The following is a 42,379-nucleotide window of genomic DNA, read 5'->3' on the forward strand; positions in this document are numbered from 1 at the left end:
TCGATACGGCCAAAGATTATGGCATGACAGTGGCCGTGCATGCGCATGGCAAAGAGGGCATGGACAGAGCCATTGAAGCTGGTGTGGATTCAATAGAGCATGGCACTTTAATGGATAAAGCCACAATGAAACTGATGAAAAAACATGGCACTTATTATGTGCCGACCATCAGTGCAGGCAAATGGGCTGCGGAAAAAGCCGAAATTCCAGGTTTTTTTCCTGAATTGGTTCGGCCAAAAGCTGCTGCTATAGGCTCTAAAATTCAACACACATTTTCTGTCGCTTATAAAGAAGGGGTTAAAATTGCCTTTGGCACAGATGCTGGTGTTGGAGCTCATGGAGATAACTGGCGTGAGTTTGTGTTTATGACTGAAGCTGGCATGCCTGCAATGGAAGCTATTCAGGCCGCGACTATAGAGCCGGCTCGTTTATTAAAAGTGGATCAGGAACTTGGTTCTGTCACTGTAGGTAAAATTGCTGATTTAGTGGCTGTACCAGGCGATCCGCTGCAGGATATTCAGTTAATGGGTCAGGTCAGTTTTGTCATGAAAGCTGGTGTAGTCTACAAACAATAACCACAGACTTAAAACAAAGAGGCAGCCTGGGGCTGCCTTTTCTAGTTCTATTTTTGGTTCTGAAAAAACGCCAGCAATTTATGTACGTCAGCCAGGATATCGGCTTTTAAGTCAATTTCAGCCTGTTCACGGATATGATCCAAATGCCGTATTTCTTTTTTATCACGCTCTTTGCGGGCCTGATGGGTCGGCATGTCTTTCACTATATCGTACATTTTAAACAAAGCAGGGTAGGTTTGAACTGCGTCTGGTTTTTTAGGCAACTGCAGATGATCCAGCAGCACCCAAAGGCGTAACGCACCTTCAGACAGCTCACACTGTCCTTCCCGCATGGCTTTGGCAATCAACACTATACTTTCAGTGAGATTGGCATTTTTTGCCTCAACCACTTGTTGCTGTTTTAACTTTTGTTGTTTGATCAACCACAACAGGCGGCCAAGATAAAAACTCAGGCCACCAAGAATCAAAACTGCCGCTAAAGTGGCCAGTATCCAGCTTAAGGTCAAACTATATCCCCTATTCGCCTAAAAACTCTTTACGCCAGTCAGTACGCTCCAACTTGGCTAATGGATCCAAATCTTCCTCTTCTGCGTCATCCTGATCCAGGCCTAACAGAGCAACCAGCTCTGCATGACGTGCAGTTTTGGCATTAAAGTACTTAGCGTCTTTGCCTGTCAGAATTTCGCCTTTGTCTACTTGATCCAGCAACTCCAGCAGTTTCTCATCATTCTCAAGCAGGGCTAATTCCTGCTCTGGTGGCATTTCCGGCTCTTTGGCTTTGCTCAGCTGGACTACAGGCTTGAACTGTTTCGGTTGAGCCATCAGCTTTTGTTCTGCTTCTGTCACTACTAAAGCAATTGGCTTTTTACTGCCATGGCGTGGATCTTTAGAGCTTTTGCCTGAGTGTTGTTGCTTGTCTTCGGCTGACGGAGAATGGCGACTACCGGATTTTAAGCCCGCACCTTTCTTTTTGGTTTCAGGCGCGCGCGTGCGATCCTGACGGGCTTCATCAGCCGGTCTGTGCCTGGTACCAAGTGGGCCTGAGGTGCGAGTTTTTTTAATCCGGGTCATATGTGTTACCTACGAAAAAGGGCGCGTATTTTAACCAGTTTATGCCAGAAAACCTAGGTATTTCGCTTTTTAAATAGAACTACGTCATCGGCAGGAAATTCCAGCCTGAGCTGATCGCGCTGTGCCAAGAATTCAAAGGTGCGCTGGTGGAAGAAACTGATATGGGTTGGGTCGTTTTTATAATGCCAGTTGTTGAAGCTGTTTTGGTCTGTATAACGTTTGGTCATCACCGCCAAAATGCCTTGCGGTAGCAGTAAATTCAGCCACAAACTCCACTCATTCGCCGGGTTGATAAAATGTTCTATGGCTTCAGTACAACTGACAAAATGATATTTTTGCTGCAGAACTTGTGGCTCTGGCGCATAAAACGGGTCCCAGACCTGCATTTGTTTGCCTGCTTCGGTCAGCATTTGCGCCAATAAGGGCCCGGGCCCACAGCCAAAATCCAGCCCGGTGCTTTGTTCTTCAGTGAGTGCTGTCAGTAAAGGTAAAGATAAACGGGATAAAAACTTGCGATAACCCTGATCATCCAATTGGTTCTGATGCAAATCGTATTGGGCTTTTTCCTGCTGTGCAGTCAACAGAGTGCTACGGTCAGCAAATACCAAAAAACACTGCTGACACTGGAAATAGGCACGTTTTTTATCGCTGCAAAAAGGCTGGGTTTGTGACTCTAAACAAAGTGGGCATACTGAATTCATAGTGAGGATAAATAAAAAGGGCGGTGTAAGATGGTACCGCCCTCTATATAAGGTGTCTAGCGCGACACATAATCTGCTTGAAGTCGTCCTGACGGGAGTTCAACACCCTGTCTGCACAAGTTCCTTATATTTTTACGCAAATTCCCTATGAAAATAATTATTCGCGATCATCCTGATACTTAGTGGTCCGTCCTTGCGCTGTGTAAAATACACACTGTCATCATGGTGATGCTGTAAAAAACGTACTGATGCACTGCTGCTTTCCGTGCCTGCTTTCCGTGTTTTTAATCGTTACTAAATGTAACGGACTTCAATCTACTCCGATTTTTCAGAATGGCAATACAGCGGTATAAAAAAAGTACAAAAAAAATGAACTTTTTTATAATGTTATTAAAAATCAAATAGTTATGATACGTTTTTCGCTAATTTGGCACTTTGTAAGCGATGTCTTACAGTGCTGTGAGATATATCTCACAAATAATTGCAGAGCTTCAATATTTAACAATGCGAAGCATTGACCCAAGGCATGAGTGCCAGGGAAGGGGCGAATAAAACAAAAAACCAGGCATAAAGCCTGGTTTTTCTGTAGAGAAAAAGTACGGTTAGTGCAAACCACCCACATATTTAGACAGCACTTCAATATCTTCGTCAGTCAGCTTTTTCGCAATGTCGCGCATCATGCCGTTCATATCATTGGCACGAGCACCACTACGGAAAGCTTCCAATTGAGCTTTAGTGTAAGCAGCATGCTGGAACGAAATTTTCGGGAAGCCAGCTAAACTGTGACCTACACCACGTGGACCATGACAAGCTATACAAGCGGCAATACCACGTTCCATATCACCGGCACGAAATAACTTCTCGCCTTGAGCAACCACATCTTCTGGTGTACTGCCTTCTTTCATTTTCTGGCTGGCATAAAAAGCCGCCAAATCTTTCATATCCTGTTCGGATAAAGTGGCAACCATCGGAGCCATCAGGGCGTTGTGACGACCTTCTTTACCGCCAGTTTGTGCACCCAGTTGAAACTCTTTTAACTGCTTAAATAAATAACCTGCATGTTGACCAGCAATTTTTGGATATAAGTCGGTAGGGCTATTCCCGTCCATGCCATGGCAGGCAGCACAAGTAGCGGATTTAGCTTTACCTGCTTCAGCATCCCCATCGAATGCATAAGCTGTACTGATTAACCCTAAAAAGAGCGTGAGTGGAAGTGCGAATTTTTTCATTTTTTTTCCGTCTCTGTCCGCGTTGAACCGCCAGAAATCTGGCAACCAAGTTGAATAACCCTATATTTTATGTCTATTTTACACGAATCTTGCACAGATAGAATCCCATAAATCACAGTAAAGCTTCTGTGGATCTTCAGGATCCGTTACACTATAGCCAAATTTACAGCCGGAGCTGACAGTGTATAAAGCGATCATCAATTATCAGAAAGCAACTTTTCTGACCAGTGCCCCTGATATTAAGGCTCTGCCCGCAGATACAGGTGTCGAAGTTGCCTTTGCTGGTCGTTCTAACGCCGGCAAGTCCAGTGCGTTAAATACGCTGACACGGCAAAATGGTTTAGCCCGCACCAGTAAAACACCAGGTCGTACTCAGTTAATTAATACGTTTTCTTTATCTGAGAATCAACGTCTGATCGATTTACCTGGTTATGGTTTTGCCAAAGTGCCTTTAGCGGTCAAAGAAAAATGGCAAAAAGCTCTGAGTGAATATCTGATTAAACGCGAAAGTTTAAAAGGAATCGTCATCTTGATGGATATCCGTCATCCGCTAAAAGATTTGGATCAGGATTTAATTCATTGGGCAGTGCAAAGCAATCTGCAGGTGTTATTGCTCCTGACCAAAGCGGACAAGTTAAGTCCAGGGCCGCGCAAAAAAGTACTGATGGAAGTCACTGAAGCCTCTATGGCTTTTATGGGTGATGTCACAGTGCAGGTATTCAGTTCATTAACCAAGTTAGGTTTGGCTGAGTTAGAACAAAAGCTGGACCAATGGTATAGCGCAGAACCAGAATAAATTTTTACGAAATTCTGAAAAGCAGAGCATAGTCTCTGCTTTTTTTTGGCTGTTAATCAGAAAAGTAAAGTAAAACTTCCGAAGACTGTCCGTTCAGTTGCTCATGGGCCAGAAAAAAGAAAACCGGCCCTTTTTGAGGAGGCCGGTCATAGCAAACGGGGAGAAGCTATTCAATAATTTCAAATCAACAGGGTGTCTTGGATTAACAAGACAGGGCTATTATACATAGAATTATGAATGTTTGAAGTATTTGCTCTAAAAAATCTAGTTTTATTTCAGTTTTTCTGATCAGCAGACAAAAAAAACGCCCCACTGCAAGCAGTGGGGCGGCTAAATAAGCCTTTCTTTCTGGCCACTAAATAAGCTGTTAAGCGCATTCGTGCTGAAAGATAGAACATCTTACCTCTGTACCCTACGAATTTAATTCTACAAGTGTTGATTAAAAATGCAAGTGGAAGGCTGTAATTAAACTACAAATATTTAGTGAATTTGTCATTAAACTGAAAAAATGTAGCTTTATTACCAGTATGAATCGCTGATTTTGTTGGTTAATTCTACAATTCAGGGCGAAAATGGCAGCGAATAGCTAAATATTTGAAGTCTTTTGTCACTCACATTGTCTTTGATGCTTTGCGGTCCATGAACGGGTATCAGAGATGGCTGCTCATCCATAAAAAAGCCCCAAACAAGTTGGGGCGAAAAATCAAACTACCAGGAATGGGCATATACACGCTTAGTAAGACTGGATGTTTTTAACTTAGTTCAGCCTTATAACAATTTTTTTAGTGCGCCTGATCCCAGTTTGGCCCAGACCCAGCTTCAGCCAGTAAGGGCACATCCAACGAAGCCGCAGATTGCATGATGTTGACCAGTTCTGAGCTAACTCTTTCCAGCTCTTCGGTTTTTACTTCAAACACCAGTTCATCGTGTACCTGCATAATCATGGCGACAACACCAGCAGGTTGTTTTTCCTGCCAGGCTGCCACTTTAATCATGGCCATTTTGATAATGTCGGCCGCTGTACCTTGCATTGGAGCATTGATAGCTGCACGTTCAGCGCCCTTTTTCCGGGCCATATTTTTGGCATTAATTTCTGGCAGATACAAACGACGACCAAACAGAGTCTCCACATAGCCCTGCTCATGAGCCTGAGTGCGGGTTCGTTCCATATAATCCAATACGCCTGGGAAACGTTCAAAATATAAATCGACATACTGCTGTGCTTCAGATCGGCTGATACCCAGCTGGCGTGCCAGACCAAAAGCTGACATGCCGTAAATTAAACCGAAGTTCACCGCTTTAGCGCGACGACGTTGTTCTGAACTGACTTGGTCCAGTTCTACACCAAATACTTCGGCTGCCGTGGCTCTGTGAATATCTTTACCCTGCGCAAAAGCATTTAACAAAGCCGGGTCGCGCGACAAATGCGCCATAATGCGTAATTCGATTTGTGAATAGTCAATTGCCAGTATGGTTTTGCCTGTCTCCGCAATAAAAGCCTGACGAATACGCCGGCCTTCTTCACTGCGGATAGGAATATTTTGCAGATTAGGTTCAGTGGAACTTAACCGACCCGTGGCTGCCACGGCCTGATGATAGGACGTATGCACCCGGCCTGTTGCCGGATTAACGGATAACGGCAGCTTATCTGTGTAAGTAGATTTGAGCTTACTTAAACCCCTGTGCTCAGTAATAAGTTTTGGAAACTCGTAATCGTGTGCCAGCTCAGCTAATACTTCTTCTGCGGTGGATGGTGTGCCTGTCGGTGTTTTTTTCAGGACAGGCAACCCCATCTGTTCGAATAAGATTTCCTGCAACTGCTTAGGGGATGACAGATTAAATTCTTTACCCGCCATCTGATAAGCTTCCTGCTCAATCTCCGCTATACGTTTAGCTAAATCCATGCTTTGTTGCGCTAACAAATTGCCATCAATTTTTACCCCTGTGCGTTCCATTTTAGACAAAATAGGTACCAGAGGCATTTCGATATCGCGGAACACTTTTTGTAAGCCTGAATGTTGCTCCAGCTGTGGCCATAAGGTTTGATGCAAACGTAAAGTCACGTCTGCATCTTCTGCAGCATAAGGTGAGGCTTGCTCCAACGCTATTTGGTTAAAGGTGATTTGTTTAGCACCTTTACCTGCGATGTCTTCAAAAGCTATGGCTTTATGCCCGAGGTACTTCAGTGACAAGGAATCCATATCGTGGCGCGAGGCTACGCTGTTGACAATATAAGACTCCAGCATAGTATCAAAACGAATGCCTCGAAGTTCAATACCATGGCGCGCCAATACACTTTGGTCGTATTTCAGGTTTTGACCTACTTTGGCTTTAGTTTCGTCTTCCAGCCAGTCTTTTAGCTGAGTCAGTACCCAGTCACGGTCTAGTTGTTCAGGTGCGCCCACATAATCATGCGCCAGCGGAATATAACAAGCATCACCAGCCGCTAACGCCAGCGAAATACCAACAATATCGGCCTGCATATAATCCAGACTGGTGGTTTCAGTATCAAAAGCCACCAGTTCAACCTCAAGCAGACGTTCCAGCAATTGCAGAAAATCAGCTTCGGTTAAAATACAGGGGTAGCTGCTGGTATCAATGCCACTGGCTGGTAGTTCATCTTCTTGCTCTGCATTCTGTTTTGCTGCTTCTGCCGCTACAGCTGTTGCAGTGTCTTTGCCTGCTAACACTTCGCTTAACCAGCGTCTGAATTCACAGACGGCAAACAGCTCTGCCAATTTGCTCTGATCGGGTGTTTTGATATCTAAGCTATCCGCTTGCAATGACAATTCGACATCTGTTTTGATGGTAGCCAACTGATAAGACAAGATCAGTTGTTCTTTAAACTCTGTCATTTTGGCCGCTATGGTTTTGCTGCCACGGAAATTCAGCGCTGCGATCTGATCCAACTGCTGGTAGAGCTTTTCTATAGAACCTATTCCTTGCAGTAAAGCCAGCGCTGTTTTTTCTCCGACACCAGGTAAACCCGGAATATTGTCTGATTTATCACCCATCAGGGCTAAATAGTCGACAATCAGCTCTGGTCCTACGCCAAACTTTTCTGCTACACCGGCTGGATCCAAAATGGTATCCGTCATGGTGTTAATTAAGGTGACATGCTGATCAACCAACTGGGCCATGTCTTTATCACCTGTTGAAATCAGCACATGCCGGCCTTGTTGACTGGCCTGAACTGCTAAAGTGCCTATGACATCATCTGCTTCAACGCCGCTGATACAAATCAGCGGTAAACCCATAGCCTCTATTATTTGATGCAAAGGCGCAATCTGGCTGCGTAAATCGTCCGGCATAGGGGGGCGATGGGCTTTATATTCGCTGTACATTTCATTACGAAAAGTGGGGCCCTTTGCATCAAACACCACCACCATCTGGCTGGGTTTGTATTGGCGCAGCAAACTTTTCAGCATATTCACTACACCATAAATGGCGCCAGTTGCTTCTCCTTTGGAATTGGTCAGGTGTGGTGGTGAGTGATAAGCACGAAATAAATAAGAAGAACCGTCGACAAGAATGAGAGGATTGTCCGGTATAACAACCATGATTAGGATCCCTTGATGTTTTGCGTAAGCATGCCACAACAGGGCTGATTCAGCCAGCTGTAGCTGCGGTTTGGACGTATTGAGTTGATACTTTTTTAAACGAAAAAGCTGTGGATAACTTTGTGGACAGACAATGACAAGCAACCGGATAATCTCTGTAAAGAGTCCGGGTGGAGATGCTTAAGTTATTGTATTTAAAAGAAAAAGAAGGGTAATGCTAGAGGTTCCCTTGTTGTTTTTCTTATTATTCCATTTTGTGGAAAATTATCTCACTTTGGTTTCCTGTCAAAAAGGCGACAGGGTAAGACAATCAAAGTAGGGCAAACAGACTATCACAAAGATTTTCTTTGCACAGTCTTGACTTCAATTTTTTTTGACTCAAAGAAAGGCTATTAAGATTGAACAGTTATAAGGCATTATTTCCTGCAAATTTGGCTGAACTTAGTCTGGATTATGGGCTAAGTTAAAAGCCAACAAATACAGGGGCTTCCACTATGAAGGATCCCGGCGTTATAATACCCTAACTTTTGTATGGCTTATTGACAGGATTATCCAGATGAAAAAACTCACTTTCGCCTTAGTGCTGATGACAACTGCTGCAATAGCCAACGTTGCTGCACAGGACGCAGACAATGACGCGATCAAAAAACGTCTTGAACCTGTAGGTCAGGTTTACCTGGCTGGCGCAGAGGTTGCGGCAGATACCGGACCTAAAGGTCCACGCACCGGCGAGCAAGTGTATCAAAGTTCTTGTTTTGCCTGCCATGGCACCGGAGCTTTAGATGCACCTAAAAAAGGTGATGCGGCCTGGAAGCCTCGTATAGCTCAAGGTGCGGATTTATTGTTAAAACACGCTATCGAAGGTATTCGTACTATGCCAGCCCGTGGTACTTGTATGGATTGCTCCGATGATGAAATTTCTGCCGCCATAGCGTTTATGATCGAAGGCGTGTAAATTTTTTGTGATTAAAAACGCTGCTTTGGCAGCGTTTTTTTGTTCCTTAAACTTTATAGGTCTAATAGTTATATTTATAGCTTAATTGCTTATAAGAAGATCTGACCAGCTGCCTCATTTCATCTTCCATCTGGTTAAGCTTTGTGCATAATAGGGTGGCTTAACCATCAACCAGCTTTGGTTGCCTTGCCTCAAATAAGAATAAGAGAAAAAGTTGAAGGATATAACGACTCTGGATAAAGCCCAGCATCTTGTGGTTAGTCAGTTGCGCCGTCTGCGTAAGCTGGCGGCAGGCTATAAACAGGCTTATATCATTCAGGGCGCCTTATTAAAGCTGTCAGAATTAGCTTCTTGCATTAAAGATATGCGAGAGTTTTACCCCGCCATTCATCGTTTACTGAATCAGCAACTTAAAGCAGACAATTTTTATGTGGTGCTTTGTGACCAGGACCAGCAATTTTTGCTGGAATATTTCGCCGATGAAAAAGACCAACACACTTTATTGGATGCACCTTCCGACGCTTTTGCTTCAGGTTTGACCGGTTATGTCGCCCGCACTAAACAAGCCTTGTTGTGTGATCAGGATGACTATCGACGACTGGTGGAAAGCGGCGATATCACAGCTCAGGGCACGGCTTGCCAGTATTGGTTAGGTGTTCCTTTATGCCGCGGCGAAAAAGTGATAGGTGTGATGGCGATTCAAAGCTATGACCCACAGTGCCACTACAACCAACATGATTTGGCTTTGATCAGCAATATTGCCATTCACACAGTCACTGCCATAGACAGAGTCAGAAGTCGGGAATTGCTGGAACAAACGGTACGCGAGCGAACTCAGCAGTTACAAACCATCAATCAATCACTGCAAAAAGAAATCCGAGAGCGCACCAATGCGGAGCAATTGCAGTCGGCTTTGTACAAAATTTCCGAGATGACAGCCAAGAGCACTGACATGATGAGTTTTTATCATGAGGTATATCAGATTTTGTCTGAACTGATGAAAGCGGATAACTGTTACATAGCGCTGTTAAACGAAGCTGGTGATCGATTACGTTTCCCATTTTATTTAGATCAGTACACTCCGACTCCAACTGAACGTGCTTTGCAAAGTGGTTTAACTGAATATGTGATCCGTTCTGGTGAAGCCAAACTGATCAGTCAGACGCAGTTACTGGATTTAGTCAAAACTGGTGTGGTTGACCGTGTTAAGTCAAGTTTTGGCCATTATGCAATGCCAACAAGCTGGCTGGGGGCACCCCTAATGCTTGGAGAGCAGGTGCTGGGCGTAATCGCTTTGCAGTGTTACGACAATACCTATAGTTACAGCGAGCAAGAGCTGAATTTATTACGTTTTGTGTCTCAGCATATTGCTGTGGCTATTTCCCGCAAACTAAACACAGAACAACAAAAACAACAGCACGAAGAGCTGGAAAAACGTATTTTTGAGCGGACCCGTGAGTTGCGCCAAACCAATTTGTTCCTGCGCTTGCAGGTGGAAGAACGAAAAAAAGCCGAAGAAAAACTCTTTCATGAAGCCAATCATGATGCCTTAACCGGCCTTGCGAACAGGCAGATGTTTTTGATGCAACTGCGTCAGCGTTTTTCCTACCGCAACCGCGAAGCTAATCCGCGTTTTGCTTTGCTGTTTATCGATTTAGACCGTTTTAAACTGATTAACGACACCTTGGGCCATCATATTGGCGATTTGTTTTTAATCGAAGTCAGTCAGCGTTTACAGCAAACCGTACGTGAACATGATTTAGTCGCCCGTTTAGGCGGTGATGAGTTTGTGATTTTATTAGGCCAAATCCAAAGTGATCTGGATGCCGAAGAAGTAGCAGAACGTTTAATTGAGTCGTTGCGCCAGCCGATGATACTCGAAGGTCAGCAGGTTTGTTCAGGTGCCAGTCTGGGCATTGCCTGTTATCAGCCAGAGTATCAAAACGCTGATGAGTTATTACGGGACGCTGACGCCGCTATGTACCAGGCCAAGTCTTTTGGCCGCAACCGTTTTGTGATTTTTAATGATTCGATGCGTCAACAAATGCTGCAGGAACTGGGGCAGGAACAAGCGCTGCAGCAAGCTGTTGCTCAACAACAATTTGCACCAGCTTTCCGGCCTTTATTGCAAGCTGATGCAGAAGTTCTGGGTTACCAGGTGCTTCTGGACTGGCAGCAGGGGGATGCAGAGCACAAAGCTGAGTTAAGTCGTCAGGCCACTCAGGCTGGTTTAATGCCTGATATTGAACTGGAACTGGTGCGCCAGCTTTGCCAGAAAAATGCCGGCGCTACTGTATTCAGCATTACCTTAAGTAATGGTCATCTGAACAACACAGTGCTTTTTGATAAGCTGTGTAATGTGCTACGCCATTCAGTGTTACCACTGCATCAGTTGTGTATCGGCTTTAACGAGGCGGATTTATTACGTTTAACCAGCACTCAGCTGGCGAATTTGCATCAGTTAAAGCGGCTGGGCATTCGGTTGCTATTAGACCAGTTTGCTGCCGAAGTGGCTGCTTTAGGTTTGGTAGTGCAGTACCCATTTGATTTTGTTGTGTTAGACACTGCCTTTAGCCGCAGCTTACAGCGCAGCGATCAGCGTAAACAGCTGCTGCAGGTGATGTTAAGTCTGGCGCAAACCCACAAATACCGTCTGGTTGCTGCTGTCGCCGAAAATGACGAAAGCCGTGCTTACCTGACTCAGCTGGGATGCTGCTATTTTGCCGATAGCAGCCCGGTGAGCGAAAACCAGTCAGGGCTTTTTCAGCAGTTGGCGTAATCTGTCTATATGGGCCAAACCTGTTTCCTGTCGTTGCTGCTCAGTTTTAACAGGAGCTGCTTTGCTCCATTCCAAATCATCTGTCGGCAATTCATATAAAAACCGGCTCGGTTCAGGTTTAATCACTTCGCCATACTGACGACGTTCGCGGGCATAAGTAAAAATCAACTCGCGTTGTGCTCTGGTAATACCTACATAAGCTAAACGACGTTCTTCTTCTACATTGTCTTCGTCTATGCTGCTTTGATGCGGCAATAAACCTTCTTCCATACCCACCATAAAGACATAAGGAAACTCCAGACCTTTGGAAGCGTGTAAGGTGAGCAACTGCACCTGATCGGCGTCGTCTTCCTGCTCCTGACGCTCCATCATGTCGCGCAAGGTCAGCTTGGTCACCACTTCATTTAAACTGAGCGGCTCTTCGTCGTCTTTGCCTTCGAGCATTTCGCTGATCCAGCGATACAGCTCGTTAATATTTTTTAACGCCATTTCAGCGGCTTTTGGGCTGGCGCTGCTTTCAAATAACCAGGCTTCGTAGTGGCTTTGCCGTATCAGATCTTTGACTGCTTCTTTTGGGTCAGCACGCAAGGCATTATCAGCTACATGATTAATCCAGTTGGCAAAGTTTTGCACTGATTGCAAACCCCGGGCTGGAAGGCGTTCAGCCAGTTCAGGCTCAAAGCAGGCAGCAAATAAGCTAATATGTTTTTCATTGGCCAGACTGCCTACTTTTTCCAGAGTCGCTGCGCCTATTTCACGTTTCGGGGTATTGATAATACGCAAAAAGGCATTGTCATCGTCCTGATTTACCAATAAGCGTAAATAAGCCATGATGTCTTTAATTTCAGCCCGGGAGAAAAACGAAGTACCGCCCGAGACTTTGTATGGAATTCTGTTGGTGATCAGTGCTTTTTCAAACACCCGCGCCTGATGGTTGCCACGGTACAGCAGGGCATATTCTTTATATTGAGTGCGGTTAATAAAGCGGTGCGAAATAATTTCAGCTATCACTTTTTCGGCTTCATCTTCTTCGTTACGGGTCGGCAATACCCGTAAAGGCACACCATAACCCAGTTCACTGAACAGTCGTTTATCGTATTCATGTGGATTATTAGCGATCAGAATATTAGCGGCTTTCAGAATACGCTCAGCCGAGCGGTAGTTTTGCTCAAGCTTAATGACTCTTAAATTTGGAAAATCTTTGCCCAGCAATACCAGGTTTTGCGGTTTGGCACCACGCCAGGAGTATATCGACTGGTCGTCGTCTCCAACCACAGTAAAGCGTTGGCGCTCACCCACCAGCCATTTCACCAGTTCATACTGGCTGGTGTTGGTGTCCTGATATTCATCCACCAACAGGTACTGAATTTTTTGCTGCCACTTCTGCCGCACCTGCTCATTTGAGGCAAACAATAAAGTAGGCACCATAATTAAATCGTCAAAATCCAGAGCGTTATAAGCACGAAGCTGCTGTGCATATTGCTGATAGAAATTAGCAAAGCTGATACTTTGGGCGTCAGTAGCGCGGGATAAAGCCTGACCTGGCAAAGTTAAATCATTTTTCCACGACGAAATTTTGCTTTGCAGGGCTTTGAGTAAATCTTTATCCCCTTGCAGTTCATCATCGGTTAGCTCTTTGAGTAGCGCCATACTGTCCTGATCATCAAACAGCGTGAAGTTTGGCTTGTAGCCAATAGCGCGGTATTCTTTTTTCAGAATTTCCAAACCTAAAGTGTGAAAGGTGGAAACAGTTAAGCCCCTGAGCAAAGGCCGTGCCAGCTGATGCTTAATCCGCTCTTTCATTTCGCGGGCGGCTTTGTTGGTAAAAGTCACAGCCGCAATATGTTTGGCAGGCACATCACATTGCTGAATTAAATAAGCAATTTTATTGGTGATCACCCGGGTTTTTCCGCTGCCAGCGCCTGCCAGTACCAGGCAAGGCCCGCTGATATAATGCACAGCATCGTTTTGTTGAGAGTTAAGTTTCATCAGGCACCTTTTACAGAAGGATGCTAGTTTAACTCAAATTCATCAAGCGCAGGCGTGCTGATTTCCGCACAAAACGAGCAACCAGGGCAAATATGCGGCAGAATAGATCCAACCTGAGCCTAAAGGCTCGTAGAATAAAATACCTCTAAAGGAGATCCATCATGATAGATCCAAAAAAAATTGAAGAAATTGCTAAGCAAATTGGTGCAGCTATCCCACCTAAAATGCGTGAGATGGCCGATGATGTGGAAAGCAAGGTAAAGCAGGTATTGCAGCAAAAGCTGAGTCAGCTGGAGTTTGTTTCCCGTGAAGAGTTTGATGTACAAACTCAGGTGTTGGCCAAAACCCGCGCCAAACTGGATGAACTGGAACGTCGTGTTGCTGAACTGTCGGCTGGCAATGGATCCGCAAACTAAAAAGTAAAGCAGATAAGGAAAGTTATGAAGTTAACTCAGGTATCGGTACTGCTGGCTGGGCTTTTCAGTTCGGCGCTTTGGGCTCAGGTTGATCAGGTGATCCAGACAGGGTATTTGCTGGATGTACGCACCGGCAACTACCAGAAAAACAAAGCTATTCTGGTTGAAGCAGGACGTATCAGCGCTATTGTTGATGCAGACAAGGCGCCAAAAGATGCACAGTTGATTGATTTATCGAAACATTATGTAGTGCCGGGCCTGATTGATATGCACGTGCATTTAACTTCAGATCCACAAAAACACGGCTACCGTGCTTTAGTGGAAACGCCAACCCGTGAAGCCATTTTTGGTGTGGGCGCCGCCAAAGCGACCTTAAAAGCTGGCTTTACTACAGTGCGGAACTTAGGCGCTACAGGTTATGCCGATGTGTCTTTGCGTGATGCTATAGAGGATGGTGAGATTCAGGGGCCACGGATGCGGGTGGCGACTCATACCATTTGTATTACAGGCGGACACTGCGACAACAATTTGTTGCCGCATATCTACAATTCCAGAAGTGCTGGTGTGGCCAATGGTCCGGATGAAGTTCGGTCAAAAGTGCGGGAAAACATTAAGTATGGTGCTGATGTAATTAAATTTACTGCAACTGGTGGTGTGATGTCGAAAAACACCGATGTGAATGCCAGCCAGTATAACTTCGAAGAAATGAAAGCTTTGATAGACGAAGCTCATGACCGAGGCCGTATTGTCGCCGCACACGCCCATGGTTTACAGGGTATTAAACGTGCCATTGCGGCTGGGGTGGATTCAATTGAACATGGCAGCTTTATTGATGATGAGGCAATTAAACTGGCGAAAAAACACGGCACGTATTTAGTGATGGATGTGTATGTCAGTGACTTTATCTTAAGTGAAGGCGAAAAGGCCGGCATATTGCCTGAGTCTTTAGCCAAAGAAAAAACCGTAGGTTTGTTGCAACGGCAAAACTTCCAAAAAGCGGTCAAAGCCGGAGTGAAGATGGCCTATGGCACTGACGCCGGTGTTTATACTCATGGTTTAAATGGTCGTCAGCTGGCTTATATGGTGCAGTGGGGCATGACACCTTTGCAGGCTATTCAGGCTGCAACTGTCAATGCCGGTACTTTATTAAACTGGAAAAATGAGCAAGGCCAACAAAATGTCGGCGTGCTGGAAGTGGGGGCTTATGCGGATATGGTGGCCGTGCCTGTGGATCCGCTGACTCACATAGAAACACTGGAGCAACCTGCTATGGTGGTGAAATCCGGTCAGCCAGTGTTATAACCTCTTCTACATAAGCATTAGATTTTCTAATGCTTATGTTCTGCTTTTTCTCGTCTTTCTTACACAGAGTTGTCATGGCATTGCTGAATAATTGACCGCAGTTAATCAACTTAAAGCTGGGGAATACTCAATGAAACTTATCACTGCTGCTGCATTTGCTGCTGTTACTCTAATGGCAAGCCAGGCTCAGGCCGCTTCAACTTATACCTATTCGAACACTGAATACTGTGAACTGGCGGCTCAGAATACTGCTGGTAATTTATTACAGGCTTATGCAAAAAAATTGGGTTTTAAACCTGCACACAGCACTTGCGTGAAGTTACTGAACCCGATGACAGCACAACTGTCCCAGGATGCAGAGGCACAAATTCGTGCTTATTCCCGTGGTTCTGCCCGTAAACTACCCGCTTCTTTAATTCAGCAATTAAAGGCTATGCCGGAACAAGAACGTCGTGCAGCTTTGGTTGAAATCTACGGTTAATTCATCGTTTAACGCTGTGCTCCGGCTTGAAAATTGCGTAGAGTAGCCCAAAGTAACGGGCTACACCCAGCAACACGGAGCACACTCATGAGCGAATTTGACTTTGATTTAGACCATCTGGATTTTGATGGTGCTGAGAAAAACACAGCGCAGAAGCAACTGGCGGCCGATCAGTTGGCGGCAGAACAAGCTGCTATGCAGGATGATGAATCAGACGATTGTGCTGGTGGCGCCTGTAAAATCTAATTTGTTTTTTAGATTGATTCGATAGTTTTATTTCGTTTTTTAAAATGACCCCTGGAGTCTACCCTGTGTTTGCAGGATAGAGCGAACTCCAAGAGGGTCATAATAATGTTTAATAAATCAGCCTTAGTTTTAGCTTTAGGTTTATCTTTAACAGTACAAGCGAACACCTTAACCAGAGACAACGGTGCTCCGGTAGGTGACAACCAGAATTCCACTACAGCAGGAGCCAACGGCAGTGTTTTACTGCAAGACGTGCACCTGATCCAAAAATTACAACGTTTTGCCCGTGAACGTATTCCAGAGCGTGTTGTGCATGCCCGTGGTACTGGTGCTCATGGTGAATTTGTTGCCTCTGACGATTTATCCGACCTGACAATAGCTGCGCCTTTTGCCAACCAAGGCAAAACGACGCCGGTTTTTGTGCGTTTTTCTACTGTTATCCATGGCAATCACAGTCCTGAGACATTGCGCGACCCCCGGGGTTTTGCAGTGAAGTTTTATTCTGATCAGGGCAACTGGGACTTAGTGGGGAACAATCTGCCAGTATTTTTTATTCGTGATGCAATTAAATTCCCGGATATGGTGCACTCGTTAAAACCTTCTCCAGTCGACAATATGCAGGACCCAAATCGGGTGTTTGATTTTATGTCGCACGAACCGGGTTCTACCCAGATGCTGACCTTTGTTTATTCAGATTTAGGCACGCCAGCCAGTTACCGTGAAATGGATGGTTTTGGAGTGCATGCTTACAAATTCATCAATAACCAAGGCCAGGTGCATTACGTTAAGTTTAACTGGAAGAGTCAGCAGGGCGTGAAGTCTCTGGATGCCGATAAGGTCACCAAAACTCAGGGCATGGATTTTAATCACCTGACCCGCGATTTGTATCAGAACATCAATGCCGGCAATAACCCAAAGTGGGACTTGTTTGTGCAAGTGATCACGCCGGATCAGTTGGATGACTTTGACTTTAACCCACTGGATGCCACTAAAACCTGGCCTGGGGTGAAAGAGCGTAAAGTTGGCACCATGACGTTAAACCGTATGCCGGATAATTTCTTTGAAGAAACCGAACAGTCGGCTTTTGCACCAGCCAATCTGATCCCTGGTATTGAGCCGTCGGAAGATCGTTTATTACAAGGCCGGATTTTCTCTTATGCCGATACTCAGTTGTATCGTTTAGGTGTGAACCATAGTCAGTTGCCTATCAATAAAGCCAAAGTGATGGTGGATAACCACAATCAGGATGGCGCTATGAACTTTGGTAACAGCAAATCCAACGTCAATTACGAGCCAAGCCGGGTTGAACCTAAAGCTGTAGTGACTGCAGCCCGTGCTGTGGAAACCAGACTGGATGGCACAGTGATGCAAAAAGCCATCAGCAAGCAGGACAACTTCAGTCAGGCCGGAGCTTTGTACCGCAGCTTTGATAAGCAGCAACAAGCTAACCTGATCCGCAACTTGTCCGGTGATTTAGGGGCAGTAAAAGACAGTGCTATCAAACACAAAATGCTGGCGCACTTTTACAAAGCCGATACGGACTATGGCAGCCGTTTAACTAAAGCTGTGAACGGCGACATGAAACAAGTGCAGCAAATAGCGAAATCGCTGTAACACCTGTCTCTGGTGCAGGCCGGCTGGCAGTTGCTGTCAGCTGATCTTAGTTTAAAGCCCTGCGAAGCTCGTATGCTCTGTCCTGCACCCAGGCTGAGTTTCGCAGGCACTAAATTACAATGAAGGAGGTAAGCAGATGCGTACTTTTGTACTGAGTCTTCTGATGGTATCGGCTGTTGTTCTGGCGGAAGAGCAGGCGCAGGATCCGTTGCAGCAACTGACATCCTATTTTTTTGCAGCAGCCCGTACTGGCGATACGCTGGTGTTAAATGAGTTTTTACAGCAGGGTTTTCCTGTCGATCAGCGCAGTCACCAAAGTTATACGGCTCTGATGGTGGCCACTTATGCAGGGCAGCAGGCAGTTGTTGAATTACTGCTGAAACAAGGTGCTGACGCCTGCCTGCGTGATAAAAGAGGTCATACCGCCATGATGGGCGCCATAGTTAAAGCCGAGTGGACCATAGGTAAGATTTTGTATCCCATTGATTGCAAAGAAGACAGTTCAGTGGATGCCAAAACACCAGTCACAGATAAAGAGAAAATGACAGTAGCACAGTTTGCTGAAGTTTTTGGTCAAAGTGAAAAACTGCAGCAACTGGCTAAAGAATTTAAAACCAGACAAGGGACAACTCAGAACTAAAGCGCCGCTGTGACCTTAATTTCGACTTTCCACAGTGGATCTGCCAGACGGGCTTCAACAGTGGCACGGGCTGGTGCCTGACCTTCTGCAACCCATAAGTCCCAGGCTGCATTCATAGCGTTATAGTCCGCCATATCCGCCAGATAAATAGTGGTGTCAACAATACGGCTTTTTGTAAGGCCAACTTCAGTCAGCAAAGCATCAATTTGCGCCAGCACATTAGCGGTTTGCGCCGTAGCGTCAGCATCCGGATTGTCCGGCACCATACCGGACAAAAACACTAAACCATTGGCTATTACTGCTTCGCTGTATCTTTTACTGGGTTGTATACGTTGGATCATGGGTTTTCCTTTTGTCAGATCACGGGTTTATAACCTTCACTCTGACCATCGATCAGATCATAAGGCGACATGGCCGGGATTTGTTGCTGAATTTGTTGTTCCAGCAGATCCAGCGTGTGTAACTGCTGACAAATCTGCTGGCCTCTTTGTTGTAAGTTTTTACTGTTTTTTTGCATATCAGCTTTTAACTGACTGCCAAAGTTCTGCATTTTAGTGCGAAAACTTTGCATTTTTTCTGTGGCAGAGCCCGGGCTTTGCAGCACATTCTGGCCTAAGGTTAGCATCAACTGACCGCTGATTTTAGCCACAGCTTGCTGAATGCGTTGCTCAGCTTCTTTGGCTAAATTTTTATCGGCGGAGCGCAGCTGACTGCCGTACACATAAATAGTATCGCCCTGACGCTGAACTAATTGACTCAGTTGCTGTTCCAGTTGATCGACAGGTTGCTGCAGTTCAGGATTCTCCGCCAGACTCATACCTGTAGCTGTCTGTACATTTTGATCCAGCACAGTGCGGGCCAGCTGCAGGCTGTCATCCATCAAAGCGGCAGAGGCTGTCACCTGACTACGGATCCCTTGCTGATAGGCTTTGAGGTGTTGCCGGGTTTCCGGCGTGCTGTTGTTTTTTTGCTGACCCAGCCACAGCTGGCCTGTGGTATCAATACGCCACAGCTCTTGATCACCCCTTTGAATACTGACCACAGAAGGGCTGACTCTTAAATCGTCCTGCAAAGTCAAAGCACACTGATTGCTGGCGTAACTCATGCTGGACAACAGCAGCAATGCACTGGCACAGATATACTTCATAACAACCCCAATAAAGTGAAAACAACCATGCTGCTTGATGTGCTCTGAATCACCACTGAATAACCTTTCATCCCCTTTACTGCTGGTTATAGCGTTCAAACAACAGCGTCAATGCTTGCTGGCTTTGCTGTAAACATTGCTGCAACTGGTTGTTGAGCCACGGCTCAGGTTTTTTATGCTGATGCAGTTGTTGCTCCATCAGCCGGCAAAGCTGGCTTAAACGCATTAGCCCCAGTTGTCCCATACTGCCGATCAGACGATGAAATACTTTAGGGTCCGGTGTTGCCTCTGTTAATTCATGCTGCAAAGTGGCAAGTTGCTGCTGCACATTCGCTTTCAGCTTTTGGCGTTGCTCAGTGTTCAGAGCCAGCAAAGCCTGCTGTAAATAATCGATTTGATACAAAGGCTTGAGTGGCGGTAATTGAGCCAGTTGGGCGATCAGAGCCTGCAATTGTTCACGCCGCCAAGGCTTAGACAGCAGAGCGCTGATCGCAGGTATGGTGTGGTTTTGTGCTGAACCTGTCACCAGTATAAAGCGACTTTGCTCATCCACCTGATGTTGTTGCTCCAGCTGTTGTATGCTTTGCAAAGCATCAGCGTCTTCCAGCTGACCATCTAAAAATACCCATGACCAAAGCTGTTGTGGTAATTGTTTGACCTGTTGCAAGCTGGATGCTGTGGTCACTACAAAGCCTAACTCTGTTAACACTTGCTCCAGACTAACCCGGCACAGCTCATCGTCCTCGACGACCAGAGCATGATGTTGCTCTGTTGCCGCTGACGGAGTAGCAGGTAATAAAGCCGAGACCTGACACTTAAGACTGAAACTGACTTCAGTGCCAAGACCAGGCACAGATTGAATGTCCAGTGCTGATCCCAGCTGCTGCAGCAACTTTTGGCACACCAGCATGCCAAGGCCTGGCCCTGCCTGCAAAGTGCGCTGTTGATTCAGGCGCTCGCCGCGCAATAACTGGCTTATTTGTATGGTTGTTAAACCCACTCCGGTATCCCGCACTTTAAATAGCAGCTGTAGCGAGGAATCAGTTTGGTTTAACAACTCCACTCTGACTTCAATTTCACCTTGTTTGGTGTATTTCACTGCATTAGAAATCAGATTGGTCAGCAGCTGGGTCAGTAAGTTTTCATCCAGCAATAAAAGGCCCGGCACATTGGAGGCCACTGAACAGCTTAATTTCAGCCCTTTGTTGCTGGCCAAAGGTTCAAGTAAGTCGTGCAGCCTGCCTAATAATTCGGCCAGCACCACTTGCTGATCCACGGGTTGATAGACGCCATAGTCCAGCCGACTTGTGGTCAGAATGTTGTTAATAATATTATCCAGAGACCAGACAGAGCGGCGTGCCAGTTGTATTTTTTGCCGGCTGCTTTGTTGTTCAACTTCTGGCAGCACCTGAGCCAATACTGCATCTATACCTTGCAGGGGAGTGCGGATTTCATGGCCCAAAGTAGCGATAAACTCATTTTTTACGGCAATTTTTTGTTGCGCCATCTCTTGTTGTTTTTGCAGCAGCAGGCGGTTACGCCGTGACTTGTGGTAAAACAACGACAACAACAAAGCCAAAGCTAAACAAGCGCCCACAGAAAACAGTATCAGCATATTTTTCTGATGCTGATGAGTCAGTTTATCTAACTGATGTTGTTGAGAGGCTTGCTGCAGATCACGCTCCAGTAAGCTTTTGTGTTGTTCACTGGCAATAACCAGTGCCTGTTTATGGGTTTTGTCATCAAACAAGGATTGTTGTAACTGCCGCACTTGCTCTAAAGCCTTGTAGGCCTGCTGGTATTGCTGATTAAAGTTTGCAACCTGAGCAGTGACCTGCCAGTAATCCAGCAACTGCTGAGGTTCGGTAAAGTGGAACTCATGCAAAGCCAGCTTTTTATACAAAGCTGAGGCTTGTTGCTCTAAGGAAAACTCAAGTAAATCAGATAAATGCAGCAGGCTGAAACGACGGAAGCTGGCTTGATGCTCTTCTGTTTGCAGTAGCCGGGTGATCTGCTGATATCTGCTGTTGGCCTGGTCAACACGGCCAAAATATAAGTCCAGCCAGGCTAAACTCTGCAGTGCATCTGCCTGTTCAATGCTGTTGTTCACTTGTTGTGCTGCAAGCAATGCCAGTTGCAACTGCTGTTCACTTTCCTGATATTTACGCTGAGGCAATAAACTGCGGGCCAGACTCAGGTGATACAAGGCCACTAAAGCCTGCTCTTGCCGGCTCAAACGCAGTTCCAGTGCTTTGCGGGCGAAGTCTTCAGCGGCCTGATACTGCTTATACAAACGGCTGGCTTCGGCCAGCAGATGTAAAAAATTGGCCTGACGGTTGCTGTCATCTCCTGTCATCGCCAAATTCAGGCCATCACTGGCAATCTGAATGGCTTGTGGATAGGCATACAGGTTCAGATAAATAAACGCCAGATCATAACGGATGATTTGCAATGGCACGGCGTTATTGGCATCTATAGCAATTTGCATAGCTTCCAAAGCTTTGGGCAGGGCTTTATCGGTCTGGCCTAAACGGTTCAGGTTATCCGCTTGTCGTCGGAGTGCGTTAAATAATTGTCTGGTATCGTTTTGGAGCCGGGCTAAACGTTCGGTTTCAAGACTGGTTTGGTAGGCTTGTTGATAATTACCCAACAGCATAAAAGCTGTGGTTTGCTGCAACAGTACTCTGTGATAATCGGCGCTTTCCCTGTCTGTGCTGAGTTCCAGCCACTCTGTGGCGTAGCTCAGGCTTAATGTAGGGTCCTGGGTCACAAATACTTCGGTCAGCCGAACCAGCAGAGTCAGCCGCTGGCTGGGGTCTGTACTTTTTGCAAGTTGTTGCAGCAATTGCTGACGTTCAGCCGCAGTAGCCACTTCCACCTGCTGTTGGCTTTGTGCCATCACAGGTAAAAGCAGCAGAAGCAGATTCAACCAGAAAAAAAGCGACTTCACAGACACTGCACAACTCCCTGAACAGATTCAAGCCATGCTAACAACCAGTTCCGATAAGGGCAAGAAGTCATATGCTTTTGTGGTTATTAATGAAAAACTTATTTTAATAACTAAAAAGCATAAAGCAGAGAGAAGGGTTATTTACTTTTTATCCATTTAGACGGCTAAAATGGCAGTAACTTAGCTTATCTGTGGTGTTTTTATGCTATTCGCGTCTTTGGCTGCTCAGGCCAGTCCTTTGTCCGCTCAACAAATCAAGGATTTACAGTCTTTGGTCAGCCAGCTTAATCCTATTCAGCAGGCCTGGGTGAGTGGTTATCTGGCTGCAGCAGCTCAACTGGCTGGTGGTCAGTTGCCCGCTGCTGTGCAACAGAGCAACGAAAGTGCTGTGTTGACTATTTTATACGGCTCACAAACCGGCAATGCCAAAACTGTGGCCTCTAAAATTAAAGCAGCGGCTGAACAGCAAGGCATTAGTGTCAAGCTGACAGATATTGGCAGCTATAAAACCACTCAGTTAGCCAAAGAAAAATACCTGCTGATTGTGACTTCTACTTATGGTGAAGGTGAGCCACCAGAAAGTGCTGTGGCTTTCCATAAATTCTTATTCAGTAAAAAAGCACCTAAGCTGGATGGCCTGCAGTTTGCCGTTTTGGGTTTAGGTGATACCAGCTATGAATTTTTCTGTAAAACAGCCATCGACTTTGACGAACAGTTAGCTGCTTTAGGGGGCAAAAGATTACACGCCCGTGCCGATCTGGACGTCGATTATGCCGCGCAGGCGGCCAGCTGGACTGAAACTGCGGTACAGGCTTTTGCACCAGAATTAAAGCAATCTGCTGGCAACTCAGCCCAGGTTATTGCATGGCCAGGCGCCACAGCGGGTCACGACAGTGCTTATAGCAAAGAGACTCCTTATCTGGCTGAGTTATCTGTTAATCAGAAGATCACTGGCCGGGATTCGACTAAAGATGTGCGTCATATTGAAATTTCGTTAGCAGATTCAGGCATCGTCTATCAGCCTGGTGACTCGTTAGGGGTGTATTTCCTCAATGACGACCAGGTAGTGGACGCTATTTTGGCTGCAACTGGCTTGAATGGCGCTACAGAAGTGCAGTTAGCTGGCCAGACTTACAGTTTAAAAACTGCGTTAACTGAACAACTGGAGCTGACTCAGTCTTACCCGAGTTTTGTCGAAAAATACGCACAAGCCACAGCCAATACTGAATTGCTGGAGCTGGTGAAAGATAAAACCGCTTTGCGTCAGTATCTGGACAACCGTCAGACGCTGGATGTGATTTTACAAAACCCTGCGCCTTTAGCTGCTCAGCAATTAGTGGATGCTTTGCGTAAACAGCAACCTCGTTTGTATTCCATTGCCTCTTCTCAGGCTGAAGTGGGTGATGAAGTGCATTTAACCCTGGGCGTAGTGCGTTACGACGCTTTTGGCAGTACGCATTTAGGTGGTGCTTCAGGCTTTTTGGCAGAACGGCTGGAAGAAGGCGCTGCGCTTAAAGTTTTCGTTGAACACAACGACAACTTCCGTCTGCCGGACCATGAAACTCCGGTCATTATGATAGGCCCTGGTACCGGCATAGCGCCGTTCCGTGCCTTCTTGCAAGAGCGGGATCAGGCCGGTGCTACAGGTCAGAACTGGCTGTTTTTTGGTAACCCACATTTCACTCAGGACTTCCTGTATCAGGTGGAACTGCAGGATTATTTAAAACGTGGGGTGCTGAGCAAACTGGATGTAGCTTTTAGCCGTGATCAGGCTCAGAAAGTTTATGTGCAGGACAAACTGCGGTTAAAAGCAGAAGAAATATGGACCTGGTTACAACAAGGTGCTTATCTGTATATCTGTGGTGATGGCAATAAAATGGCCAAAGATGTACATCAGGCGCTGCTCGATATAGCGCAACAACAAGCTGGCTTCAGTGCAGAAGAAGCAGAACAGTATTTTGACGACTTACGTCAGGCCAAACGTTATCAGAAGGATGTTTATTAATGACTCAGCCAATTAATCCGGATTTACAGGTGCAAGGTCAGCTGTCTGATAACGAAAGACTGAAAAAAGACAGTCATTTATTACGTGGCACTATCACCAAAGATTTAAAAGACGAAATCACCGGCGGCTTTAACGGCGACAACTTTATGTTGATCCGTTTCCACGGTATGTACCAGCAGGATGACCGTGATATCCGCGCTGAACGTGCAGAACAAAAGCTGGAACCTCTGCATAACGTCATGTTACGTGCCCGTATGCCGGGCGGTATTATCACGCCACAACAATGGCTGGCGATTGATGAGTTTGCTGCGGATAATACGATTTACGGCAGCATTCGTTTAACCACCCGTCAGACTTTTCAGTTCCACGGTGTGTTAAAACCGAAAATTAAAAGCATGCACCAGATGCTCAATAGCATCGGCATTGACTCCATTGCTACAGCTGGTGATGTAAACCGAAACGTACTTTGTACCTCGAACCCGGTCGAGTCTGTATTGCATCAACAGGCTTATCAATGGGCGGCAAAAATTTCTGAGCATTTATTGCCAAAAACCAAAGCCTACGCCGAAATTTGGCTGGATGAGCAAAAAGTAGAAAGCACAGAAGCAGAGCCTATTCTGGGAGAAACTTATTTACCACGGAAGTTTAAAACCACTGTGGTGATACCGCCGCAAAACGACGTCGACGTACATGCCAACGACTTAAACTTTGTCGCTATCGCCGAAAACGGCCAGTTGGTTGGCTTTAACGTGTTAGTCGGTGGTGGCCTTGCCATGACGCATGGCGATAAAGGCACTTACCCACGTAAAGCCGAAGACTTTGGTTTTATTGCTCTGGAGCATGTACTGGCTGTGGCTGAGCATGTGGTGACTGTGCAGCGTGATTATGGCGACAGAGTCAATCGTAAAAACGCCAAAACCAAATACACCATAGACCGCATTGGGGTAGACGTATTTAAAGCCGAAGTGGAAAAACGCGTTGGCGTGAAGTTCCAACCAAGCCGCGCTTATGAATTCACTGGCCGTGGTGATCGTTTTGGTTGGGTGCAAGGTATAGACGGCAAGCATCACTTAACTGTCTTTATCGAAAACGGCCGTATTCTTGATTATCCGGGCAAAACCTTAAAAACCGGTGTGGCTGAAATCGCCCGTATTCATAAAGGCGACTTCCGCATGACAGCGAATCAAAACCTGATTATTGCTGGTGTGGCCGCCGAAGACAAAGCCGATATTGAAGCTTTAGCCCGTTTGCATGGCCTGATCAACGACAGCGTGACAGAGCAGCGTAAAAACTCTATGGCTTGTGTGTCCTTGCCTACTTGTCCTCTGGCGATGGCAGAAGCAGAGCGTTATTTGCCGACTTTAGTCACTCATGTCGAAGAGTTGCTGACCAAACACGGCGTACCTGAAGATCACATTATTTTACGTGTGGTGGGCTGCCCTAATGGTTGTGGTCGCGCCATGTTGGCTGAAGCGGGTTTAGTAGGTCGTGGTCCTGGTAAATACAACCTGTATTTAGGGGGCAATACCCAGGGCACCCGTATTCCAAAACTCTATTTAGATAACGTGGCTGAAGCCGACATTCTGCAAGCATTGGATAGCCTGATTGGGCGTTGGGTTGCTGAGCGTACAAACAACGAATGTTTTGGTGATTTTGTGGTTCGTGTGGGCGTTGTCGCCGAAGTGAAAGTATCAAAAACCGACTTTCATGCCTGAGTTCAATAGATTAAGGGGCATATGATGAGTCAGTATAAACAGCTGTTGCAGTTGGATGCGCAGCAGCAACAACAACTGCTGGCAGAAGCCAATCAGCTGTTGTTGCCTTTAACGCCAGCCGAACGGGTGAAATGGGCATTGGAACATTTACCGGATCAGCAGATTTTAAGTTCCAGCTTTGGTATCCAGTCTGCTGTGATGCTGCATCTGGTGACCAGCGAACGGCCCGATATTCCGGTGGTATTAACTGACACAGGCTATTTATTCCCTGAAACTTATCAGTTTATTGATGAGCTGAAAGAACGGCTGCAGCTAAACCTGAAAGTGTATCGTGCCCATTTAAGCCCGGCCTGGCAGGAAGCCCGTTTTGGTCAGTTATGGGAAAACGAAGCTGGTATTAAACAATACAACCATATGAATAAAGTGGAGCCTTTGCAGCGTGCTCTGAAAGAGCTGAACGTAGGTACCTGGTTCAGCGGCTTACGTCGCAGCCAGTCCAGTAACCGCGCTGATAAAGATATTATCGATATCAGCCGTGGCACTGTGAAAGTGCAACCTATTATCGAGTGGACCAACAAAGATGTGTTTTATTATTTAAAACAGCACGACTTGCCTTACCACCCTTTGTGGGAGCAAGGTTATGTTTCAGTGGGTGATGTGCATTCCACCCGCAAACTGGAACTGGGCATGACAGAAGAAGACACCCGTTTTAACGGTTTTGGCCGGGAATGTGGTATTCATCTGGATGGCGACGGCATTTAGTTCGCCGCCATTGAACGGCTAAATGATACCAGTTGTCGACTTAGTCCCTTAAGTGAATAAAAATAACTTGTAGTTAACAAGCCTAACCATTACATTCATTCGGTTTAAACGCCAGCAACAGGCTGGTGCGATCAGAGCCTGCACAGGCCTGATCAATGGAATGAGGGGCAGCATGTGGAGTGGTTAGGTCGTTTTCTGCGGCTGAGGGCTCAGGATTTAGACAGTGCTGATAGCGCGTTCTGGCAACAAAGTGTGCTGCGTATTATTGTACTGTCAGGGCTTTGTCTGGTGTTTGCTATAGTGCTGCACAGCTCGTGGCAGGCATGGCAAATTGGCGCTTATCATGTGATCGCTATCACCTTTTCTTTTTACCTTGCATTAGTTTCAACCCTGTTTATTTCCAGCCGTTATGTTAAACGTAGTGCCGCTGCCTTGCTCGCCATAGTGATACTGGCAGGGCTCTGTATTTTAGTACTGGTGGATAACTTTGAGCTGGGCAAACTGGGCATCATTTTTATTTACACTTTGCCGATGATCAGTCTGATGTTTTTTGGCTTCAAAACTGCTTTAGTTTTTATGGCGCTGAATTTTATTCCTTTTGTTTATCTGCTGCAAAATCAGGCGCCACCTCATCTGCTGGGTTGGTCTATTACCTTGCCTGCCAGTCACAGTTATCTGCATGGCTTATTGTTTTTGTTTTTTAATTTGTGCCTGCCTTTGGCTACAGCCCGGGTGTTCAGCACCTTAAAACGCAGCGCCGTGCAGCTAAAGGATTTAAATCAACATTTGGCACAAAGTCATGATTATTACGAAGAATTGTTTGAACATAATGGTTCAGCCACTGTATTAGTGACCGCCTCTGGCGACATCATTAAATGCAATAGCCTGGCCTCTCAGCTGTTGGGATTGGAAGCAGAGCAACAAGCTAATTTATTATCTTTGCTGAACTTTGTGCAGGACAGTCAGTTGCAGGGGCATTGGCTGAAAGGCAAAGTAGAATCTAGTTTAAAAAGCCGGCCTGAATCCAGTTTGGTTTTAAAACATGTGATGCTGACCCGATCCGGCCATCATGTGGTAAGCCTGCAGGAAATCAGCGCTTTACGCCAGCTACAGCTGCAATTAAAACAAAGCCAGAAAGCACAGGACAGCTGGCTGCATTATGACGCTTTAACCTGTTTACCTAATGTGGCCGGTTTTACTGAACTGGTGAATTACAAGCAGGAGCAGTTAGCGCCGCATGAGTTTGGGCTGATGGCTATTATCCGGCTACGTCATGTCAAAACCCTGAATCAGCAATATGGTTATGAATTTGGCAGCCAGTTATTACAACACTTCTCCAAAGTAGCGAAAGCGGCTTTGCCCTCTGATGCGGTCTTAGCCAGAGTACGGGGTGTGAAGTTTGCACTGTGGCTGAAAGGGGATTTGAATGTGCTGGATCCAAAACAGCTGGCTGAAGCCATTGCCAGTCAATTGCCGGTTGAGCTGACAGTGGGGCCTTACACAGCGCGCATGAATTATCAGTTTGGAGTCAGTTTTACTGAACGGCACGATAACCAGAATGCGCAGCAACTCATTGAACAATGTGAGCTGGCTTTGGAGTTATCCAGCCCAGGCCAAGCTGTTAGTTTTTATGATCAACAACAAGCTCAGCAACTGGAACAGGATTATCAGTTGCTGAATGCGTTTCGCGACGCGATACGGCAAAAGCAGCTGGAACTCTGGTTACAACCTAAGGTTGATCCACAAGGAAAAATCCAGAGTTTTGAAGCCTTAAGCCGCTGGTTTATCGATGGGCAGGCCATAGCGCCGGATTGTTTTGTGTTGATGGCAGAACGCCATGGCTTAATGACCATGTTTTCCCGTTTAGTGCTGCAACAAAGTGTCAGCATTTTGCAAAGCTGGCAACAGCAAGGCTTGCTCTACCCTATAGCTATTAATCTGGGTGGGCCTGAGCTTTTGGACGACAGCTTTTTTGCTGAGCTAATGAGCCTGAGTGCCGATCATGCCTGGTTAACCCGCTACCTGCAGTTAGAGATCACCGAAACCAATATAGCGGTGCAACAACCTTTATTACACAAACGTTTAAAAGCGCTTCATCAGTATGGTTTTAGCATTTCCATCGACGATTTTGGCACTGGTCATTCATCCTTAAGCCAGTTGGTGGATTGTCCGGCCGATACCATCAAAATAGACCGACGTTTTGTCAGCTGTATTCCTCAGGACAGCCGCACTGTGCGTATTTTGCATACCACTATTCAACTGGCCAAAGCCTTAAATCTGAATATAGTGGCCGAAGGGGTAGAAAACGATATACAGCGCCGTTTCCTGCAAAGCCTGGGCTGCCAGCTGATGCAAGGCTATTTATTTGGCCGCCCGGCCCCTGCTTTGTATTGGCAAAACTTGTTGTTGCCGAGGTTGCCAGAGCTGGAGTTTGATTCTAAACAAGCATAAGGAAATGCTGTTCAGTTTCTGTCCATTTTTGTTGGATACACTAAAGTGAACAATAAATTAGGGACAATAGTTATGTTAAACCTGGTGCTGGTTATGCTGATGTTTTTTACTTTAGCAGGCTGCTCTGAATCCTCAACACCTGCTGAAGCTTCAACATCCACCGGATCTGCTGTTGTTGCAAAGCAACCCGATGAATCGGGCCTTTATCCCCCAGTTTTAGCTGAAAACACTGAAACGACGCTGATCTTATGGGTGGCTGCAGAAAAACGTCAGTGCATGGCGGTAGGGCCGACTGAATGCCTGCAAATTCGTCACAACCCCAACGAAGACTGGCAACTGCTGTATGGCGATATTCTGGGCTTCGACTACCAGCCAGGGCAGGTTTATCAGATAGAAGTCAGCGAAATCAGTATCCCTGAACCTCCAGCCGATGCACCAGACAGACAATGGGTGTTGCGGCAGATTATAAGCAGCCATGCTGAATAAAGCACAGCAGCTGGTGGCAATTTTCTGATTTTCTGCCAAATTCAGTACAAATCAGCAGTAAACTGCGGCATGCTGGGGTTAGTATTCTGAGAGATGGTAAATGAGGTCATAGTTTGAAATTCTGCTTTATTGTCTTTCTACTGCTGCTCCACTGTTCTGTTCAGTCCACTGAAGATTTGTCATCCCGTTTACTTGAGCTGGAAGAATTAGCTATTGATCAGTTTGCCGAAGCCGATCCGCAATTTCAGCAGCTGTTACAAAGCCAGTCAGAACCAGAATTGTTGCGAAAGGTGCAACAAAGTTACTGCTGGGTGATTGCAGTTCAAGACCCAGAACTGGGTTTGCAACTGGTACAGGATTATAAAAATCAGCAGCAGGATTTATTGTGGCAATTGCGGTTTTTATTGTGTGAAGGTTATGCCAAAGAACAGCAGGGCAAAACTGCAGAAGCCATGCTGGATTATCAGCGGGTGCTGTCTTACCAGGAGACGGAGACAGACCCAGAGTTGCAGGCTAAAGCTCTGGTGTTGCGAGGGGAGCAATATGCTGAAAACGCCGCTTATGCGGATGCCTTAACCGATCTGCAAAAAGCCTATCAGCTGGAACTGACGAATGGCACCAAAGGCCGGCAAAATTATGTAGCCAATGCACTGGCAAATTTGTATTCCGATGCCGCAGTAGGGGACTATGAACAAGCTATCTCGCTGTATAAAAAATCCCTGGAACACTGGCAAGAAAGCGGAAATCTGCAAGGCCAGGCCACCGCCTTATTTAATTTAGGCGGCACCTACGAGAGCGCGGGTCAGTTCGAACTGGCGTTACAGTATTTAAACCAGGCTTTGGTGATTGATCAAAAACGCGGTGATGCGGCTGAAATTGCTTACGATAAACGCTTAGTGGCACGGGTGTTAACCAAGTTGGGGCAAGGGGAAAAAGCCCTGGAGTTGCTGAATGAGGCTATCAGTTATTATCAGTCCAGTGCTGATGCTCAGATGCTGGCTTATTGTCAGCTCAGTCGTGCTATCACTTATCGCAGTTTAAAGCTGTATCAGAATGCTCAGCAGGATTTTGACTCTGCTATGTCCTATTTTGCCGCAAAACCTGATCTGCGATTTGAAGCCTTGTTGTACAAAGAATATGCCTTATTGCATGCAGAAATGTTGCAATGGCAGGATGCTTTTATGATGCAACAGCGGCAGCAACAAAAAGACGCTGAAATTCAACAGCAATTGCTCGACCAACGTACTACACGTTTAAAAGTTCAACTGCAGACTGAACAAATCCAAAGGGAAAAAACAGAGCTGGAAGTTAAAAATGCAGCGCAGAGGCAAGCTTTAACGGACAGTGAAGAATTACGATTCTGGCAATATCTGGCGTTGTTGTGCGCTTTATTATTGATCCTCGCCATGCTGTTTTTATTTATCCGGCAACGGGCCTTATCTGTGCAACTCAAGGATATGGCTTTAACAGACGAATTAACCCACTTACCCAACCGTCGTCATACGCTGGCCTTAGCGCAACAGTTGTGGCAGCAATGGCAGCAACATCAACAGCCTTTTTCTGTGCTGGCGGCAGACATCGATTTTTTTAAAGCTATTAATGATCAGTTTGGCCATGCTGCAGGTGATCTGGTGTTACAAAAAATAGCCTATTGCCTGCGGCAGGAATTAAGACCGGCAGACAAGCTTGGGCGAGTAGGGGGCGAAGAGTTTTTAATCTTATTACCTGGTACTGATCTCAGCAATGCCCGAGCCATAGCCCAACGTTTATGTGATGCCGTCGCGGCAATGCAGTGGCCACAACTTCAGGATTCTTATGTGGTTACCCTCAGTCTGGGGCTTGCCCAGTCGGGTAAGCACAAAGACTTTATACAGCTATGGGGCAGCGCCGATGCGGCTTTGTACAAAGCCAAGGAATCCGGGCGCAACAGAACTGAAGTGGCCGAATAATCAGCCCCCTGCTGTTTAATGGGGTTGCTGTATTGTTTTCCTGTGCTGCTTTAATGCAGCCAGTTTGGTGTTGTATAACTGCAAGCGCTCAGGCTCATAGGCATAGTTGATCGCCTGCTCTACCAGTTTTTGTGCGGCGCTGAAGTTTTGCTCCTGCACATACAGCCGGACTAACGCCAGATTGGCATTGTGCAGATAAGGTGCTTTTTCCAGTAATTTTTTATAGTAGAGCCTGGCATGGCTGAACTGCTTGTTACGCTCTGCGTCTATGGCTAAAGCCAGCCAGGCATAAGGATTGTCATCGTCGTGACTCATAATTTGCTGATTAATTTTTTCCAGCAACTGCTGGTTATCCATTTTTGCAGCCAAATCGCGGTAATTCGTCAGTAAAGTGATCTGGTTATCCTGCAATTTCATGCCATAGTCAAACCACTGCATGGCTTCAGTAAAAGCATTTTTCCGGTGATACATTAACGCAATCATATTCACTGCAGGTGTATAAGTGGGGTCCTGTTGAAGCGCTTTCTGACTTAAGAAAAAGGCGCTGTCACTATCTCCCAGCAGCAGGGCGTCAGCGGCAAGATTGTTATAAAGCATGGCGTAAAAACGGGTAGGGCTGATATTTTTTCCAACTAAATCTGTATTCTCCGGGAAGTAATCGATCACCAGCGCAGCTCTTTGCAGTATCAAACTACCTTGTTTGGACTCGTCTGCTGCTTTGTATAAATAAGTGCGAATATGATTCGAGCTGATAAAGATATTATCTTTGTAGTCAATCAGAGGTTCCTGATAAATCACTTTGTAACCCACCTCTATATTCACCAGTTTTGCCAGAGCCGAGGTCAGCAGTGCCAGCGTCATGCAATTGCCTCTGAACTGCTCCAGTGCAACCTGAGCCGGGTAATTGGCGCCTTCGTAACTAAAATACATCAACTTGTTTTGCAGGTAGTTGTAAAGTCGTTGTTCTGCCGGGTTTGTTGCTTGTGCTGAGCTGTGGAAATAATTCAGAAAATCCTGTTGTTGTTTATCATTCAGATAAAAAAGTTGGTCCAGTTCAGGCAAGCTGGCTGGTTGCTGAAACTGCGCTATAGATGTGACTGGCGGCTCTAAGCTGGCCTGGAACTGTGGATCCGCGTTATGTAAAACGCAGCTCTGGCTGGTCATAGCCACTAACAGCAGGACTATTCTGGTGAAATCCATATTTTCGAATCCGTAAGATCTTTTTTAACAAACTAACATCTGTTCGTTTTGATTTAAAGTCCCGATCCTGGACAAGGTTGGATCTTTAGCTGTGACAGCTCCGACTTGCCCCCAAAGCGGATTCAGGGCAGAATCTGGCTCTTATTCTTATAACTGTGGCGCGCACCACAGCAGCAACAGAGAACTCTTATGACATCCGAAGCTTCCCGTCCATGGCAAAAACTTTTGCAACTGGGTTTAGTGCCACAAATTATTATCGGTATTTTATTAGGTGTGCTGGTGGCTGTAGTGTCGCCAGAGCTGGCAAAAAGTTTGTCTTTGTTAGGCACTTTATTTGTTAACGCTTTAAAAGCCATAGCGCCTTTATTAGTCTTTGTGTTGGTGGCTTCCGCTATCGCCAATAAACAAGCCTCTGAAAGCGGCAGCATTAAGCCTGTGTTGGTGTTGTATTTGTTTGGTACTTTTTTAGCAGCTGTGGTTGCCGTATTACTTAGTTTTATGTTCCCGACAACCCTGGTGCTGACAGCAGTGCCTGAAGTGATAGCTGCGCCTGAAGGCATCAGCGAAGTACTAAAGGCTTTGCTGCTGAAAGTTGTGGATAACCCTATTAATGCCTTAATTAGCGGTAACTATATAGGCGTTTTAGCCTGGGCTGTGGGTTTAGGCCTGGCTTTGCAACATGCCAGCAAAAGCACCAAACTGGTGTTTTCTGATTTATCGCATGGGGTGTCGTCTTTAGTACGCTTTATCATTCGTCTGGCGCCTTTTGGTATTTTAGGTTTAGTGGCAGATACCATAGCCACCACAGGTTTTGCGGCTTTAGCCAGTTATGGTCAGTTAATAGCTGTACTGTTGGGAGCCATGGCTATTATCGCTTTTGTGGTAAATCCCTTGCTGGTGTTTGCCAAAACAGGGTCTAACCCTTATCCGCTGGTGTTTACCTGTTTACGCGAAAGTGGTGTTACAGCCTTTTTCACCCGCAGTTCAGCCGCCAATATTCCAGTCAATTTACAGCTGTGTGAAAAACTGAAACTCAACGAAGAGATCTATGGGGTTTCTATTCCGTTGGGTGCCACTATTAATATGGCGGGTGCAGCTATTACCATCACAGTACTGACGCTGGCTACAGTGCATACCCTGGGAATAGAAGTGGATTTTGCCAGCGCCATTTTATTAAGTGTGCTGGCCGCGGTTTCTGCTTGTGGTGCCTCTGGTGTGGCCGGTGGTTCCTTATTATTGATCCCTTTGGCGTGCAGCTTATTCGGTATTCAAAACGAAGTGGCGATGCAAGTGGTCGCTGCGGGTTTTATTATTGGTGTCATTCAGGACAGTGCAGAAACTGCATTAAACAGTTCAACGGATGTGATCTTTACAGCAGCAGTGTGCCAAAGCCAAAAAGTCTGACCTTCAAACTATTCCATTCATCAAAACAGAGGGTCAGAGCTTAAGCTCTACCCTCTATTCCTTTTAGTTATAAGAGATCGATATCCATTATTGTAAAAAAGACGTTTAGACGTCTAATATGCAGGCTCAGTTTAAAAAGCTTTGATTGAAGTATCCACTCTAACCAAATCAGAGCATAGTTGTTTCAAAGTGCTGCCAGTGCAGCAGGAGCCTCAAGTGCAGTATTTGCCTATTTTTGCCCAATTGAAAAATCGCCCGGTTTTGCTGGTGGGCGCTGGTCATGTGGCATTGCGCAAGGCGGGTACTTTACTCAAAGCAGGTGCCCGTTTAACTGTAGTGGCGACTTACTTTGCTGATGAATTCAAAGAGTGGCAGCAACAAGGCAAAGCGACTTTAATTGAAGGCCGTTTTGAAGCACAACATATAGAGGGTCATGTACTGGTGATAGCAGCAACAGATGATGATGCTGTTAATCAGTCCGTATTTGAAGCCGCAGATAAACGCAATATTCTGGTCAATACTGTGGATGACCAGCCGAACTGCAGTTTTATTTTTCCTGCCATTATCGATCGCAGCCCTATTCTGATTGCCATTTCCAGTGCCGGTACTGCACCTGTATTGGCGCGGCGTTTACGTGAAAAACTCGAAGCTATTTTGCCAGCCCATTTAGGCCCTTTAGCTCAGCTGGTGGGTTCCTTTCGCGACAAAGTAAAACAAAAAATTTCAGGTTTTGCTGGTCGCCGTCAGTTTTGGGAGCGGGTATTTGACTCGTCCATAGTACGTGAAGTGCAGGCCAACAGATTGGATCTGGCGCAGCAGCAGTTAGAGGATTTATTAGAGCGTGAAATTCCTACTCAGGGTGAAGTTTATTTAGTCGGCTCAGGCCCCGGTGATCCGGAGCTGCTGACATTAAAGGCACTGCAACTGATGCAGCAGGCTGACGTAGTGGTGTACGACTATTTAGTTTCAGACCCTATTATGCAGCTGGTTCGCCGTGATGCTGAGCTGGTCTGTGTAGGGAAAAAAGCAGGTGCCCATTCGGTAGCGCAGGAAGAAACAAATAACTTGTTGGTTTCTTTAGCTTTATCAGGTAAAAAAGTATGCAGGCTCAAAGGCGGTGACCCTTTTATTTTTGGTCGTGGTGCTGAAGAAATTGAAGTCTTGTTACCTCATGGCATTCCGTTTCAGGTGGTGCCTGGTATTACGGCGGCCGCAGGTTGCGCCGCTTATGCAGGTATAGCTTTAACCCATAGGGATTATGCACAGGCTGTGCAGTTTGTCACAGGGCATTGCCGTAAAGATGGTGTTGAACCGGACTGGCAAAGTTTAAGCCGCCCAAACCAGACGCTGGTGATTTATATGGGCCTGATGAAAGTTGAACATATTCAGCAGCAGCTATTAGCCGCTGGCCGCTCTGCCGATATTCCTGTGGCTGTGATTGAAAACGGCACCAGACCAGAACAGCGGGTTTTTACCGGGCAACTCAACAAGCTGGCCCATTTAGTGGCACAGCATCAGGTGCAATCACCAGCTTTGCTGATTATTGGTGAGGTCGTGGCCTTGCAACAAAAATTAAACTGGTTTGGCGATAGACCTGACCAGCAGGCTCAGCAGCCTTTAACCAACAGAATTTAAATACTTTTATTTACAGACTTAATGGGAGCAGACCCTATGGGCCAGCCAGTCAAACCTCTGACACATTTACAACAACTGGAAGCTGAAAGTATCCAGATCTTCCGCGAAGTAGCGGCCGAATTTGATAATCCGGTGATGTTGTATTCCATAGGTAAAGATTCATCCGTGCTTTTGCATTTAGCACGCAAAGCTTTTTATCCGGGCAAAATCCCGTTTCCACTGTTGCATGTGGATACCCGCTGGAAATTCCGCGAGATGATCGAATTTCGTGACAAAGTGGCGAAACAATACGGCTTTGATTTGCTGGTGCATATCAATCCGGAAGGTATTGCCATGGATATGAATCCATTCACCTACGGTAGCTCGAAACACACTGACGTGATGAAAACCCAGGGCTTAAAACAAGCTTTGGATCACTACGGTTTTGATGCGGCTTTTGGTGGTGCGCGCCGTGATGAAGAAAAATCCCGGGCCAAAGAGCGGGTTTATTCCTTCCGCGACCAACACCACAGATGGGACCCTAAAAACCAGCGCCCTGAGTTGTGGCATACCTACAATGGTCAGGTGAATAAAGGCGAAAGTATTCGTGTTTTCCCGCTGTCGAACTGGACTGAGCTGGATATCTGGCAATACATCTATCAGGAGCAAATTGACATAGTGCCGCTGTATTTTGCTGCCGTGCGCCCTGTGGTCGAGCGCAACGGTACCCTGATTATGGTGGATGATGAGCGTATGCCACTGGAGCCAGGTGAAGTACCACAGCAAAAGCTGGTGCGTTTCCGTACTTTAGGTTGTTACCCGCTGACCGGCGCTATCGAGTCTTCTGCCGACAGCCTGACAGGTATTATTGAAGAGATGCTGTTGTCGACCTCCAGTGAGCGACAAGGCCGGGTGATTGATCACGATTCCAGTGGTTCTATGGAAAAGAAAAAACGTGAGGGGTATTTCTGATGTCGGTCGCCAATGAATTAGCAGAAATCGGTATTGAGCAGTACTTAGAGCAGCAACAACATAAATCGCTGCTGAAGTTTTTAACCTGCGGCTCAGTCGACGACGGCAAAAGTACGCTGATCGGTCGTTTATTGCATGACAGTATGCAGATTTATGAAGATCAGCTGGCCGCTTTGCATAAAGACAGCAAAACCCATGGCACCACAGGTGAAACCATAGATTTAGCTTTGCTGGTCGACGGTTTACAGGCCGAACGTGAGCAGGGCATTACGATAGATGTGGCCTACCGCTATTTCTCTACAGATAAACGTAAGTTTATTATTGCCGACACCCCAGGCCATGAGCAGTACACCCGCAATATGGCGACAGGTGCGTCGAACTGTGACCTGGCTATTATTCTGGTGGACGCCCGTTATGGTGTGCAAACCCAGACCCGTCGTCACAGTTTTATCTGTTCATTGCTGGGCATAAAGCAGTTTGTGGTCGCCATCAATAAAATGGATTTAATGGGTTTTGACGAACAGCGTTTTGAGCAAATTAAACAGGATTACCTGCAATTTGCCGCTCAGCTGAATGTGCCTTCTATTCAGTTTGTACCGCTGTCGGCGTTAAATGGCGACAACGTGGTGCATAGTTCAACCCAAACTCCATGGTACAAAGATGGTCCTTTACTGAGCTTATTAGAAAAGGCGCCTGTCACAGGATTTAACTGGCAAGCCGAAGCCCGTTTACCTGTGCAGTATGTCAGCCGGCCTAACCTGAACTTCCGTGGTTTTGCCGGTACTATCGCCAGCGGTAATTTTAAAGTAGGTGATGCCATAGTGGCTTTACCTTCAGGCAAAGGCTCGGTTATTAAATCTATTGTGACTTTTGACGGTGAATGGCAGGAAGCTATTGCAGGCCAGGCTGTGACACTGACATTAAAAGACGAAATAGATATCAGCCGTGGTGATGTGATAGTACCTGCTGTGCATCATGCCGCAGTGTCGAACCGTATTCTGGCCAAAGTGGTCTGGATGCACGAAGATCCACTGCTGATTGGCAAAAGCTACAACATCAAACTGGCGACAAAAAAAGTCAGCGGGAAAGTCACAGCTATAGCGCACAGCATTGACGTGAATACCCTGGCAGAGCATCAGGCCGACAAGCTGGAGCTGAACAGCATAGCGCTGGTCGAGCTGGAACTGACCGAAGCCGTGGTGTTTGACCCTTATGCGCAAAACCGCGACACAGGCGGCTTTATCTTTATCGACCGCATCAGCAATATTACTGTTGGTGCAGGTATGGTCGACAGCGCTTTGGCCAGTGTCAGCAGTAAAGCTGAATTCAGTGAGTTTGAGCTGGAACTGAATGCGTTAGTACGGAAACATTTCCCACACTGGCAGGCACTGGATTTAAGCCAGTTGAAAAAAGGCTAAGCATGAGTCTGGAGCAGTACGGCGTATTCGCTATTTTAGCAGGGCTTGTTGCCCTGTTAACCCTGACCCGGCTCTCTGCTGCCTGGGTTTTTGGTGCAGTGGCCGTACTGACTTATCTGACGGATTTGCTCAACGTACAACAATTTGCCGCCAGTTTTACCGACTCCTCGTTATTAACCCTGGTGTTGTTATTGCTGGTGTCTATAGCGCTGGAGAAAACCCGCTTAATCAGCTGGGTGGGCCAGCAGCTCAACAGCGGCGGCTTACGCACTGTGCTTGGCCGTTTGTGGATTTCAACCGCAGTCTTATCGTCTTTTACCGCCAATACGGCCGTAGTAGCAAGTTTAATAGGTGCTATTAAACGCAGCCAGAAGTTCGCCCCCAGCAAGCTGATGTTGCCTATGGCTTTTGCTGCCACTTTTGGTGGCACTCTGACCCTGATCGGAACTTCTACCAACTTAGTAGTGAACAGCTTTTTAGACAAAGCTGAATTGCCGTTGTTGCAGTTTTTCACCACAACAGCTGTAGGCGCTGGTGTAGTGTTGTCAGGCATGTTGATGATGTGGCTGATTGCCGATCGCTTGCCAGTGACTGAAAAAGCTGTGGAAGAAGCTGATCTGCCTTATTTCCTTGAAGCGCGTTTAAGTGAAGATTCAGTACTGATTGGTAAAACCATAGGTGAAGCAGGGCTGCGGCATTTACGGAAGTTGTTTTTAGCTGAAATAGTGCGGGGTGAGCAGAATATAGCGCCTGTTTGCCCGGACGATCGCTTGCAGCAAGGTGATGTATTGCTGTTTGCCGGTGATATGGAATCTGTGGCGTTGTTGCAGGAAATTCAGGGTCTGACTTTATATGGCCATCACAGTATGAATGGTCAGGCGTTGGTGGAAGCTATTATCAGCCACTCGTCGAGCCTCAACGGTGTGTCACTAAAAGACGCCAAATTTCGTGAAGAGTTTGATGCTGTGGTAGTCGCAGTAAAGCGTGGACAAGAACGTTTGCAGGGCGGTTTAGGCTCTATAGTGCTGCAAACAGGCGATACTTTACTGCTGGTGCCTGGTAAAAGCTTCCATCAGAACAGCAAACTCAATAAAGAATTCTTATTGGTGAACGGCGTTGATTCCGCCACCCGTTTATCTTTGCGTCGCAGTTGGGGCGTGTTATCTGCTTTTGTGGCTGTGATCGGTTTGTCGATGACAGGCGAACTGCCTCTGCTCAAAGGCCTGGTGTTATTACTGATCGGTTTAATGGCGACCGGCATTATCAGTATGCAGGAAGTCCGGCGCCGTTTTCCTTTGGATATAGTATTGATTGTGGGTGGGGCTTTGGTCTTGTCGCAAGCCATGGAAAATACCGGTGTATCAGCGCTATTAGGCCAGGGGTTGTTACAGGTGTTCAGCGGTTATCACTTATTCTGGGCTTTAGCAGCTTTGTATTTTTTCACTCTAATGTTAACCGAATTGATGTCGAATAATGCCGCTGCTGCTTTGGCTTGTCCTTTGGCTATCAGTCTGGCGAAAGCCTTTGGTATAGACCCTATGCCGCTGATTATGGCGGTATTGTTTGGTGCCAGCGCCAGCTTTATTTCGCCCTGGGGTTATCAGACCAATTTGCTGGTATTTACTGTAGGTAATTACAAACTCAGTCAGTATATTAAAGTGGGTTTACCTATGGCATTGGCTTATTCAATAGCTGTGCTGACGTTAATCCCATTGTTTTTCCCATTTCAGTCGCTGTAAGGAATTTTTATGAGTCAGGTGGTTTGGCAAAACTATCAAATCAGCCGTGCCGATCGTGAGCAACAAAACGGTCATCAAGGCGTTGTATTGTGGTTTACCGGCTTAAGCGGCGCAGGAAAATCCACAGTGGCTAATGCCTTAGAGCAAGAACTGGTAAAACGTAAAGTACACAGCTATTTGCTGGACGGCGACAATGTGCGCCATGGTTTGTGTGCTGATTTAGGCTTCAGCGAAGCGGATCGCACTGAAAACATTCGCCGGGTAGGTGCAGTGGCAGGTTTAATGCTGGATGCTGGTCTGGTGGTATTGAGTGCCTTTATTTCACCTTACCGTGCACAGCGTCAGGCCATTAAAAACAGCTTGCCGGATGGCAAGTTTTTAGAAATTTATATAGCTACTTCGTTAGATGTCTGTGAGCAGCGTGACGTGAAAGGTTTGTATCAAAAAGCCAGACGTGGTGAAATCAGTCACTTCACCGGGATTTCCGATCCTTATGAAGCACCACAACAACCGGATCTGACCATAGACACAGCACAGCAAAGCCTGGATCAAAGTGTCGAACAGCTGATTGCCTTATTGACGGAAAAAGGAGTGCTGAGCTAATGCTGCAACTGACACAGGATTTATTGGATCAAGTACAAGGTATTGCCATAGCAGCAGGTGATGCCATTTTAGCTGTGTACCAACGTGACTTTGCCGTTGAGCAAAAAGATGATGAATCGCCTTTAACCGAAGCAGATCTAGCCGCCCATCATTTGACTCTGGCCGAACTGACTAAGTTAACCCCCCATGTGCCGGTATTGTCCGAAGAGGCAGCTGATATTCCCTGGTCTGAACGCCAGCAGTGGACTGAATACTGGCTGGTTGACCCTTTAGATGGCACCAAAGAATTTATAAAACGTAACGGCGAATTCACCGTTAACATAGCCCTTATTCAACAAGGCGAACCTGTACTTGGTGTTATTCATGCCCCAGTGCTGGATAAAACCTATGCAGCAGCTGAAGGCTTAGGTGCGACCCGGCAACAGCATGGCTTAACTGAAACTATTCGGGTTGCTTTAACGCCGGCTGCAGGTGAAGTAGTGAAAGTAGTGGGCAGCCGCAGTCACTACAGCGCTGATATTGAAGATTATTTAAGCCGTTTCCCGCACCATGAGCTGATAGCGGTAGGCAGTTCACTGAAGTTTTGTTTAGTGGCTGAAGGCAGCGCACATTTATACCCTCGTTTTGGCCCTACCATGTTGTGGGACACAGGCGCAGGTCATGTTATCGCCAAAGTGGCAGGTGCTGTGGTGGAATATCAGGGCATAAACAATCCGGCTTATCACAGAGAAAACCTGAAAAACCCGAATTTTTTAGTCAGCGCTTTGTAATTTGGCGTGTTTTTTTCTTCAACTAATAAAAATTCTGCTTCTTTAGTAGTATTCGAAAAATAAAATAAGAGGGCGTCATTCAGATAGCCCTCTTATCAATACAATTCTATGCGTTATCACTCTTTGTTGCATTGTATACTTTGTAAGTAAAGTATATTAGCCATATGGGTGGAATTGTGAAGACCGTTAGTAAATTGATAAGGTGGCTTATCTTTTTACTATGATCAACTTTCCTGTTTATATTAAATATAACGGCTGTTGAGACTGCTGCAATGAACAGAATAAATAACCCGGCATAATAAGCGTTAATGTTCATATCGTCCCTGTTTAATCATGTATGACAGTCCTGTTGCGTATTCTGCCCCAAAGTGAACACCGATTCTGATTTAAAATGAACACCTGTTCTGGTTTTATGTGAACACCCATTCTGGCGCAAAGTGAACACTTTGGGTCAATTTCCAGAATCAGTGTTCATTTACTCCAGAATGCTTTTCCCGCGTTGATTGTTGTCACTGATAACCTGTCCATTTTCAGATGGATATGGTTATGCCCAGACAGAGAACTTCAATGCGTAAACTTCGTGAAATCCTAAGACTTCGCCTCTATGCAGGCCTGTCCATCCGACAAATCCGCGATAGCCTGCGTATCAGCATCGGCGCTATCCAAAAAGTCGCCACTACGGCCGAGCAAAACGGCATCACCTGGCCCTTGATATGCACACTGGACGACAGCGAGCTGGCCCGGCGGTTTTACCCTCAAGCCGATACTCAGGTCTCCACCCGCCTGGAACTACCTGATTGGTGCGCTGTGCACAAAGAGCTGCGTAAAGCCGGTGTCACT

Annotated in this window: 33 protein-coding genes and 1 pseudogene (1 of these 34 running past the window's edge); 24 read left to right on the forward strand and 10 right to left on the reverse strand. The window is 46.2% G+C overall.

The window, feature by feature from the left end; genetic code table 11:
• A protein-coding gene (locus tag J2W69_RS10345; protein WP_310277767.1) for a metal-dependent hydrolase family protein crosses the window boundary here: on the forward strand, window positions 1-575 show its 3' portion. It extends 706 nt beyond the left edge of the window; 575 of the gene's 1,281 nt are visible here — the last part of the coding sequence; the start codon falls outside the window, past its left edge; its stop codon occupies window positions 573-575.
• A gap of 47 nt (window positions 576-622) precedes the next feature.
• Here J2W69_RS10345 and J2W69_RS10350 read toward each other — a convergent pair whose 3' ends face one another.
• From J2W69_RS10350 to J2W69_RS10365, 4 genes are all read right to left on the reverse strand, one after another.
• A complete protein-coding gene (locus tag J2W69_RS10350) occupies window positions 623-1,081 on the reverse strand; it encodes a DUF2489 domain-containing protein (protein ID WP_310277770.1) in 459 nt (152 codons plus the stop codon).
• A 10-nt stretch (window positions 1,082-1,091) separates the two neighbouring features.
• The gene (yihI, locus tag J2W69_RS10355) at window positions 1,092-1,646 is read right to left on the reverse strand and encodes a Der GTPase-activating protein YihI (protein ID WP_310277773.1); all 555 of its coding nucleotides are present in this window, start codon (window positions 1,644-1,646) and stop codon (window positions 1,092-1,094) included.
• Window positions 1,647-1,699: 53 nt separating this feature from the next.
• Complete coding sequence (locus J2W69_RS10360) at window positions 1,700-2,254, reverse strand: class I SAM-dependent methyltransferase (protein ID WP_310277777.1); 555 nt, start codon at window positions 2,252-2,254, stop codon at window positions 1,700-1,702.
• Window positions 2,255-2,949: 695 nt separating this feature from the next.
• On the reverse strand, window positions 2,950-3,576 hold the full coding sequence (locus J2W69_RS10365; protein WP_310277780.1) for a c-type cytochrome: 627 nt from the start codon (window positions 3,574-3,576) through the stop codon (window positions 2,950-2,952).
• 181 nt (window positions 3,577-3,757) lie between these two features.
• Here J2W69_RS10365 and yihA point away from each other — a divergent pair, with 181 nt between their 5' ends.
• A complete protein-coding gene (gene yihA / locus J2W69_RS10370) occupies window positions 3,758-4,372 on the forward strand; it encodes a ribosome biogenesis GTP-binding protein YihA/YsxC (protein ID WP_310277783.1) in 615 nt (204 codons plus the stop codon).
• 782 nt (window positions 4,373-5,154) lie between these two features.
• Here yihA and polA read toward each other — a convergent pair.
• The gene (gene polA / locus J2W69_RS10375) at window positions 5,155-7,932 is read right to left on the reverse strand and encodes a DNA polymerase I (protein ID WP_310277786.1); all 2,778 of its coding nucleotides are present in this window, start codon (window positions 7,930-7,932) and stop codon (window positions 5,155-5,157) included.
• Window positions 7,933-8,488: 556 nt separating this feature from the next.
• On the opposite strand from polA, the gene J2W69_RS10380 reads away from it, so the two are divergent.
• Both J2W69_RS10380 and J2W69_RS10385 read left to right on the forward strand, forming a co-directional pair.
• Window positions 8,489-8,887, forward strand: a complete 399-nt coding sequence (locus J2W69_RS10380; protein ID WP_310277788.1) for a c-type cytochrome — start codon at window positions 8,489-8,491, stop codon at window positions 8,885-8,887.
• 214 nt (window positions 8,888-9,101) lie between these two features.
• Window positions 9,102-11,666 carry a bifunctional diguanylate cyclase/phosphodiesterase gene (locus tag J2W69_RS10385; RefSeq protein ID WP_310277791.1) on the forward strand — a complete coding sequence of 855 codons (2,565 nt, stop codon included), beginning with the start codon at window positions 9,102-9,104 and terminating at the stop codon, window positions 11,664-11,666.
• Here J2W69_RS10385 and rep read toward each other — a convergent pair.
• Window positions 11,640-13,655, reverse strand: coding sequence for a DNA helicase Rep (rep, locus tag J2W69_RS10390; protein ID WP_310277794.1), 2,016 nt, complete (start codon window positions 13,653-13,655; stop codon window positions 11,640-11,642). The genes J2W69_RS10385 and rep overlap by 27 nt on opposite strands.
• A gap of 161 nt (window positions 13,656-13,816) precedes the next feature.
• Between rep and ubiK the strand changes: the two genes are divergently transcribed.
• From ubiK to J2W69_RS10420, 6 genes are all read left to right on the forward strand, one after another.
• Window positions 13,817-14,071 carry a ubiquinone biosynthesis accessory factor UbiK gene (ubiK, locus tag J2W69_RS10395; protein ID WP_310277800.1) on the forward strand — a complete coding sequence of 85 codons (255 nt, stop codon included), beginning with the start codon at window positions 13,817-13,819 and terminating at the stop codon, window positions 14,069-14,071.
• A 24-nt stretch (window positions 14,072-14,095) separates the two neighbouring features.
• Window positions 14,096-15,373, forward strand: a complete 1,278-nt coding sequence (locus tag J2W69_RS10400) for a Xaa-Pro dipeptidase (RefSeq protein ID WP_310277803.1) — start codon at window positions 14,096-14,098, stop codon at window positions 15,371-15,373.
• 130 nt (window positions 15,374-15,503) lie between these two features.
• Window positions 15,504-15,854 carry a hypothetical protein gene (locus J2W69_RS10405; RefSeq protein WP_310277806.1) on the forward strand — a complete coding sequence of 117 codons (351 nt, stop codon included), beginning with the start codon at window positions 15,504-15,506 and terminating at the stop codon, window positions 15,852-15,854.
• A gap of 87 nt (window positions 15,855-15,941) precedes the next feature.
• Window positions 15,942-16,100 (forward strand): hypothetical protein, encoded by a 159-nt coding sequence (locus J2W69_RS10410; RefSeq protein ID WP_008896966.1) that lies wholly within the window; start codon window positions 15,942-15,944, stop codon window positions 16,098-16,100.
• Between the two features lie 105 nt (window positions 16,101-16,205).
• Complete coding sequence (gene katE1, locus J2W69_RS10415) at window positions 16,206-17,714, forward strand: catalase KatE1 (RefSeq protein ID WP_310277811.1); 1,509 nt, start codon at window positions 16,206-16,208, stop codon at window positions 17,712-17,714.
• 136 nt (window positions 17,715-17,850) lie between these two features.
• Window positions 17,851-18,354, forward strand: coding sequence for an ankyrin repeat domain-containing protein (locus J2W69_RS10420; protein ID WP_310277814.1), 504 nt, complete (start codon window positions 17,851-17,853; stop codon window positions 18,352-18,354).
• Here J2W69_RS10420 and J2W69_RS10425 read toward each other — a convergent pair.
• The 3 genes from J2W69_RS10425 to J2W69_RS10435 all read right to left on the reverse strand — a co-directional run bounded on the left by J2W69_RS10425 (window position 18,351) and on the right by J2W69_RS10435 (window position 22,457).
• Window positions 18,351-18,695: a RidA family protein gene (locus tag J2W69_RS10425; protein WP_310277817.1), complete on the reverse strand. Its 345-nt coding sequence runs from the start codon at window positions 18,693-18,695 to the stop codon at window positions 18,351-18,353. The two genes, J2W69_RS10420 and J2W69_RS10425, sit on opposite strands and share 4 nt — an antisense overlap.
• 14 nt (window positions 18,696-18,709) lie before the next feature.
• On the reverse strand, window positions 18,710-19,501 hold the full coding sequence (locus tag J2W69_RS10430; protein ID WP_310277819.1) for a DUF2884 family protein: 792 nt from the start codon (window positions 19,499-19,501) through the stop codon (window positions 18,710-18,712).
• Window positions 19,502-19,577: 76 nt separating this feature from the next.
• Window positions 19,578-22,457, reverse strand: a complete 2,880-nt coding sequence (locus tag J2W69_RS10435; protein WP_310277823.1) for an ATP-binding protein — start codon at window positions 22,455-22,457, stop codon at window positions 19,578-19,580.
• A gap of 196 nt (window positions 22,458-22,653) precedes the next feature.
• Between J2W69_RS10435 and J2W69_RS10440 the strand changes: the two genes are divergently transcribed.
• From J2W69_RS10440 to J2W69_RS10465, 6 genes are all read left to right on the forward strand, one after another.
• Window positions 22,654-24,456 carry an assimilatory sulfite reductase (NADPH) flavoprotein subunit gene (locus J2W69_RS10440; RefSeq protein ID WP_310277826.1) on the forward strand — a complete coding sequence of 601 codons (1,803 nt, stop codon included), beginning with the start codon at window positions 22,654-22,656 and terminating at the stop codon, window positions 24,454-24,456.
• The gene (gene cysI / locus J2W69_RS10445) at window positions 24,456-26,171 is read left to right on the forward strand and encodes an assimilatory sulfite reductase (NADPH) hemoprotein subunit (protein ID WP_310277829.1); all 1,716 of its coding nucleotides are present in this window, start codon (window positions 24,456-24,458) and stop codon (window positions 26,169-26,171) included. Before J2W69_RS10440 ends, cysI begins: the two co-directional genes overlap by 1 nt.
• 21 nt (window positions 26,172-26,192) lie before the next feature.
• Entirely contained in the window at window positions 26,193-26,933 is a 741-nt protein-coding gene (locus J2W69_RS10450) for a phosphoadenylyl-sulfate reductase (RefSeq protein WP_310277832.1), read from the forward strand.
• Between the two features lie 174 nt (window positions 26,934-27,107).
• Window positions 27,108-29,384, forward strand: coding sequence for an EAL domain-containing protein (locus tag J2W69_RS10455; protein ID WP_310277834.1), 2,277 nt, complete (start codon window positions 27,108-27,110; stop codon window positions 29,382-29,384).
• 72 nt (window positions 29,385-29,456) lie between these two features.
• Window positions 29,457-29,870, forward strand: a complete 414-nt coding sequence (locus J2W69_RS10460; RefSeq protein ID WP_310277837.1) for a DUF4377 domain-containing protein — start codon at window positions 29,457-29,459, stop codon at window positions 29,868-29,870.
• A gap of 176 nt (window positions 29,871-30,046) precedes the next feature.
• Window positions 30,047-31,819, forward strand: coding sequence for a diguanylate cyclase (locus J2W69_RS10465; RefSeq protein ID WP_310277840.1), 1,773 nt, complete (start codon window positions 30,047-30,049; stop codon window positions 31,817-31,819).
• Between the two features lie 15 nt (window positions 31,820-31,834).
• Here J2W69_RS10465 and J2W69_RS10470 read toward each other — a convergent pair whose 3' ends face one another.
• The gene (locus tag J2W69_RS10470) at window positions 31,835-33,019 is read right to left on the reverse strand and encodes a hypothetical protein (RefSeq protein WP_310277843.1); all 1,185 of its coding nucleotides are present in this window, start codon (window positions 33,017-33,019) and stop codon (window positions 31,835-31,837) included.
• Window positions 33,020-33,208: 189 nt separating this feature from the next.
• Here J2W69_RS10470 and sstT point away from each other — a divergent pair, with 189 nt between their 5' ends.
• From sstT to J2W69_RS10510, 8 genes and pseudogenes are all read left to right on the forward strand, one after another.
• Window positions 33,209-34,423 (forward strand): serine/threonine transporter SstT, encoded by a 1,215-nt coding sequence (gene sstT, locus J2W69_RS10475; protein ID WP_310277848.1) that lies wholly within the window; start codon window positions 33,209-33,211, stop codon window positions 34,421-34,423.
• 216 nt (window positions 34,424-34,639) lie between these two features.
• Window positions 34,640-36,058 (forward strand): siroheme synthase CysG, encoded by a 1,419-nt coding sequence (gene cysG, locus J2W69_RS10480; protein WP_310277851.1) that lies wholly within the window; start codon window positions 34,640-34,642, stop codon window positions 36,056-36,058.
• 36 nt (window positions 36,059-36,094) lie between these two features.
• A complete protein-coding gene (cysD, locus tag J2W69_RS10485) occupies window positions 36,095-37,009 on the forward strand; it encodes a sulfate adenylyltransferase subunit CysD (RefSeq protein WP_310277854.1) in 915 nt (304 codons plus the stop codon).
• Window positions 37,009-38,427 carry a sulfate adenylyltransferase subunit CysN gene (gene cysN / locus J2W69_RS10490; protein WP_310277857.1) on the forward strand — a complete coding sequence of 473 codons (1,419 nt, stop codon included), beginning with the start codon at window positions 37,009-37,011 and terminating at the stop codon, window positions 38,425-38,427. The genes cysD and cysN overlap by 1 nt, the downstream gene beginning before the upstream one ends.
• Before the next feature lie 2 nt (window positions 38,428-38,429).
• Window positions 38,430-40,166, forward strand: a complete 1,737-nt coding sequence (locus tag J2W69_RS10495; RefSeq protein WP_310277860.1) for an SLC13 family permease — start codon at window positions 38,430-38,432, stop codon at window positions 40,164-40,166.
• Between the two features lie 9 nt (window positions 40,167-40,175).
• A complete protein-coding gene (gene cysC / locus J2W69_RS10500; protein WP_310277863.1) occupies window positions 40,176-40,769 on the forward strand; it encodes an adenylyl-sulfate kinase in 594 nt (197 codons plus the stop codon).
• Window positions 40,769-41,539, forward strand: coding sequence for a 3'(2'),5'-bisphosphate nucleotidase CysQ (gene cysQ / locus J2W69_RS10505; protein ID WP_310277866.1), 771 nt, complete (start codon window positions 40,769-40,771; stop codon window positions 41,537-41,539). The genes cysC and cysQ overlap by 1 nt, the downstream gene beginning before the upstream one ends.
• A 567-nt stretch (window positions 41,540-42,106) precedes the next feature.
• A pseudogene (locus J2W69_RS10510) lies at window positions 42,107-42,379 on the forward strand (IS21 family transposase); the annotation flags it as partial.

The organism is Rheinheimera soli (assembly GCF_031457405.1).
GTDB classification, from domain to species: Bacteria; Pseudomonadota; Gammaproteobacteria; order Enterobacterales; family Alteromonadaceae; genus Pararheinheimera; species Pararheinheimera soli_A.

Coding starts and splice junctions, on each gene's coding strand:
- J2W69_RS10495 (WP_310277860.1), top strand. CDS start 38,430: ATGAGTCTGGAGCAGTACGGCGTATTCGCTATTTTAGCAGGGCTTGTT.
- J2W69_RS10410 (WP_008896966.1), top strand. CDS start 15,942: ATGAGCGAATTTGACTTTGATTTAGACCATCTGGATTTTGATGGTGCT.
- J2W69_RS10380 (WP_310277788.1), top strand. CDS start 8,489: ATGAAAAAACTCACTTTCGCCTTAGTGCTGATGACAACTGCTGCAATA.
- J2W69_RS10420 (WP_310277814.1), top strand. CDS start 17,851: ATGCGTACTTTTGTACTGAGTCTTCTGATGGTATCGGCTGTTGTTCTG.
- J2W69_RS10405 (WP_310277806.1), top strand. CDS start 15,504: ATGAAACTTATCACTGCTGCTGCATTTGCTGCTGTTACTCTAATGGCA.
- katE1 (WP_310277811.1), top strand. CDS start 16,206: ATGTTTAATAAATCAGCCTTAGTTTTAGCTTTAGGTTTATCTTTAACA.
- yihI (WP_310277773.1), bottom strand. CDS start 1,646: ATGACCCGGATTAAAAAAACTCGCACCTCAGGCCCACTTGGTACCAGG.
- cysC (WP_310277863.1), top strand. CDS start 40,176: ATGAGTCAGGTGGTTTGGCAAAACTATCAAATCAGCCGTGCCGATCGT.
- J2W69_RS10400 (WP_310277803.1), top strand. CDS start 14,096: ATGAAGTTAACTCAGGTATCGGTACTGCTGGCTGGGCTTTTCAGTTCG.
- rep (WP_310277794.1), bottom strand. CDS start 13,655: ATGAAACTTAACTCTCAACAAAACGATGCTGTGCATTATATCAGCGGG.
- polA (WP_310277786.1), bottom strand. CDS start 7,932: ATGGTTGTTATACCGGACAATCCTCTCATTCTTGTCGACGGTTCTTCT.
- J2W69_RS10425 (WP_310277817.1), bottom strand. CDS start 18,695: ATGATCCAACGTATACAACCCAGTAAAAGATACAGCGAAGCAGTAATA.
- cysD (WP_310277854.1), top strand. CDS start 36,095: ATGGGCCAGCCAGTCAAACCTCTGACACATTTACAACAACTGGAAGCT.
- J2W69_RS10365 (WP_310277780.1), bottom strand. CDS start 3,576: ATGAAAAAATTCGCACTTCCACTCACGCTCTTTTTAGGGTTAATCAGT.
- J2W69_RS10450 (WP_310277832.1), top strand. CDS start 26,193: ATGATGAGTCAGTATAAACAGCTGTTGCAGTTGGATGCGCAGCAGCAA.
- sstT (WP_310277848.1), top strand. CDS start 33,209: ATGACATCCGAAGCTTCCCGTCCATGGCAAAAACTTTTGCAACTGGGT.
- J2W69_RS10440 (WP_310277826.1), top strand. CDS start 22,654: ATGCTATTCGCGTCTTTGGCTGCTCAGGCCAGTCCTTTGTCCGCTCAA.
- cysI (WP_310277829.1), top strand. CDS start 24,456: ATGACTCAGCCAATTAATCCGGATTTACAGGTGCAAGGTCAGCTGTCT.
- cysQ (WP_310277866.1), top strand. CDS start 40,769: ATGCTGCAACTGACACAGGATTTATTGGATCAAGTACAAGGTATTGCC.
- J2W69_RS10460 (WP_310277837.1), top strand. CDS start 29,457: ATGTTAAACCTGGTGCTGGTTATGCTGATGTTTTTTACTTTAGCAGGC.
- J2W69_RS10430 (WP_310277819.1), bottom strand. CDS start 19,501: ATGAAGTATATCTGTGCCAGTGCATTGCTGCTGTTGTCCAGCATGAGT.
- J2W69_RS10470 (WP_310277843.1), bottom strand. CDS start 33,019: ATGGATTTCACCAGAATAGTCCTGCTGTTAGTGGCTATGACCAGCCAG.
- ubiK (WP_310277800.1), top strand. CDS start 13,817: ATGATAGATCCAAAAAAAATTGAAGAAATTGCTAAGCAAATTGGTGCA.
- cysN (WP_310277857.1), top strand. CDS start 37,009: ATGTCGGTCGCCAATGAATTAGCAGAAATCGGTATTGAGCAGTACTTA.